Below are 53,477 nucleotides of genomic sequence, written 5' to 3'. Positions count from 1 at the left end.
GATCAGGTGGAGCCCGCGCAGAATCGTGTCGCTGGCCGCCTCGTCGGCGTCGGCCGGCGCCTCGATCAGACGGCGCATCTGATCCTTCGCGTGGAGGGTGAGCGCGATCAGCTCGGCCGTCGCCGCCACCTCGCCCTTGCGGACGCGATCGAACGCGGTCTCGACGTGATGCGTGAAGGCGGCCAGCCGGTCGAAACCGAACATCGCGCCCGAGCCCTTCAACGTATGGAGCGCCCGGAAGGCGGCGTCGATCAGGTCGGCGTCGCCGGGCCGATGCTCGAGGTCGAGGAGCGTGTGCTCGAGCTGCTCCAAGAGCTCCTGGGCTTCCTGGCGGAACGTGTCCGCTGCATCGACGATGGTCATGCGCCGAGGACCTTCCTGACCACGGCGACGAGCTGGTCTTGCTGGAACGGCTTGGTGATCCAGCCGGTGGCGCCCGCCTCCTTGGCCTCCTTTTTCACGTTGGCGTCGGATTCGGTGGTGAGGAACAGGATCGGCACGCCGCGATAGGTCGGCAGCTTGCGCAGCTCGCGGATCAGCGCGAGGCCGTTCATCACCGGCATGTTGAGATCCGTCACGATCATGTCGACCGGATTGGCCTTCGCCTTGGCGAGGCCGTCGGCGCCGTCGTTCGCCTGCAGCACGCGGTATCCGGCGCCCTGCAGCGTGAGCTGCACCATCTGGCGCACGCTGGCGGAGTCGTCGACGTTGAGGATGGTCTTGCTCATGGATGATCCGTTGCTTGCAGCCAGAACGGGGCGCCGCCGCACGGGTCGGCGGGATCGACGGCGAGAAAGCCGGCGCGATCGAGCGCGCGGCGCAGCGCGCCCCCGGCGGGCGCGGCGAGATCGAGAGACTTGCCGGCCGCACGCGCGCTGCGCCGGGCGGCGAGCAGGAGCTGGACGAGCGTGAGGTCGAACTCGGAGACGTCGTCGAGCCGGATCCGCACCGCGACGGCACGGTCGAGCTCGGTCCGGAGTCGCTCGTGCGCAGCCGCGATGGTGCGGACCGTCTGCGCACCGGCGAGGTCGAGGACTGCGACCTCCGGGACAGCATTCTGGTTGGGACTGATCACGGTACACACCTGTGGCGATCGTCGGGGCGATGCGATTATCGCATTGCCGCCTTTGGTCTTTCCGCCACGGGACTTACCCGGTCCGGCTTTAAGCCAGACTTAACAGGTGATAGCCGTGGTTATGAGCACTTACTAATAAAGAACCCAAAAATATTATCTAGAATTCGTCTCGACCCCGGGCCGGAGCGTTACCGGTTTCGGCGTCACGCGCCTGTCGCGAATATGGAAACATGCAACGGGCCGTGGCATTTCAGGGCGACCACGCCATCGTGGAAATCGTAAACGCGGCGACCCTGCAGGTCCGTCCCGAGCGCCCTGGCGTCGTGATCCGACGTGATCAGACGCGCGCCGCGGCGGAATTCCGCATGGCGGTCATGCAGGCCCGACCTCGGGACGAATACGGACTCAGGTCGTCGGAGCAGCCGTCGCGTGCCGCCGCGCGCATCGCCTCGCCGATTATCACGACGCACGGTCCGGTCGTCAGAGCGTCGATGTCGTGCACCAGTGCAGCGACGGTCGTGATCACGTCGCGCTCGTCCGTCCGGGTCGCGTTCGCCACGGCGACGGCCGGCGTGGTCGGCGGCAGCCCGGCGGCGAGCGCCCGCGCGACCAGGGCCGGCAAGGTCTTGCGCGGCATGTAGACGACGGTCGTGACGGACGGATCGGCCAACGCCGCGCCGTCGAGATCGTCAGGCAGGCGTGCATCGCGATCGTGACCCGTGACGTACTGCACGCGACGCGCCACACCGCGGGCGGTGAGCGACACGGAGAGGCTCGCCGCCGCGCCTTGCGCGGCCGTGACCCCCGGCACCACGGCGACCGCGATCCCGGCGGCGCGCGCCGCCGCGATCTCCTCGCCGGCGCGCCCGAACACGCCGGGATCGCCGCTCTTCAGCCGCACCACGCGCTTGCCCTGCCGCGCGAGGCCGACCATCAGGGCGTTGATGTCGTCCTGCCGGCAGGACGGGCGATGGCCGGTCTTGCCGACCAGGAGCGTGCGGGCCTCACGTCGCGCGAAGGCGAGCACCTCGGGCGAGACGAGATCGTCGTAGAGGACCACGTCGGCGCTGCGCAGCGCCCGCACGGCCTTGAGCGTCATCAGCTCGGGAGCGCCGGGGCCGGCACCGACCAGCGTAATCGCGCCCTCGCTCGCGCCGGCATCGCCGGCGAGCAGATCGTCGAGATCGTCACGGGTCGGGCAGCGATCGGGTTCGAGAAAAGCCCGGTCGGCGAAGCGCTGCCAGAAGGCGCGGCGCGCCGTCATCGTGACGAAGCGGCCGGCGACCTCGGCCCGCCATGCCTTGGCGGCGTCGAGCCAGCGCGCCAGGCCGACCGGGATCAGCGCCTCGATCTTGGAGCGCAACGTCTGGGCGAGAACCGGCGCGGCCCCATCGGTCGAGATGCCGACGACGAGCGGCGAGCGGTTGACGATGGCGCCGAACTGCACGTCGCACAGATGCGGCCGGTCGACCGCGTTGACGATGGCGCCGGCGCGCCGCGCCGCCGCGACGGCGGCCTGCGCCTCCGCCTCGTCCTCCACCGCGACGATCACGACGCGCGCCGCCTCGAGGTCGTCGGGCCGCCAGCCGCGCGCATGGAGCACGACAATACCGTCCGGCACCGACTGCGGGGCGGCGCGCATCTCGTCGGACATCTCGTCCGCGATCACGTCGACGCGGGCGCCGGCGGAGGCGAGGAGACGCGCCTTCCAGGCGGCTCCGGCATTGCCGCCGATCACGACGGCGCGCTGTCCGCGCAGCGGCACGAACACGGGCAGAACGGCGAGCGGCGCGAGGCCACCGGCGCGCGTCTCCTCCGGATGGCGGTCAGGCTGCGGCACGGGACGCCTCCGCGAGAAGCCGCTTCAGCTCGGGCAGGCAGGAGCCGCAATTGGTGCCCGCCTTCACGGCCGCACCGATCGCGGCCGTGTCGGTCGCACCGTCCGCGACGGCCGCGAGGATCGCGTCGCGTCCGACCGAGAAGCACGAGCAGACCAGCGGCCCGCATGCCGCGGCCCCGTCCGGCGCGCGGCCCGAGAGCATCGCGAGGCGCGTCGACGGCGCAAAAGTCTCGCCGAGCGACGGCGCGAGCGTCTCCCAACGCGGCGTCCGCCCAGCCGGACCGAGAAACACGGCGCCGGCGAGCCGCCCGTCGGCGAACGCGGCGATCCTGATCACGTCGCGGGCGGGATCGTGCAGCTCGGCGCATTCGCAATCCGGAAACAGCGCACGCATGGCGGGCGCCAGGGTCTCGATCGGCGCGTCCGCGGCAAGGCTCCAGGCGAAGCCGCCGGCCACGGCGATCCGTGACCACCAGAGATCCCGCGGCAGCGACAACGGCCCGCACGACAGCGCGAAGCCGGCGCGCCGCATCGTCACCGGCGCCACGGTCGCCGGAGTCGCCTTCGCCTCGGGCTGGCCCGAATACGGATCGGTCGCGCCCTGCACCAGCGGCCCGACTCGGCCGTGCGACGACGTCTCGGCGGTCCAGTGGATCGGCGCGAAGATCTCGCCGGGCCGCACCACGTCGGTCGCGACGACGCGCAGCACGGCGCTGCCATGCGCGGTCTCGACCCGGGCAAAGCCGCCGTCAGACAGGCCAAAGCGGGCGACGTCGTCGGGATGGATTTCGAGGAAGGGCTCGGGCCGGTGCGCGCCGAGCCGCGGCGAAAGCCCGGTGCGCGTCATCGTGTGCCACTGGTCGCGGATGCGGCCGGTGTTGAGCCGCAGCGGATAGCGCGGCGACACGGCCGCGGCGAGCGCCGGCATCGCGGCCGGCACGAAACGGGCGCGGCGGTCGGCCGTGACGAAGCCGCCGTCGCCGAACAGCCGCGCCGTGCCGGCGCGCGTGCCGCGCAGCACCGGCCACTGGACCGGCGCCAGCGCGTCGTACTCGCTGTCAGTGAGATCGGCGAGACCGGCGATGTCGAAGGCGCGCGCGCCGTCGTTCTCGAAGCCGGAGAGGGCCGCGTGCTCGCGAAAGATCGCGGCGGGGCCCGTGTAAGCGAACGCCGCGGCGTGACCGAGCCGCGCCGCGACGCGCGACATGATCCACCAGTCCGGCTTCGTCTCGCCGGGCAGCGACAGCACGGCGCGCTGGCGTGAGATGCGCCGTTCGGAGTTGGTGACGGTGCCGTCCTTCTCGCTCCACGCGGCGGCCGGCAACCGGATGTGAGCACCGGCCGCGAGCGTGTCGTTCGACGCGACGTTCTCGGAGACGATCAGCAGCTCGAGCTTCTCGAGCGCCGCCTGCACTGCATCCGCGCGCGGCAGCGACACGGCCGGGTTGGTCCCCATCACCCAGAGCGCCTTGATGCGACCGTCGGCGACGGCGTCGAACAGATCGACGGCCTTCAGCCCCTCGCCCGTGACGATGTGCGGCGCGCCCCAGAAGCGGCGCACGCGATCGATTTCGGCCAGCGCGAAGCCCATATGCGCCGCCAGCATGTTGGCGAGGCCGCCGACCTCGCGGCCGCCCATCGCGTTCGGCTGCCCGGTGAACGACAGCGGCCCCGTGCCGGGCTTGCCGATGCGGCCGGTGGCGAGATGACAGGCGACGATGCCGGTCACCTTGTCGGTGCCCTGCGCCGACTGGTTGACGCCCTGCGAGTAGACGGTCACGACCTTTTCGGTATCGCGCCACGCCGTGACGAACGCGCTCACCTCGCCGTCGGAGAGGCCGGTGCGGGCCGCGACGGTGGCGAGGCTCGGGGCGATCTCGCGGGCGCGGGCGAGCGTCTCGTCGAAGCCGGTCGTGTGCGCCGCGATGAACGCGCGGTCGAGCGCACCGATCTCGGCGATCTGCGTGAGCAGATAGGCGAACAGCACCGTGTCCTGCCCCGGCGCGATCGCGAGGTGCCGATCCGCCTCCTCGGCCGTCGCGGTGCGGCGCGGATCCAGCACGATCAGCCGCGTGCCGCGGGTGCGGCGGCCATCGACCTCCGGGTGCAGGAGACGGGTCGAGAGGCTGAGCGTCTCGCCGAGCGCCGCCCCCTTCGAGCACAGCCGGCCGGCATTCGCCGGATGCTCCGGATCGCCGGCGATCGCGAGCCCCCCCTGCCCGTCCGGCGTCGCGACGACGCCGCAGCCGACGCCGCAATACGGGCAGGTTGTGTGGACCGGGGTGGTCGACGATGCGGTCATCCTCGTCCTCAATACACGTCGGCCTGATAGCGGCCCGACTTCTTCAACGCCGCCACGTAGGCGACGGCGGCGTCCGCCGCCTTGCCGCCATGCCGCTCGACGATGTCGACCAGCGCCCGCTCGACGTCCTTGGCCATCCGCTTGGCGTCGCCGCACACCGCGACATGGCCGCCCTCCTCCAGCCAGGCGAACAGCTCGGGTCCGACCTCGCGCATGCGATCCTGCACGTAGAATTTTTGGGCGCCGTCGCGCGACCAGGCGAGCGACAAGCGCGTCAGCACGCCGGCGCTCTTCAGCGCGTTCAGCTCGCTCTCGTAGAAGAAGTCCTGATCACGTCGCTGATGACCGAAGAACAGCCAGTTCTTCCCCGGGGCGCCGGTCGCGGCGCGCTCCTGCAGGAAGGCGCGGAACGGCGCGATGCCGGTGCCGGGCCCGATCATGATCAGCGGCGTCGTCGGGTCCTGCGGCACGCCGAAGCCGTGCGCCCGCTGGATATAGACCGGAACGCAATCGCCGACGGCGAGGCGCTCGCCGAGATACGTCGACGCGACGCCGAAGCGGCCCCGCCGGTTCACCGTGTAGCGCACTGCATCGACGGTGAGCGACACGCGACCCGGGTTCGCCTTCGGCGACGACGAGATCGAGTAGAGTCGCGGCTGCAGCGGATCGAGCGCCTCGACGAAGGCCTCGGCGGAGGGGCGCACGCCGAACTTCATCAGCGCCGCGAGCACGTCCAGAGACGCGGCGTCGCCGTCCGGATCCTCGCCGACCGCGAGAGCACGGGCCTTCTGACGCAGCGCGCCGCCGGTGACGTAGGAGAAGAGCTGGAACAGCGCGTCGGGCGCGGCGCCGAGCGACACGTCGCGCGACAGAACCTCGAACAGCGGCTCGCCGTTCACCAGCCCCTCGGGGCGCGCGCCGAGCTGGGCGATCACCGCATCGACCAGACCCGGCGCATTCCGCGCGAGCACGCCGAGGCTGTCGCCGACCGTGTAGGTGACGCCGCTCTCGGAGAGATCGAGCTCGACGTGGAACGTCTCCTTCTCCGAGCCCGGCCCGTTGAGCCGGCGGCGACCGACGAATACGGCCTCGACAGGCGCCTCCCGCGAGAATCCACGCTCACCCGTCGGAGCAGACGCGGTTTCGGCGACGGACGGAGCGAGCGACGGCGCCGTGCGCGTCTCCGCGGCACCGATCTCGGCTGAAAGGACCTTGACGGCGCGGAACGTGTCCTTGCCGCCCGGCGCGCACAGATTGAGCCGCGCCTCGGCGCCGGTGACCAGCGCGTTCGCGTAAGCCGCGCAGGTGTAGCCGCACTGGCCGCAATCCTGCTGCGCCATCGCCGCCATCAGACGCGGGGCCAGGGGGCGCCCCTCGGCGAGCTGCTGGCGCTCGGCGAGCGGCATGGCCGGATCGTGCCATGGCGCGTCGTCGTTGTCGGCGAGGGCCGGACCCGCGGACGCGGCGGCGCCATCCGGCGCAGCGACCGGCAGCGGCGCCGTCCCGGGCGCGGCGAGCGTGGCGAAGAACCCGCCGAGCCAGGCGCGCTGCTCCGCCGAGAACGGCGCGGTCTCGGGCAGCACGAACACGGACGGAGGTTGCACGGATGCGTTCATTCGGCGGCCTCCAGGGTGCGCACCTCGCGTGGCGCCACGCCTTTCAAATGATCGATGCCCGTCCTCAGCGTGAATTGCTGAAACGTCTCGGCGGGTCCGCCGCGGCCGGCCAGATAGGCGCGCAGCAGCGCCTCGACGTGATCGGCGGCCGCGTCGGCCCGAACGCCGGTCCACAGCACGCGGCCGATCGCGGCGTTCTCGGCGAAGCCGCCGCCGACCACGATGTCGTAGCCTTCCACCGTGTCGCCGTCGTCGCCCACCAGCACCTTCACGCCGATCAGCCCGATGTCGCCGATGTAGTGCTGGGCGCAAGAGTTGGGACAACCGGTGAGATGGATGTTGACCGGCACGTCCAGCGCGAGGCGCGCCTCGACCCGATCGGCGATCGTGAGCGCATGCTCCTTGGTGTGGGCGTTGGCGAACTTGCAGCCGGTCATGCCCGTGCAGGCGACGAGGCCGGCCCGGATCGAAGTCGGTTGCGCCGAGAGGCCCAGGTCGGCGAGACGGCGCTCCACCTCGCCGGCGCGCTCCGTCGCGACGCCGGACATGATCAGGTTCTGCCACACGGTCAGCCGTACATCGCCGTCGCCGAGATCGCGGGCGATCGTGGCGAGACCGCGCACTTGATCCACCGAGAGGCGGCCGACCGGGACGACGACGCCGACATGGACACGTCCCGCCTGTCGCTGCGGATGCACGCCGAGATGCCCCATGCGGTCGATCGGCGGGCGCGGTGCGACCTGCGTCGCCTCGACCCGGTCGAGCCTGCGGCCCAGCACCGCCTCCACCTCGGCGAGAAACGCCTCGAAGCCGAGCCGATCGAGCACGTATTTGAGCCGCGACTTCGCTCGGTTCGTGCGGTCCGCCTCGGCGATGAACACCCGCACGATCGCGTCCGCCACCGCCGTGCAGTCGGCCGGCTTCACGACGACGCCGGTGTCGCGCGCCAGATCGCGGTGGCCCGAGATGCCGCCGAGCGCCAGCCGCATCCAGATGCCGGCCGGCACGGCGGCGCCGTCCAACACCTCGACCGCCTGGAAGCCGATATCATTGGTCTCCTCCAGAGCCGGGATCCGTCCGCCGCCGTCGAACGACACGTTGAACTTTCGTGGCAGGCCGATGAGAGAGCGATCGTTCAGGATATGGAAGTGCCAGGCGCGCGCCAGCGGCCGCGCGTCGATCAGCTCCTGCGGATCGATGCCGGCGGTCGGCGAGCCGGTGACGTTGCGGATGTTGTCGGCGCCGGCACCGCGCGCCGTCAGGCCGAGATCCGACAGGCCTTCGAGGAACGGCGCCGCGCTCTCGGGCGCGATCTCGCGGATCTGCAGGTTGGCGCGCGTCGTCACATGGACGTAGCCGCCGCCGAATTTTTCCGCGAGGTCGGCGACGCCGGCGAACTGCCAATGATTCAGAATCCCGTTCGGGATGCGCAGTCGCGCCATGTAAGAGGTCTGGGCGGGCGCCACCCAGAACAGGCCATGATACCGCCAGCGGAAGTTGTCCTGCGGGTTCGGCGCCTTGCCGGCATCCGCGTCGATCTTCAGCCGCGCATAGGCATCGAGTGGATGCTCGGCCCGCTTCCACTTCTCCTGATCGGCGAGTTTTTGTCCCCCGGCCAGGACCTTGTCCTGTGCGACGAGATGCAGGGCGTCGGGTCCACTCGGCGCCGGCTGCGCCGCAGGCCCCGGGCCGGCGCCCGCCACCGACTTCATCACGGCCATGCCGGCCGCCATGCCCTCCAGATAACGCTTCTGCTCGGCGGAGAAGTCGGTCATCGGGCGATCCTCAGGCTGCCTCGGCGACCGCTTCGGCGGCCGGTTCGAGTGCCGGCTCGATTGCACCGAGAGGCATCTCGACGGGTGGGCCGAACACTAGCTCATCGCGCATCGCCGAGACGTCCGCACCTGTCGTGATCAGATCCTGGTAGAAGCCGGCGTGGCGCGTCTCGCCGACCAGGATGGCGCCGACAAGTCGATCTTCGGCGACGACCAGTCTGACGTAGCGGCCCGCCGTCGGATCCGAAAGCGTGATGACCTCGGCGCCAGCGGGCGGCATCACGTCGCCGGCCGAGAAGACCGGCACGCCGGAGACCTTCAGGCGCGTCGAAAGAAGCGTCCCGGAATAGTGCGCGTCATCGCCGGCGAGCCGGCGCGCCAGCACGGCGGCCTGCACGTAGCCCGGCTCGACCAGACCGTAGACGGTGCCACGATGCGACACGCACTCGCCGATCGCATGAATGCCGTCGGCCGAGGTCGCGAGCCGATCGTCGACGACGATGCCGCGTTCCACCGACAGGCCGGCCCCGACGGCGAGCCCGACCGACGGCCGCACCCCGACCGCGACGACGACGATACCGGCCGGCAGCCGCCGACCGTCGCCGAGCCGCACCGCCTCGACCTGATCACGACCCTCCACAGCGGCGGTCTGCGCCTCCAGCACGACGTCAACTCCGCGCTCACGCATCGCCGCCTCGACGATCCGCGCGGCGCCAGGATCGAGCTGCCGCTCCATCACCCGGTCGGCGAGGTGGACGAGCGTGACGGCGACCCCGGCGCGGGCGAGCCCGTAGGCCGCCTCGAGGCCCAGCAGGCCGCCGCCGATCACCACGGCCGGAACCCTGCGCCGCGCCGCCTCGCGCATGAGCGCGACGTCGGCGAGATCGCGGAACGTGATCACGCCGGGCAGGTCCATGCCGGGCACCGAAAGTCGGATCGGCTCCGACCCGGTCGCGAGCACGAGACGGTCGTACGGCACGACGCCGTGGCCGCCGATGCGCACCTCGCGCTCGGCCGTGTCGATGCCGGTCGCCCGCGCCCCGGTGATCAGTCGCACCCGGTTGGCGAGATACCAGCGGCGATCGCGGAAGCGGCAGTCGTCGTCCGTCACCTCGTCGGCGAGCAGTGCCGAGAGCAGCACGCGGTTGTAGGCCGGCACCGGCTCGGCGCCGACCACGGTGATGTCGTAGCGCTCGGGCGCCCGCCGCGTCACCTCCTCGACCAGGCGCAGCCCGACCATGCCGTTGCCGACGACGACCAGCCGCTCACGCATGGCTGGCTCCCATACTCGGAGCCAGCCGGCCTGCACCTCTCCCCGTTGCGCGGGGAGAGGGAGAGCGAGCGCTGTTCCCCGGAGTTTCAACGGAGATCATGACCGTGTTTCCAGCGAACCCACCATCGTCCCCTCACGCCGCCTCGACGAAGCGGTTGCGGGCGTAGAGGAACTCGATCACGGCGGCACGGCAGCGGTTGTACTCGTGGTCGTCGACCAGATCGAGCCGACGGCGCGGCCGGGCGAGGTTCACGGTCAGCACCTCGCCGATCGTGGCGGCCGGGCCGTTGGTCATCATCACGATGCGGTCGGAGAGCAGCACGGCCTCGTCGACGTCGTGCGTGATCATGATCATGGTGTTGTTCAGGCGGGCGTGGATCTCCATCACCTGATCCTGGAGGTGAGCCCGGGTCAGCGCGTCGAGCGCCCCGAAGGGTTCGTCGAGGAGAAGAATCTTCGGCTCCATGGCGAGCGCCCGGGCGATGCCGACGCGCTGCTTCATGCCGCCGGAGATCTCGGCCGGCCGCTTGTCCTTGGCGTGGGCCATGTTGACGAGCGCGAGGTTCTCCATGATCCACTCGCGCCGCTCGGCCCGCGAGCGCTTGCCGCGAAACACCTTGTCGACGGCGAGCGCGACGTTCTCGTAGACGGTGAGCCACGGCAGCAGGCTGTGGTTCTGGAACACGACGGCGCGGTCCGGCCCCGGCTCGTTCACCTCGTGCTCCTCGAGGATCACGCCGCCCGTCGAGGCGCGGAGGAGTCCGGCGACGATGTTGAGGAGCGTCGACTTCCCGCAGCCCGAGTGGCCGATGATCGAGACGAACTCGCCGGCCGTTATGCGCAACGTCACGTCGCGCAACACTTCCGACGTTGTGCCGGCGCGCGAAAAGCTGATGCCGACGTGGTCGATCTTCAGGTAAGCGTCCTTGAGACAGGCGTCCATGGCGGGCTCCATCAGTTCGACGCGGTGCCGCGGGTGACCAGCACGGCGGCGCCCGCCACCAGCCGGTCGAGCAGGAAGCCGACGCCGCCGATATAGGCGAGCGCGACGACGATGTCGGGGAGCCGCGAGGAGTTCCACGCGTCCCAGATGAAGAAGCCGATGCCGACACCGCCGGTGAGCATCTCGGCCGCCACGATGGCGAGCCAGGCGAGCCCGATGCCGATGCGCAGGCCGGTGAAGATGTAGGGCGCTGCCGACGGCACCATGATCTTGACGAAGAACTCGAGGTGATTGAGCCGCAGCACCCGGGCGACGTTGCGGTAGTCCTGCGGGATGTTGCGGATGCCGACCGCGGTGTTGATCAGGATCGGCCAGATCGAGGTGATGAAGATCACAAAGATGGCGCTCGGATTGGCGTCGCGGAACGCGGCGAGCGAGATCGGCAGCCAGGCGAGCGGCGGCACGGTGCGCAGCACCTGGAACACCGGATCGAAGCCGCGCATCGCCCACACCGACTGGCCGACCACGGCGCCGATCAGCACGCCGGCGACCGCCGCGAGCCCGAAGCCGATCGCCACCCGCTGCAGCGAGGTGAGCACGCGCCAGCCGAGCCCGATGTCCTGCGAGCCGGCGACGAAGAACGGATCGAGGATCAGGTCGCTCGCCTCGCTCCACACCCGCGAGGGCGGCGGCAGCGACGAGGTCGGGCTCCAGCACGCCATTTCCCAGACGAGGAGCAGGAGCGCGGTGACGACGAGCGGCGGCACGAGCGTCGCCGCGATCCGGCGCGCGACCGGCAGGACGCGCGCGGCGACCGGCGGCGTCTTCAGCGCGAGCGGCACGACCGTCGCGGGTTTCTGCGCGGTAGGCGCGACGGCGGGCGGCGCGCCGCTCTCGGCGGCGAGCCGCACCTGCGACACGGTCTTGAGCTTCGGCATGGATGTCGCCACGGGGGGCTCCTGGGATTGTTGCCTTCGCCCTCGTGATGAGGAGCGGCCGAAGGCCGCATCTCGAACCACGAGGCCCGATCTCGGAGAGCCGCCCCCGTCCTTCGAGACGGCCGCTGCGCGGCCTCCTCGGGACGAGGGCTGTTGCTAGGACCTTACACGGTCACGCGCTTGATGCGCTGGGCGCGCAGATAGGCCATCGGGTCGGCGGGATCGAACCTGACGCCGTCGAAGAAGGTCTCGACGCCGCGGCTGTCGGCGGTCGGAATGCCCGAGACGCCGAGCGTCTTCGCCGCCTCGATCCACAGGTCCGAGCGGTTCGTCTTGTCGACCAGCGCCTTGATGTCGATCGAAGGATCGAACTTGCCCCAGCGGATGTTCTCGGTGACGAACCAGGTATCGAGGCTCTTCCACGGATAGGAGGAGGAGCCGCCCTCGCCCCAGAACTTCATGTAGAGATTGGTGCCCTTGGCGGTGCGGCCGTTGCCGTAGTTGATGTCGCCCTTGATGCGGCCGATGATGTCCGGCACCGGAACGTTGAACCACTGCCGGCGGCCGATGATGGCGGCCATCTCGTCCTTGTTCTCGGGCTTGTCGCACCACTGCTGCGCCTCCATCACGGCCATCAGGATGGCCTTGGCGGCGCGCGGATTCTTGTCCACCCAGTCGGCCCGCATGCCGAGGATCTTCTCGGGATGGCGGAACCACAGCTCGCCCGTCGTCAGCGCCGTATAGCCGATGTTCTGGTTGACGAGCTGCTCGTTCCACGGCTCGCCGACGCAGAAGCAGTCCATGTTGCCGACCTTCATGTTCGCCACCATCTGGGGCGGCGGCACCGTGATCACCTTGATGTCGGTGTCGGGGTCGATGCCGCCGGCGGCGAGCCAGTAGCGGATCCACAGGTCGTGCGTGCCGCCCGGGAACGTCATGGCGGCGGTGAGCTCCTTGCCCTGCGCCTTCTTGCGCTCGAAAGCGGCCTTGAGCGGCGAGACGTCCTTCTCGATCTTGAGGTCCTTGTACTCGTTGGAGACCGAGATCGCCTGGCAGTCCTCGTTGAGATTGAGGAGCGTGTACATCGGCAGCGGCTGATTGTTCTGCATCACCTTGCCGGTCGCGTAGAGATGCGTCTTGGGCCGCAGGATGTGACCGCCGTCGATGCCGTTGCGCTCGGTGCCGAGCGCCATGTTGTCGCGCGTCGCGCCCCACGAGGCTTGCTTGGCGATGTCCATGTCAGGCAGGCCGTGCTTGTCGAAGAAGCCCTTCTCCTTCGCGATCACCAGCGGCGAGGCATCGGTGAGCGCGATGTAGCCGAGCCGCGTGCCCTTCACCTCGGGCCCTGCCCCTTGTGCGAACGCGCCCGCCGGCAACGTGGCCTTGGCGGCGGCGAGGAGGGCTGCCGTGTTGGCGACATCGCGCAGGAAGCGGCGGCGGGTGGAGCGCGGCGCGCGGGGGGTGCTGGTCATGCTCTCTCGTCCTCGGTCGGCGAAAAAACAAAAAACGCCGCCGCTTCGAACCGACACGACGCGCCGCCCGGGATGCGGTGCGCTGGACAGATCGAAGCAGCGGCGTTGCTGCGTTTGGAAGGCGGCCCCGTCAGCGTCGGCGAGGCCACTGACAATGGATATACAAGGCGCGTGCCAATCCTGCCGCGCTGCGGAAAATCACTTAATGTCCGGGGATTAGAGAGCGCGTGCCGCGCCCGAGCGGTCGCCACGGGCGATCACGATGCGCGACTTTTCGGCACCGCAAAAGCAGCAGATGAACACGTCGTGAGCAGACCAGACGCGTCAGCGCGGCGCCGCGGCGGCGCATGCGGAATCGTAGAGATCGCCACGGAACACGGCGCGCACGGCTTCGCGCCGCCCCTCCGGCAGATGGCCAGCCGCCGTCATCGCGTCGTGCAGCCAGTCGGCCTGAGTGCTTTCGGGGCGGCCCTCGCCGAGAATCAGAAAGCTGGGGTCGTTACGCACCGTGCCGGCGCCGTCGATCACGAGGGCGCCCTCCAGGGTGCGCCGGATCACGTCGGCCGACAGATCGAGATGGCGCGGCTCGGCCAGCAGCGCGGCGAGGTCGGCCCGGTTCTCCGGCGCCGCGCACCAGGCGCCGGCTGCTGCCAGCGCACGGATCAGCGCCGCCGCCTCCGGCGTGTCGGCGCGGTCGGCCGGCAGCGCCAGCACCTTGTCGGGCGCGCCGGGCACGACCGTGTTGCCGAGCAGCACGATGGTGCCGACCCCCTCATCGACCGCGACGCTGTTCCACGGGCTGCCGACGCAGAAGCCGTCGACCAGGCCGCGCCTCAGGGCATCGACCATGAAGGGCGGCGGGACCACGACGAGGCGGACGTCGCGCTCCGGATCGAGCCCGGCGGCGACGAACAGGCGCCGGAGCAGATAGGCATGGACCGAAAACGGGAACACGGCCGCGAAGGTCAGCGGCCCCTCGCCGGCCGCGGCGCGGCCGCGGGCGACGTCACCGAGCGCCGCCGCAGCATCCGCGACGCGGCCCGACAAGCCGCCGCGCGGCGCGAGCAGAGCGGCGAGCGGCCGCGACACCGTCACAGCATGCCCGCCGATGTTGAACATGAAGGGCGCGACCAGCGGCAGCGCGACATGGCCGAGGCCGAGCGTCGTCGCCACCGCGAGCGGGGCCAGCATATGGGCGGCGTCGAAGTGGCCGAACACCAGCTTGTCGCGCGTGTTGGCCCACGAGGTCTCGCGCACCGGCACGAGGTCGAGGCCCTCGGCCGCCGCGAAGCCGCGCTCGGCCGCGGCGATCAGGACGGCGACGTCGGTGAGCGGCACCCAGCCCACGGTGAGACGGGTCTTGGCCATCAGAACAGCTCCGCCGCCGTGATGATCGCCTGGGCGATCTCGACCATGCGCTTCTTTTCGTTCATGGCGGTCCGCCGCAGCAGCGCGTAGGCGGCCTCCTCGGACAGGCCCTTGCGGGCCATCAAGAGACCCTTCGCCTTGTCGATGGTCCGGCGATCCGCGAGCGCCGTCTTCGCCTCCTCCAGCTCGCGGCGCATGCGGCTGTAGGCGTTGAAGCGCATCACCGCCATGTCGACGATGGCGCGCACCCGCTCCGGCTTGAGGCCGTCGACCACATAGGCGGAGACGCCGGCATCGATGGCGGCCTGCATGGTGGCGGCGTCGGAGCGGTCGACGAACATGGCGACCGGACGTTCGACGACGCGCGACACCTTGAACATCTGCTCGAGCACGTCGCGATTGGGGCTGTCGAGGGCGATCACCACGACGTCGGGCGCGAGCGCGACGAGGCGGTCGAGGAGATCGGGCGAGTCGGGCACGATGGCGACGCGCGGAATGCCCGCGGCGCGCAGCCCCTCCTCCACGATCGCGGCGCGGGCCCGGTCGGCGTCGACCACCGCGATGGATACCACCCCGTCCTGCATCGCCCGGCTCGCACCACCCCGTCCGGCATCGCCCTGCCCCGCGGCCGGCATTGTCGCCGGAACGGCACTGCGATGCAAACCGTCGCAGGCGATTTGCCGCGCTTCGTGAAACTTGTGCGGCACTCGGGCTTTGTCCTGACGAAGGCGTTCACCACGCCGCACGCGAGCCCCCCGGAGGACACTACATGCCGAAGAGTTTCCTGAGCGCAGCGGCCGTCGTTCTGATGCTGGGCGGAGCGCCGGCGCTCGCCGCGTCACCGGCCGCCGCGCCGCAGGACGGCGCGCGCGGCGCGACTTCGGCCGAAGCGCCGATCACGCTCGCGCAACGCGGCCTCGGGCCCGGCGATGGGCGCGGCCCGGGCGACGGGCGGATGAACGAGCGTCGCTTCGACGGTCGCGACGGGCGCTTCGACCGTCGCGACGACTGGCGGCGCGGACGCGCCTGGGACGGCCCGCGTCCTGGCTATCGTGGTCCCCCGCCGGGCTGGCGTCGCTATGGTGGACGTCCGCCGGGTTGGCGCAACCGCGGCTGCATCCAGATCGGCCCGGTCTGGTACTGCCCGTGATCTGACGGCGCCTGATGAGCCGATGACGAAGAACCACCGGTGCGGAGTCCGTACCGGTGGATCTTCGCACGTCGACGTCATGCCGCGTCCGCAAATCCCTGCAGCACTCCGACGGCGTTAACGCCGATCGCCTCGACGGCGTAGCCGCCCTCCATCACGAACAGGGTCGGCAGCCCCGCGCCGGCGAGGGCCGCGCCGATCACCGGATAATCAGCGGTGTCGAGCCGGAAACGCGAGATCGGGTCCCCCTTGTAGGTGTCGACGCCGAGCGAGACGACGAGCGCGTCGGCCCGGAAAGTGGCGATGCGGGCGAGTGCATGGCGCAGCGCCGCGTGCCAGACGTCGAACCCGGTGCCGAACGGCAGCGGGTAATTGACGTTGGTGCCCTCTCCCGCTCCCTCTCCGGTCTCATCGGAAAAACCGAGATAATAAGGATACTCCTGCACCGGATCGGCGTGCAGCGACGCGAACAGCACGTCACCACGGCTGTAGAAGATATCCTGGGTGCCGTTGCCGTGGTGATAGTCGATGTCGAGCACGGCGACGCGATCGGCGCCGGCGTCGCGTAGCGCCTGCGCCGCCACGGCGGCGTTGTTGAAGAAGCAGTAGCCGCCGTAGCAGGCGCGATGCGCATGATGACCGGGCGGCCGCGTGAGGGCGAAGGCGACCCGTTCGCCGCGCACGATCAGCTCGGCGCCGGTGAGCGCGACGTCGGCCGCGGACCTGATCGCGCGAAACGTGCCGGCCGTGATCGGCGTGCCCGCATCGAACGAATAGTAGCCGAGCTTGCCGTCGATATGATCGGGCACGACGCGCCGCATGCCCGGGCCGATCCAGGTGAACGGCAGCGCGTCGTATTCACCGTGCTCGGCGACCCATTCGTCCCAGGCGGTCTCGAGGAACGCCACGTAGTCCGGCGCGTGCACGCGCCGCACCGGATCGAGCCCGAAGATCTTCGGCGGCGACACCGGCCCGAGACCGACCTCCTGGACGCGCGCGAGAACCAGCTCGGCCCGGCGCGGCATCTCGAAGCTCGACACCAGCTTGCCGTCGTGCAACTCCGCCTTGCCGTCGTGCAAGGCGTGAGCGTCGCTGTAGATCGTGATCATGAACTCTGCGGGGAGCGGCCCCGGCCTCACGCGCGCAGGAGGGCGAGAACGACGATCCGCGGCGCGCGGCATACGGCGAGATCGAGGATGCGGCCGCTCGGGACGACGGCCGTGCGGGCGGCGAGGTCGACCACGATGTCGTGGAAATCGAGGAAGACCCCGTCGAGCGGATGCATCGCCTTGTACACGGCTTCCTTGGCGGCGAACAGCAGGCGCCCGTGCAAGGGATCGCGGTCGAGACCGTCGTGCTCGGCCGCCGTCACCACGAGATCGACGATGTCGTCCGGCAGCGGGTCGGCCGGCTCGACGTCGATGCCGAGCGCCGCGATGCGCGCCCGGCTCGCCACCGCGGCGACCGCGATCTCCTGATCGTGCGCCAGCGAGCCGACGATCCCGTCGGGCCAGGCCGGCGCCCCGGAGGCGGTGCGCACCAGGACCACGTCGCGATGGCCGAGGTCATCGAGCAGCGCCCGCGCGACCACGCGGGCAGCACCGCTGGCGCGCCGCACCGCGACGATGGTGGAGACGATCGAGTCCGCCTCCGCCTCGCGCAGCGCCGCCTCGTCGCCCGGAAGGATCGCCCGGCAACCCACCGCGACGCCGGGGACGAGCACGTCGAGGACGCGCTGCAGGGCGGCGACCTCGGGGTGGTGGGCCGTCCCGGTGAACGCCCGTCCGGCCGCGGGGAGCGCATCGTGCGTCGTGTCACCGTCGAGCAGCATCCGTCCTCCGCCTCATGCCGCCGTCACCGGAAGCTCGGCGATCACCTCGCCATCCTCGTCGGAGCCGATCTCGACGAAGCCGACGCTGGCATAGAGCTTCTTGGCCGGGTTGGCCGGCTCGTAGCAGATCGCGATGGTGGCGACGTCGGGCACGGCGCGGATCTCGTCGAGCGCCCGCTCCAGCGCCGCACGGCCGTAGCCGAAGCCCTGGAAGCGGCGGTCGATCATGAACCGGTAGATGACGGCGCGCCGCGGATCGTCGCTGCCGACGTCGTACATCAGGAAGCCGACCAGCTCGCTGCCGGCGTAGATGGCGCGCGGCCGCGCCAGCGGATCGAACTTCGACTCGGCGATCGAGTAGAGATTGCCGGCGACGAGATCGCGCTGCTCGGGCTCGAGCTCGAGCGCGGCGACGTCGCGCCAGTTGTCGGCCGTCACGTCGGCGAGCCGCACGCTCGCCGGCGCGGGCGCCCCCGGAAAGAGCCCTCGGACTCTCGGCTTCGTCGTCATGTCCACGGCTGCATGCTCCGGCGGCGCGCCCGGCCGCGGCCGGCGCGAAGAACGCGAATGGCCGGGGCGAGCCCGGCCATGCTTGTCGACGTGATCAGGTCGGTCGGCGGCACGGATCTACTCCGCCGCGATCCGGTAGGCCGGGGCGACCGCCTCCGGGGCCCGGTAGACGGCGGCGCCGAGCGCGCCGTCGGCGGAGCCGTGCCGGCGGAACAGCTTGGCCGGATTGCCCCGCCAAGTGGTGTGGGAGTCGACCACCTCGCCCTTCATCAGGAAGGCATCGGTGTCGATCACCACGTGCTCGCCGAGCGTCACGCCGTAGTGCACGAAGGCCGAGGGGCCGAGCGTGCAGCCCGTGCCCATGCGGATGTGATCGGACTTGAACACGCCCTCCTCCAGCGAGTGCGCCTGCAGGACGCTGCCCTCGTTGAGGTTGGCGTAGTCGCCGACCTGGGTGAGGCTGCGGTCGGTGATCGAGCAGCCGAAGTCGACGACCTTGCGGCCGACCTTCACGCCCATCAGCCACAGGATCAGGCTCTTGATCGGCGTGCCGCCGAACAGCTGGACGTGCGGCCAGTCGGACAGCTTCCAGTGCCGCTCGTGGCTCCAGAAATACGGATCGTAGATGGTCACCATCTCGGGCTTCAGGGAGCCGAAGCCGAGCGAGGCGCGCTCCAGGAACGTGAACCACAGCACCGCGGCGGCCGACGTGACGGCACCGGCGGCGAACAGCGAGAAGACGCCGAAGCGGTCGTAGGTCAGCAGCGCGGCCTGCCACACGGCCAACGAGGCGAACACCAGGAGCCAGCGGGTGGCGAGGAACAGCGCCGCCGTCACGGCATTGTAGCGGTTCTTGGCGGCGAGACGGCGCAGCCGCTCGTCCTCGGGAATGGCGCCGAGCATCGACTTGTCGCGCTCGACCATGCGGGGAATGGCGAAGGGCGGCGAGCCGAGCAGGCCGACATTCTCCTGCACCGGGCCGTCGATCGGGATCATCACCTTGGTGCCGAGCAGCACGTTGGCGCCGGTGCGGCCGCCGGGCGGATAGTGAATGTTGTTGCCCAGGTAGTTGTTGTCGCCGATGCGGGTGTCGCAGAGCCGGAACGCCGAGGCCGACATCTCCACGTTGATCATCGACAGCCCGTCCGAGACCATCGTGCCGGAGCCGATCTCGCAGCAGAACGGGTTGTCGTGCTTCTGGTTGGTGCCCATGTTCGAGCCGGTCTGGTCGACCTTGTTCAGGTTCCAGCCGACGAAGCGCATGTAGTGGACGATGGCCGAGCTATCGCCGAACAGCACGTTGAAGAACAGCGAGTTCGAGAACTTCTCGGTGAGGCCCTGCAGCCAAGCGTGGAGCCCGAAGGTCGAGTAGGTGCGGCCTTCCTTCAGGAAGAAGCGCGCGAGGCGCGGCACCGCCCACACGCCGGCGAGCCCGGTGACGAGCGAGCCGAAGAACGAGATCACCGACACGGCCAGCACGGTCGGCAGCGAGGTCCAGAAGCCGGTCGCGGCGGCGGCGCCGGCCGCCGTGGCGGAGTGCTGCTCCCACAGGGCGAGCGCGACGATCGGCAGCGGGATGACGATCGCGAACAGGCCGGCGAGCTGCACGGTCTCGGCGAGCACCCGGCGGAGCATCGACGCGGGCGGCGCCTCCACCCGCACGTAGTCAGCCGTCGTCTCGATGGCGGGCGAGCCGTGCATGCGCTTGCCGTCCGGCACGCGCTGGCCGCTCTGCAGCGAGGAGGCGTGGCCGAGCTGGGTGTCGTTCCCCATCGCGGTGTCGATGTCGAGCACGCTCGCCTCGCCCACGAAGGCGCGGTCGCCGATGCTGACGCGGCCCGTGGTGATGTAGTTCGACTGCGCCCGGTAGCCGAGCAGGATCGTCTCCTTGCGCAGGATGGTGTCGTCGCCGATCGAGATCAGGTCGGTGGCCACCGGCACGAAGCGCGTCTTGACGATGGTGTTGCGGCCGACCTTGGCGCCGAGCAGGCGCAGATAGACGTTGAAGATCGGGTGGCCGGCGAACAGCGCAACCGGCGCGTTGCGGATCAGCGTCTTGGCGGCCCAGAAGCGGAAGTAGCGCGCCGACCAGATCGGGATGCGCTCCTCCGTGAAGCGGCCGACCAGGAGCCACTTGCCGATCACCGAAACGGCCGTCAGCCCGAAGAAGCCGCCGACCGCCGCGATCACGCTGCGCAGATAGAGCTGCACCGGGTCGCCGGCCACCGCATAGGCCCATTCGAGGCCGATGTCGAAGACCGCGAGGCCGAGCAGGCTCATCGCGCCGTAGAACAGGAGCTGAGCCGCGCCGCAGGCGTAATACGAAAAGTCCGACGGGACGTGGAACGGCTCGGGCGCGACCGCGACCTCGGCCGCCTGCCCGTCGGCGTCGAAGATCGCGGCGAGCCTGGCGATCGTCGGGTTGGTGTAGATGTCGCGCATGGAGACGTTCTCCATGCCCGGGTTGCGGCGGATGCGGGCGCAGAAGCGCGCCATCAGGAGCGAGTTGGCGCCGAGGTCGTCGAAGAAGTGGTCCTCGATCGAGACGCGCTCGACGGTGAGGATCTCGGCGATCGCCTCGACCAGCAGGCGCTCGTTGTCGGTGCGAGCGGCGACCACCTTGTCGCTGCCGCCGGCCTGGACGCGACCGCCGGTCGGCTTCGGCAGGCGCTTGCGGTCGGCCTTGTTCGAGGCCGACATCGGGATCGCGGCCAGCTCCTCCAGATAAGCGGGCACCATGTAGGCGGGCAGCCGGCGCTTGAGCGCCTGGACGATCTCGGCCTTCGGCAGCGCCGCCGCGCCGGGCTTCAGCGCATAATAGCCGACCAGCTCGGGCTGGCCGGGCTCGGGCTCGAAGGTCGACACCGCGGCCTGGGCGATCTGCGGCATCTCCATCATCACCGACTCGATCTCGACGAGCTCGATGCGGTAGCCGCGGATCTTCACCTGGGTGTCGATGCGGCCGAGATACTCGATCTCGCCCGCGTCGTTGATGCGGCCGAGGTCGCCGGTGCGATAGATGCGCTTGGAGGCGTTGTTCGGGATGCCGACGAAGTCGTCGATGAACTTCTGGCCCGTCAGCTCCTCGCGGTTGAGATAGCCGGCGGCGACGCCGATGCCGGCGATGCCGATCTCGCCCAGCTCGCCGCGCGGCATGGAGCGCGGCTCCGCCGGGTCGAGGATCACGATCGAGTAGGTCGGCATCGGGATGCCGATGGTGACGGGCTTCTCCGGCACGAGCTCGGTGACGGTCGCCGTGACGGTCGCCTCGGTCGGCCCATACGTGTTGAGGATGGTGCGGCCGCGCCGGCTCCAGCGCATCACCAGGTTCTGCGGGCAGGCCTCGCCGCCGACCATCAGCAGGCGCAGATGCGGCAGGTCGCGCTCGATGGTGGAGAGCAGCGTCGGGCAGCAGCACATCGCGGTGACGCGGCGCTCGTGCAGGAAGTCGGCCAGCTCCTCGCCGACCAGCCCGCCGCCGGCGCGCGCCGGCACCAGCGTGGCGCCGGCCATCAGCGGCACCCAGGTCTCCTCGATCGAGAAGTCGAACGCGATGGTCATGCCCTGGTAGACGCGGTCGCCCGGCCGGTAGCCGTAGCGGTCCGCGGCGACGCGCACGAAGTTGCAGATGCTCGGATGCTCGACCAGCACGCCCTTCGGATTGCCGGTGGTGCCCGACGTGTAGATGACGTAGCAGCCCTGGTCGTCGGTCTCGCCGACCTCGCCGGCGAACAGCCGGTCGGGCGCGCGGGCGTCGATCTCGGCGCGCTCGGCGTCGAGCAGCACGGCGGTGGCGTCCTGGGCGGACAGCCGCTCGGAGAAGCTCGCCATCGACACGATGGTGCGGATCATCGCGTCGCCGAGCATGTAGCGGATGCGCTCGGCCGGCAGGCCGGGATCGAGCGGCACATAGGCGGCGTTCGCCTTCATCACCGCGACCAGCGCGACGTAGGTCTCGACCGTCTTGTCGAACAGCAGGCCGACGCGATCGCCGGCCTTCACGCCGCGGGCGATCAGGTGGCGGGCCACCTGGTTGGCGCGGCGGTCGAGCTCGGCATAGGTCAGCGACGCGTCGGACGTGACCACCGCGGCGTTGCGACCGAACCGGTCGGCCGCGTCCTCGAACAGATGATGCAGCCGCTCGCCCGCCCGCCAGCGCGGCGACGGGTCGGGGCTGCCGCAGAACAGCACGTCCTGGCCGGAGATCATCCGGGCATGCCCCTCGTTCCCGGTCGCGGCGAGGCCGGCGCGGAGCGCCTCCTGCATCCGGGCGGGACCACCGGTCGCGCCGTCGCGGAGGTCGCCGAAGTCGATACGATGGGCCATCGGTCTGCTCTGGTTGCGGTCCTGCGCGGTCGCCCGCGCCGGGCCGAGATCGTGCTGCCGTTCGGTGCTGCCGGGCCCTGGGGTCGAGGGTGTGCCGCACGCCGCCGATACGGCGGCTCGCGACGGCACGGACGGGATGGGTGGTCCTGCGCTTCCCCCGAGGCTTTTGGATCCGGCAGCCTCTCACGCTCGGCAACCTGGGCACCGGCACATGAATGCCCGCTGAATGAGCCGTTTAGGGACCGTGAACGCTGCGCCGCAGCAGCACCGGAGGCCTTGCGGGACGGCCCCGCGGACCCTGAATCCGCACGATTACGGAGGCTGTTCGGCTGGTTAGCGAGGGGTTACGGAAGCGGCGTCGACGGCCGGCCCGGACCACCCGGCGCCGGACAGCGGAGCGCGAATCGCCCGGCATGGCCGCCCGCTGCGGCAGCGGACGTCCGCCGCAGTGACGGGAGGCCCGGCCCGGGGCCTGCGGGTTTCCGTCGGCGGCGGGGCCGACCATCGGCGCGCCTTTGCCCTCGGGCGGCGCGACCGACGGCGGCTCGGCGCCGAGCGGACGCGGCTGCCTGGTCTGCGGATCGATCACGGCGGTGACGCCGCCGACCGTGCTGGTGCGTGCATCCCAGGCGAGCAGCGCCGGCAGGATCACGACGGCGCCCGGGCACGCTGGACACTTCTAGGCCGGGATGAACTCGGAGCCGGTGTCTGCTCGTCCCGCGAAGGGGACCCAGTGGCGACACGATGTGTGGCTCTGGATCCCCGCGTCCGCGGGGATGAGCGGAGTGGATCGACGTCAGTGCGAGGCAGGGCAGTTCAGGCCGCGCCGCGGCGGGAGAGCCAACGGCCGGCGAGGATGAAGTGAAGGGCGCCCCAGGCGCCCAGCCCCTGCATCACGGCGAGCGCGTAGCCGAGCGAGCGCGGCCCGGCCTCGGCGAACACGAGCTGGCTGAGCGCGCCCACCAGCAGCGGGCCGACGCCAAGACCGATCAGATTGACGGCGATGAGGAACACGGCGGAGGCGGCCGGCCGCACCGTCGGCGGAAAGCCGTTGTGGAGCGCCGCGAGAGCGGGGCCGAGATAGGCGTTGGCGGCGGTCGCGGGAAGCACGAAGGCGACGAGCGCGACCGTCGTGCTGGAGGTGAGATAGAACATCAGCCCGAACGGCTTCACGACGATCAGCCACAGCCCGATCGCGACGAGCGACCAGCCGAGCCCGAAGCGCTGCAGCCGATCGGCGAGGCGCCCGCCCAGCAGCACCACGCCGGCACCACCCACCCCGATCACCAGCGCCAGATAGGTGCCCGTGGTGGCGAGGTCGAGCCCGTGCACCCGCACCAGGAATGAGGGCACCCACGAGATCGCGCCGTAGCCGACCGTCGCCGTGATGGTGGCGCCGAAGACGATGTGATGCAGCGCCGGCTCGCCCCACATGGTCCGTATCGTCAGCGCGAGCAGGGCGAGCGACGGCATGGCGCGCAGCGCATCGGCGGCGCGATCGGCCGCGCGCGCCGGCTCGGCGAGGGCGAAGCGGACCACCAGCGCCATCGCCGCCGTGGCGAGGCCGCAGCCGACGAAGGCGGCGCGCCAGCCGTAACGCTGGCCCACGAAGCCACCGACCAGAAAGGCGAGGAGCACGCCGAGATTGATGCCCGAGGACCACACCGCCATCGCGCCGGCGCGCTCCTGCTGCGGGAAGGCGTCGGAGATCATCGCGTGCGAGGCGGGCGTCACGCCGGCCTCGCCGGCGCCGATGCCGATGCCGATGCGTCCGAGCAGAAGCTGGCCGAACGACTGGGCGAGGCCTGACGCGACGGTGGCGAGGCCCCACACCGCGGTCGAGACGGCGACGAGGTTTCGCCGTCCGCGGTTCACCACCCACACGGCGGCCGGAATGCTGAGCCCGGCATGGAGGATCGCGAAGCCGAAGCCCGACAGCAGCCCCAGCTCGACGTCGGAGAGCGCGAACTCGCAGCGGATCGGCTCTAGCAGGATCACGGTGAGCTGACGATCGAGCTGATTGAAGGTCGACAGGATCGTCAGGACGACCAGCAGGCGGGTGTAACCCGCAAGATCAGATGGCAGATGTGGGATCAACCGAGCATTCCCGTGCTCTGGCGATCTTTTGACGGCGCGACGGGCACCTAGGCGGCGCTGGCGGGCCGATCCGGCGGGCGGCGGGGCGCAAGATCGAATGGCACGGCCGGCGGGGCGGCGGCGGAAATTCTCGTTTCCGCTCAGTGCGAACTCCGAACTGGATTCGGAGTTCGCCGAGAATGGCCGGAGAGCGAAATTCCGTGTGCAATATCAACAAGAACAGCCGGTAAGGGCGACCAAAGCGAAAAGCGGAACTCCGAAAAACCAGCGCGGCGTTCAGAGGCCCGACAAACGCCCTTCGAACGCTGCTCGAGAAGCCTCACTTCGCGGTCTGCTCGGCGGCGGCTCGGCGCTCCGGATCGCCGTTGGCGACGAATGCGAGCACCCAGGCGACGAGCCACAGAATCAGCCCGGCGACCCAGAAAAACACCGCGGCGCCGAGCACCGCGAGGCACACCGCGAACGTCGCGACCTTCATCGGGACGCCGTAGCCGGCCAGCGCGTACCAGAACGGAGCGAAGACGACGATCGCCACGAAGGCGAGCCCGACGACGAGGGCGCCATCCATCATGCGCTCCTCTGTTGCGGAGGTCGGCCGGCCGCCTGGCGCGCAGCGCGGACCTCGGCGAGCAGCCGCTGCTCGAACAGCTCGCGCTTCAGCGCCCGGTGCGCCAGACCGGCGAGAACGAAGGCAAAAATCCACACCAGCAGGCCGGCAAGAAGGTGGAAAACGCCCGCCAGCGGCGTCGCGAGGCATGCCAAAAAGGTGCCGATCATCAAGCCGGCGCCCCGCCCAGACAAGCAAATCCAGAACGGCAGCATCAACAGGCCGAAGCCAGCGACGATCGCCATGATGCCGACGGCAGTATCCATGGTCCTGTCCTCGCAGCCTAAATTGTCCGGCCGAACCAGCGCACCCGCCCTTCGACCTTGAGGTCCGGCAGCTCGTCCGCCGGCACGACTTCATTTTCGTACCTCTGGTTGTCGGAAAGCAAGACCACGCTTCCGTCCCGGCGCGTCTGGACGCGCTTCACCAGAACCATGCCGCCCAACACCAAGACGTAGATCCCGTTGTCCTTGGGCCGGTCGAACGAGCGGTCGATCAGCAGCAGGTCGCCGTCGCGGATCGTCGGCTCCATCGAATCTCCGATCGCGATCAGCACCTCGGCTTGGCGCGGGCTTACTCCGATCCGATGCAGCCAATCGGCCCGAAACGCGACGAAGTCGCCACCTTCCAGCTCGTCGGCGGTGGTGAGGGCTCCGTTACCGGCGCTCGCGCGCACGTCGTAACGACGAACGAAGGCGAATCGCTCCGCCAAATTTGGCAGACCGGCAGGAGCCGCTGAGCCCATCAGCGACTCCATGCTCACTGAACATGCTTCGGCGATCGCGGCTAGAGCGAATGCCTTCGGCTCGGTGGTTCCCGCGAGATAGTGACTCAAAGAGCGATCTGGAACGCCAGAACGTTGAACAACAACGGTTTTACCGCCTGCCCGTTCGACAGCGTCTCGGAGCCGCTCTGCAAAAGCCCTTAGGTCTGGCTCGCTCAATTCACAGCCCTGCCTCGCCAAGTTTGGCTTGACGCCTCAGCCAAGTTTGGCGAATATCGTCTGAATTCTGATTTGCGTGTCCCAAAAAACCGGCCGCTGGGGGCGGCCGGTCCTCTGAGGCGAGAGATGCGGCGACGTCGGACGTGGGATCGTCATGCCATCAAGGCAGAGGTGCACCGCCGCGGGCTGACCCTGATCGGGATCTCGCTCGCGGCCGGTCTCGAACCCTCCGCGTGCGGGGTCGCACTGCGGCGCCGGAACGTGCGCGGCGAGCGTGCGATCGCGGCGGCCCTCGGGGTCGAGCCCTCCGTCCTGTGGCCCGAGCGATACCGCGGCGGACCCGTCTCACCCCGGAAGCGTACCCGACTCGATACAGCCCCCTCCAGTCAAATCCCCGCATGCCTGTCGACAGCGCGGAGGGGGTCATGACCCGTCCGGTGTCCACCGATCGGCCTAGTCCGGACAAGGCCAGTGCCGGCAAGCGCGGGCAGCTGTGCTCGGTCGAGCTGCTGCCGACAGCGGCCGACGCCGCGGTCGACGCGGCCGCCGATGCCGTGCTGGCGCGCAAGCGCACCCAGCAGGACATCCTCCTGGACCTGAACCTCGCCGTGGTGGCGATCGGCGCCAAGACGATCGCTCCGTCCTCGTTCAACCGCTGGGCCACGCGGATCCGGCGGGACGGCTACGTCCGGCGCAGCGGCGCCGTGCCGGCCCTGAAGACGGTGACGTTCCGCTGCCCGCATTGCGGCGGCGACGTCTCGGGTGTGGTCGAGACCTCCGCACGGGGGACGCCATGATCGGCCGGGCCGAGCGCGCCTATGCACGCCTGATCGTCGCGGCGACGCTGCTGTGCGCCTGGCTGACGGTCTCGGCCGCGATCCTCGAGTTGATGACGCGAGGTGCGCGATGAGCCGGATCACGCTCGCCCGCCGGCTCCAGGCCGTCACGATCGCCTATCACGAGGCGAAGGCGCAGCTGCATCAGCAGATCCGCGCGCGGACGATCTGCGACGTCGAGCGCGACCTGCGCCAGGCGCACGTGCTGGCGCTGCGCGCTGCGCGCGAGAGCCTCGTGACGATGGTGCGCGAGCAGGCACCGAGCCTCGCCCGCCTGCAGCACGACGCCATGGTCGCGGCGGACGCGATCCCCACGCAAGATCTGGAGGCCCTGCAATGAGCCCGCACCTCATGCTCGCGCAGGCGATCGCGGCCTCGCTCGCGCCCGTCAGGACGGGAGCGTCGGCCAAGGATGCGCCGACGCTCGAACAGGCTTTCGAGACACTCCAGGCCACTCATCCCGACGAAAGCGAGATCGCCGCTTACCGCGGCGCCGTGGTCGCCGCGGCAGACGAGATCGGCCGCCAAGACGAGGATGCTTGGGCGCGCTTACTTCTGGTGATCACCTTCCATTTCGGTGCGGAGCTTCTGGAGGCGGTCGATGGCCGCCATTGAAGCGCCAGCCGTGAGCGGGACGTCCGGTACCTCCAGGGGCTTCTTCAGTCGCTCGATCAACGAGTCGATCGTGACTGGCTCGCCGGAACGCAACAGCGTCATCACCGCTTCGGTGAGCGGAAAGCGCCAGAACGTCGAGTCGTCCCTCGTCTGCTTGTCGAAGCGACGACGGACCCGCTCCAGCCTCGTCTCCTTCTCGGTCATCCCCAATCCCTCCGGTTCGGTTCTCAGCACGCCGATCATGGGGGATGCGCGCCACCTGCGCAAAGTGGTGGGTTGCGGGGGCTCCCCGCGGCGGGGCGCTGCCCCGCACACGACTGGTCCGAACTCCGGCGGGCGCGCTCCCGGCGCGTCCGCCGGCTTTTTTCCGGACCTTTGAACCGACCTTCAAACCATCCGCGAAGCGGCAGAGCAGATGACCATCACGACAATCGAGATCGAGAAAATCGACGCCTCCGGACGGCTGCGGCCGATCCGGCCCGACTGGGTCGAGGCCTTCGCCGAGCAGATCGCCGCCGGTGAGGAGCTGCCCCCGATCGAGGTCGTCGCCACCGGCGACGGCACGTATCGACTGATCACGGGCGGACACCGGCTCGCCGCGCACCGGGCCGCCGGGCGCACGACGATCGAGGTCGAGCTGAAGGACCCCGAGCGCTACGCCGACGAGGCCACCTGCCGGCTCCGCGAGATCAAGGAGAACTTCTACCGGGTCGGCCAGACCGAGCTGGACCGCTGCGTCGCCATTGCGGCGTGGAAGGAGATTCACGACCGCCAGCACGCGGTCAATCGCGGTGGTCGGCCCCGGAAGGAAACTGCGGCAGATTCTGCCGAGGTTTTTTCTGCAAGCTTTTCAACGGTCGCGGCCGACGTGCTCGGCATTTCCGAGCGCTCGGTGCGCATCGCGGCCCAGATCGCGACCGGCATCGACGGGGCGGTCCGGACGGCGATCGCGCTGCACCCGATCGCCGATCAGCAGATCGACCTGCTCACGCTCGCCCAGCAGCCGCAGCCACGCCAGCAGGCGATCGCCGCACTGCTGCTCGATCCGCACGCCGGGGTCTCCTCGGTCGCCGCGGCGATCGCGTCGATCGACAAGACGCCGGCGCCGGCCCGTACGGCCGCCTGGGAGCGGCTCGCGGGCAAGTTCGCGAAGCTGAAGGAGAAGCAGCAGCACGCGTTCTTCGAGGCGAACTACGACGCGATCACGTCGTGGCTCGCTGCGCGCAGCCGGGCGACGGCCCAGGCCAAGCGGTGACCGCCATGCCGCGCCGGGACCCGAGCACGCTCGACCTGTTCCGCGACTACGCGCCGGCGCCCGTGGTGCCGCGCTTCGACGCGGACCAGGTCAAGGCGTGGACCCCGGCGCGGCGGCTCTCCCGCGCGATCGCCAAGACGCTCGACGAGTGCGGCCGCTCCCGCGAGGAGGTGGCTGCCGCGCTGTCGGAGCATCTCGGCGAGCGCGTGTCGAAGGCGACGCTCGACGCCTACGCGTCCCCGGAAAAGCCGCACGCCATCTCGGCGCAGCGGCTCGCCGGGCTCGTCGTGGTGACCGGGGACGTCCGCCCGCTCAACACGCTGCTCAACGAGGCCGGCCTGATCGTGATCGAGGCGAAGTACGAGGCCCTTCTCCGGCGCGAGAAGGCGCGCGAGCTGCGCGAGAAGCTCGACCGCGAGATCGAGGCCGCCGATGCACAGTGGAAGGCGCGGCGATGAGGGAGTGGTGCACGGCGCGCGAGCTCGCCGCTGAAGCCCTTCCGGGTCTGCCGGACACCGAGCGCGGTGTCCAGCTGCTCGCCGACCGCGAGGGCTGGGCCGAGAGCCTCGCCTATGCGCGGCGTCGCTCGGGCCGTGGCGGCGGGCTGGAGTTCAACGTCGCCCTCCTGCCGCCGCTCGCCCGCATCGCCTACGAGCGCCGGCACCGGACCATCGGCGCCGCCGACGTGCCGGCGCCGCCCGCACCCGCGCCGTCGACCGGCCGAGACCTCTCCGACCGCGCCGCGCTGGAGCGCGACGCGCGGCTCGCCATCGTCGCGGCCTACCGGGCCTGCTCGAACGGGCAGCGCCTCTCGGAGACGGCGCGCACCAAGTTCTTCGTCGACGCCTACAACGCCGGCTCGCTCACGATCGAGCCGTGGATCCGCGAGATCGTCCCGGCGCTGTCGCCGCGCTCGCTGGCGCGCTGGCGTGCCGCCCGCGAGACCGGTCGCACCGATGCTTTGGCCGTCGATCGCAGCGCCGCCCGCAAGGGCAAAGGCGTGCTCGATCAGGCCGCCGGCGGCCGCGTGCGGACCTTCCTGCTGGCGCTGCTCGCGCAGAACCCGCACCTCTCGGCGCATCACCTGCGCCAGCTGATCCGCTCGGAGTTCGGCGACACGCTGGACCTCGGCAACGGCAAGGCCGTGCCGGTGCCGCCAGTCCGCACCATCCAGCACGTCGTCGCGAAGCTGAAGCAGGACGAGCACGTCGCCCTGACGAAGCTCTCCAACCCGGACCGCTACCGCTCGCACCTGGCGCCGTCCGGCGTCGGCTCCTATCGCTGGGTCGTCGAGCCGAACACGCTGTGGATGATCGACGCCTCGCCGATCGACGCGCTGTGCATCGACGGCCGCCACACGATCTACGCCGCGATCGACATCGCGACCCGGCGCACCGTGCTCTACGTCTCGCGCACGCCGCGCGCCTCGGCCGTGGCGCTGCTGATCCGCAAAGCGATCCTCGCCTGGGGCGTGCCCGACAAGATCAAGACCGACAACGGCTCCGACTTCGTCGCCCGCGACACGCAGCGCCTGTTCGCTGCGCTCGGCATCGAGATGGAGCTGTCGGATCCCTACCAGCCGCAGCAGAAGGCCTTCGTCGAGCGCGTCATCAAGACGTTCCAGCACGATTGCGCCACGCTGCTACCGGGCTTCGTCGGTCACTCGGTCGCCGATCGCAAGCGCCTCGAAGATCGCCAGGGCTTCGCGAAAAACCTCGGCGCCGACACCGCCGAGACGTTCGGCGTGAGCCTCACCGGCGCCGCGCTGCAGACCATGGTCGATCGCTGGGTCGACACCGTCTACGCCGAGCGCGAGCACGCGGCGCTGAAAACCTCGCCGCGGCTCGCGGCCGCCGCCTCCAAGCGGCCGATTCGCACCGTCGATCCGCGCGCCCTCGATCTCCTGCTGATGCCGGTCGCCGGCGGCGACGGCACCCGCGAGGTGACGAAGCTCGGCGTGCGGGTCGACGGCTTCCACTACGTGGTCATGGAGGCGCTGCCGGGCGACCGCGTGCTGGTGCGCATGGACCCGGCCGATGCCGGCCGCATCTACGCCTTCGATGCCGACGACGGCCGCTTCGTCGGCGAGGGCCTATGCCCCGAGCTGGCCGGCATCGATCCGGCGGCCCTGATGGCGGCGCGGCGCGCCGCGCAGGCCGAGATCCTCGACGAGGCGACCCGCGAGGCGCGGCGCACCATCAAGGAGATCACCAAGGGGCCGGCCCTGATCGAGCGCGTGCTGTCCGTGGCCGAGCGCGACGTCGAGGCTGCGAAGGCGCCGAACGTGATCACGTTGCCGAAACGCACCGAACAGCACGAGACGCCGGCGATCGCCGCGGCGCTCGACGCCATGACGCCGCGCGCGGTCGAGCCGCCGACACCGTCGGCCGACGTGCTCGCCCTGCAGGCACGGTTGATCGCCGAGGATCAGGTCGTGCGCCCGCTGCGCACCGAGGAGACGAAGCACCAGCGCTGGAAGCGCGCCCTCGATCTGATCGCCCGGATCGTTGCCGGCGAGCCGGTGGCGGCCGACGAGGCGATGTGGCTCGGCGGCTACCGAGCCGGCCCGGAGTTCAAGGGCTTCGCGCTCACTTACGACTTCTGCGATCCGCTCGTCGCCGAGGATGCGCGTGCGGCCGAAACGAAAAACCCCGTCGCGTCCTGGCACGACGCGACGGGGCTCTAGAGCAGCAATTCGAGACCATCAACGGAGGGAAGATGTCGACGACACCCCTTGGCGTCAAGGGCGGACAGGTGCCGCTCAAGAACGTCGCCAACTTCATGGCGCTCACCATGCGGCTGATCGAGCGCGCGCCGCACCTTCCCAACATCGGCGTCTGTCACGGCCCGTCCGGCTACGGCAAGACCTACGCCTCGATCTTCGCGCAGAACAAGACGCGCGCCGTGCGGGTCGAGGTCGGCGAGTCCTGGACGCGCAAGAGCTTCCTGAAGAGCCTGCTGTTCGAGCTGGGCATCCAGGCGCGCGGCACGATCAACGACATGGCCGACCAGGCCAAGGCGACGCTCGGCGACGACCCGCGGCGCCCGCTGATCGTCGACGAGGCCGACAAGCTGGTCGACAAGGGCATGGTCGAGCTGTTGCGCGAGATCGGCGACGTCGCCGGCTGCCCCGTGATCCTGATCGGCGAGGAGCGGCTGCCGGCGAAGCTCGTCCAGCACGAGCGCGTCCACAACCGCGTCCTCGACTGGATGTCGGCGCAGCCCTGCGACCTCGACGACACAGCGGCACTCGCCGCCGCGCTGTGCCCGCGCGTCACCATCACGCCCGATCTGCTCGACGAGATCAGAAAGCAGTCCGACGGCCGCGCCCGGCGCATCGTCGTCAATCTCGCCCGGGTGACCGAGCTCGCGCGAAACCGCGGCCTGACCACGATCGACCGCGCCGCCTGGGGCGGCACCGCGTTCTTCACGTCGCGGGCGCCGGCGCCGCGCAACGTCGACGCGCAGCGACGGAGCGCCTGATGCCAAAGCCTCTCGTCCCGGCGCCGACGGCATTCAAGGCTCCGATCGTGATCCCGCGCGGGCACGATCACTACTGGTCGGTCATCCGTGAGCTGGACAAGGCCGGCGAATGGACGTCCGGCGAGGTGGTCGCGCTCTCGAACGCGCATCGCGCCAGTGTGCACGACTTCGTCGGCCGTCTGGTCAGGGGCGGCATCGCGCGCCAGGTCGGTGGCGGGCGCGTGCCGCACTATCGCCTGGTGAAGAGCCCGGCGGCGACGCCGCGGCTGCGGCGCGATGGAACGCAGGCGCCGCCCTCGGCGCAGCAGCAGCTGTGGACCGCGATCCGCCATCTCGGTCACTTCGCCTATGCGGAGCTGATCCTCGCGGCGTCGACGGACGAGTTGGCGGTCGAGGAGATCACGACACGCACCTACATCAAGCGCTTGGTCGCGGCCGGCTACCTCATGGCCGTGGTGCCGGGGGGACCGAAGAAGCCGGCCGTCTGGAAGCTCCGGCCGGGCATGAACACCGGCCCGAAGGCTCCCCAGGTGCTGCGCGCGCATGTCGTGTTCGACCCGAACCGTGGCGCCGTCATGGGCGAGGCCGCGGCCGAGGAGGTCTCGGCATGAAGCCCGCCCCGAAGACGCCGTCCGAAAAGGCCGCCGAGGCCTGGGGTGTCGAGCTGCCGGCGTGGGTCGAGGCCCTCGCCGCCGAGGCGACCCGCACCTCCCAGAACGCCGCGGCCGTCCGCGTCGGCTACTCGGCCGCCGTGGTCTCGGCCGTCCTGAGCCGCTCCTACAAGGGCGACTACGCGGCCGTCGAGGCGCGCGTGTCCGGCGCCCTGATGGGCGCCGTGGTCGACTGCCCGGTGCTCGGCGAGATCGCCCGCGACCACTGCCTCGATCAGCAGAAGCTCGGCTTCGCCGCCACCTCCTCGGTGCGCGCCCGCGTCGCCCGCGCCTGCCGCTCGGGCGCGTGCCCCCACAGCCGCATCAAGGGAGATGCCGCATGACCACGCCGAACAGAAAGCGCGATTTGCCGAGCTTCCAGGTCTCCGCCGTCGACGCCATCGTGATCCGCAAGATTGCGCGCCGCGCGTGGAAGGAGCTGCAGGCGGCGCGGCACCACGATCGCTTCTCTCAGCTCGACGTTCAGATGGACGTCACGGCGACCCACGCCAATGGGTGCCCGCTCCGTCTGGAAGCCCTGCTCGCCGCGGACGGGTTCAACTTCGCCCACGACATCCTCGGGCTCCGGAAGCACCTCGATCGCAGCACCGGCGCCCTCATGAACTGCTTCCGTCCCCGTTTCGCACGGAAGGAAGGCCGGTCATGATCCCCGAGCCCCCGCTCTCCGAGCAGATCCTGCGCCTCGCGCACTGGATGACGGCGATCTGCAACGGCACGTGCGAGTTCACGCGCGAGGGCGAAGCGGTATTCGCCGCATCGCTTCACGCCGCCGCCGAGGCCGCCGAGCGCCTCGAAGCCGATTTGAAGGCGAGCCGCGACGCTCTGCTCGACGACGCCGCGCGAAAGCTGCTCTCCGAGCAAGTCGTCGCGTCTGCGGCGCAGCCGGCGCTCACCACGGCGCAGTTCGACATGCTGGTGCAGGTCGCCTGCGGCCAGGTGCCGGGCGTGGTGCTCTTCCCGAAGCCGCACCGCGCCGCGTTGCGCGTCGTCGAGTGCCCGTTCGGAGGCGACGCGGCATGAGCGGCGAGCCCCGCGTCACCCTGAAGATGATCGTCAACGCGGTCGCCTGGGCGTTCGACGTGCCGGCCCACATGATCGCCTACAACCGCCGCGCCAAAGAGTACGTCACGGCCCGGCAGGCGGTGTGCTGGCTCGCTCGTGAGCTGACACCACTGAGCATGCCGGAGATCGGTCGCCGCCTCGGCGACCGCGACCACACGACGATCCTGCATGCCATCGGTCGCGCCCAGGGGAGGCTCGACACCGACGACGATTTCGCCGAGCGCGTCGGCCAGGCCCGCCAGATGGTGATGCGCACCTCCGGCGGCGACAAGCGCTGGCGGGATGCCGATCCGGTCGAGGCGGCGTCCCGCGTGATGGACGGCGTGGCGCCGCGCGAGGCAGGGCGCCTGTCGATCGACGAGATCGTCGCCGTGGCGGCCCGCCTGCTCGATCTCGAGGATGTGGCCGCGACCACCTATCAGCTCCTCGCCCAGCTCGACGAGCTCGCCCGCCTGCGGTCACGGGCCTTCGACAGCGAGGCGAGGCTGCGCATGGCGCAGCTCGCCGCCTCGTCCGCCGCCCTCTCCGATGCCCTCGCCGACGCCCTCCAGGGCCTCGGCTACGAGTACGCCGAGCCCCCCGAACCTGATCAGGAGACCGCCCGTGAACACGCAGATCCTCAGCCCTGACGGCACGCCGCTCGACCCGAGCACGATCGCGCCGGCGCCGAGCGATTCGCTCCTGCAGGCCGCCATCGACCGCGCCTGGATCGAGATCGCGGGCCAGCGCTACATGCCGGACAGCGCCGGCCGGCTGGTGCCGATCGAGACGGTGCGGCCCGAGCACCAGCTCGAAGACGCGATGGTCCGCAAGATCATCCACCACGCCTCGATCCTGTCGGACGAGATCGCGAGGTTCAGAGGTCACACCTTCGATGACGTGGGCGCATTGCTCGATCTGCTCGCCGAGAAGTACGGCGCTCGCCGCGGCGGCGCGAAGGGGAACGTGACGTTCACGTCCTATGACGGGTGCTTGAAGGTGACGGTCCAGGTTCAGGATCAGATCAGCTTCGGCCCGGAGCTGCAGGCTGCGAAGACGCTCGTCGATGCCTGCATCACCCAATGGTCGAACGGCTCGCTGCCGCAACTGCGAGCCTTGGTCGAGCACGCCTTCGCCGTCGACAAGGAAGGCCGCATCAACCGGGCCGCGTTGTTCGCACTTCGGCGTCTCCAGATCGACGATCCGGAGTGGGTTTCGGCCATGCAGGCGATCGCCGACGCGATCCGGGTCGTCGGCTCGAAGCAGTACGTCCGCTTCCACCGTCGCGTCTCGCCAGCGGCTGTCTGGGAGCCCATCACCATCGACCTCGCGAGCGCCTGATCAGGAGACCGCCAATGACATCCCCGACCACCGAAGCCCGCATCAAGGACGTGAGCCTCTCGACCGGAGGCACCACGGTCACCATCGCTCTGTCCTGCACCACGGTTCCGGCCGCGCGGGAGCTGTTCGGCGATCTCCGCCGTGCGCACGCTGCCGGCGAGCTGGTCACGGCGCTGAACGTGCAATCCGCTGCTCAGGACGTCGGGCCGTGACCCACGCCCCGAGCGAGACCGCCGTGTCGGTGTCCATCTCGCGGCTCGACGACACCGTGTCGGTCGACCTGACCTGCGGGTCGGCTTGGCTTGCCGACGCGCTGGAGTGCCAGCTGCGCGGCATGGTCTCGCACGGGGACGTGAAGCTCGATCTGGCACGCGAACCGAGCACCATCGACGGCGAGATCGTCCCGGAAGGGAGCATCCGATGAACGCACTGCCCGCCAATGTCCCGACCGCCACGTCGAAGCAGATCGGCGCCATGCACGCCCTCAAGGCGCGCATCGGCCTCGACGACGCCACTTATCGCGACGTGCTCGAAGGGTTGACCGGTCGCCGCAGCGCCAAGGCATTGACGCGCGCCCAAGCCGCGCAGGTGATCGACCGCTTAAAAGACCTTTCGGGCCAGCCCAAAGGCCACTTCAAGTCGGCGTTCGCGAGCGGCCTGCCGGACGAGCTGCCGCGCGGCACTGGCCCGCGGCACGGCGGTGCCGACGGCACGCTGCAGCTCGACGGCGCCTATGCGGCCAAGCTGCGCGCGCTGTGGATCTCGGCTCACGACCTGGGCATCGTGCAGGATCGCACCGACGCCGCGCTGCTCGCCTTCGTCGCCCGGCAGACGGGCATCGTCCACACCCGCTGGCTGCGCGACGCCCGCGACGCCGCGGCCGTGATCGAGGCGCTGAAGAGCTGGATCACCCGCGAGGCCGGGGTGGAGTGGCCGGGCCGCGAGGCCGATGCGCTCGATATCAAGCGGGCCGTGATCACGGCGCAGTGGATGCGCCTGGTGCAGCTCGGCGTCGTCTATCTGTTCGTCGCTTCCCGCCCGCTCGACGATCTCGATCGCTACGCCTTCACGGTCGTCGGCAAGCAGGGCTGGGAGTTCTTCGACGGCGACGACTATGCCGCCGTGCAGCGCGGCCTCGGCCGCAAGCTGCGCCAGGCGCTGGGCCGGAAGAGCCAAGCCGGCAAGGCCGGGAGGGCGTGATGAAGATCATCACCGTCTGGCAGCCCTGGGCCTCGCTGATCGCCATCGGGGCGAAGCCCTACGAATTCCGCGAGCGCCCGTACAGCCACTACATCAACCCGCCCGTCGAGGGGGAGCGCATCGGCATCCACGCGGCCGTGCGGCGCATGCGGCTTCCCGAGGTCTCCACGCTGATCTGGCAGCTCGCGGCTGCCGACCCGGGCAGCACGCCGTGTCTTCATCGCGATATCGCGCTGCCGTTTCTGCTGCGTGTCGAGGCGTGGCTGAAGGCTGAGCAGGAAGCCGGCCTCCGCCGTCGCCGCTCGCGCGCCGTGACGGTCGACACCGCCGAGATCGCCGCCGCGATGGGCCATGACGACGCGCTGCGGCTTCCCTATGGCGCCATCGTCTGCACGGCCGTGATCGGCAAAGCGATCCCGGGCGACGAGTGCGCCCGCGCCTTCGGCTTCACCAACGACTCCGACCGCGACCAGACCTTCAATTGGGGCTGGCCCATGCGGGACGTCGAGCCCGTCGTGCCGCCGTATCCCTGCTCCGGCTCACAGGGCTGGTGGCAATACAACGGACCGCTGTCATGACCGCCGCATCCTCGCAGGCCCGTGAGATCGCGCTGAGCCGCCCGCAGCTCGACCTGCTGCGGGACACCGGCGGGATGATCCTGACCCTGCGCGGCGCGTTCCGCATCACACCTGTCCGTTTGGACGATCGCCAGTTGCGCCTCGTCGCTGCGTCGATCCGGCATGTCATCGACGCGCGCCCGATCGGCGGCCTGACCGTGACGATCGACGTGGCGGACCGGTGCATGGTCGCACCGGGACGCGCCGCCGCCCTCATGCTCACCACGGCGGGCGCCAACGTGGTGCTGGCCATCCTGGGGCCCGAGGACGTGGTGATCGCCGCGGTGCGGCTCGACCAGGCGTCGATCGACGCCCTGACCGGAGAGCCCTCGTGAGCACGCTCGTGATGCCGACCACTTCGTTCGCCGATCTCGCCTTCGAGCTGCGCATCTACGCCAACCGCGAGGTGCTGGCGAACCATGGCGTCGAGGTCTTCCTGGCGCGCTACCCGAACGAGCGCCTCGGCGTGACGCTCGACCAGCTCCGCGAGAGCGCCGCCCTGGTCGGCCAAGCGTCGATGCTGCTTTCCCTTCTAGCTCCTCACGAGGCCGCGGTGCGGGCGCTCGTCGAGGCGGCAGCCCCCGCACTGGCCGAACCGATCGGAGAGCGCCATGCGTGTCCTGCTGGGCGGTGAGGAATTCCCCGAGAGCGTCCTGACCGACCCGGATCACGTCGTCATGCGCCTGTTCCTCGATCGCGCCCGGGCGCGCACCGACGCGCCGGCCAAGACGCTGATCGAGCGATGGCGTCACGATCTGGCCGTCAAGCGCCGCAACCTGCGCAACCGGAGGGGATGATGCTCGACGCCATCGTCCTGACGCACGGCGAGGCCGTCAGCCGCCTGTGGGACGGGCAGCGCACGCCGCGCCAGATCGCCATGGCGATCCGCGGCATCACGCCCTACGAGGTCGGCGTGATCGTCAAGCGGCTCGGCCTCGACGTCCCGAAGCCGGCACCCGAGCCGGCGCCGGAGCTGGCGCCCATCGTCGTCGCGCCGATCGAGCCGGCTCCTGTCCAGGAGCCGGCGCCGGCGCCCGTGATCGTCGCCGCTCCGCCGGCGCAGCCCGGCGCGCCGCTCCCGCTGCCGCCGATCCGCTACCTCGCGTCCGGCTACGTCGATTGGGACGAGGCGCTGGAGGCGTGGATCGCGCAGGAGTGGCGGGCCGGCCGGTCCTATCAGGAGATCGCCGAGGCGATCGGCGGCACGCGCAGCCAGGTCGCCGGGAAGGTCCAGCGGCTCGGCCTCACCGGTCGACGGACCGAGGTGGTGCTGAAGACGCGGATCGCGGCGGCGGAGCGCGAGCGCGAGCGCGCGGAGGCACGCGCTCTGGCGAAGCCGCCGAAGGCGCCCAAGCCCGCTCGCTCGCAGCAGCTCTGCTTCCGCGCCGACGACACGACGCCAGCGAGCGCCGAGCAGCTCGCGGCCGAGCAGGCTGCCGCGGCCGCGCAGGCCGAGCTGGCGGCGCCCGACGCCGCCTTCGGCGAGCGCTGCACGCTGCTCGATCTCACGTCGTCGACGTGCCATTGGCCGCTCGGCGATCCCGGCTCGCCGGATTTCTTCTTCTGCGGCGGCCGCACCGCCGAGGGGCTGCCCTATTGCGGCTGGCACGCCCGCATCGCCTATCAGCCGGTCGACCGGCGCCGCGACAAGCGTCAAGGGAAGTGATCATGAAACGCCTCGCGCTCCTGCTCGTGCTCCTCGCCGCGCCGGCCGCCGCCGGCGAGGTCGTGGTGATCGACGGCGACACCCTGACCCTCGGCGACGCCGTCGTGCGGCTCGCCGGCATCGACGCGCCCGAGATGCGACAGACCTGTGCGTCCGCATCGGGCCGGCCCTATGCCTGCGGGCTGGAAGCGCGCCGCGCGCTGGTTGATCTCGTCCAGGGCCGCGACGTTACATGTACCATCACGGGCCGCGACCGCTACGGCCGCCAGCTCGGCGTCTGTCGCACCAGTGTGGGCGAGCTGAATGCCGCGATGGTGCGGGCCGGCTGGGCGGTCGACTACACGCGCTACTCGCACGGGCGATGGGCGCGCGACGAGGCGGCCGCCCGCGATGCCAAGCGCGGCCTGTGGCGCGGCGGCACCTTCGAGATGCCGGAGGACTGGCGGCGCAGCCGCAGGGGCGCGCGATGAAAGCGCCCGGGCCGCGCGTCTCCGACCACGCCGTGCTGCGCTTCCTGGAGCGCGAGGGCGGCCTCGACGTCGAGGCGGTGCGGCGTGCCATGGCCGCATCGATCGCCCGCGCCGTCGCTGCCGCCGACAGGCTGGACGGCACGGACTACCGGATCGTCACCGAGCGGGTGACGTTCGTCGTGACGGGCGGCACGGTCGTCACCGTGGTGCCGAGCACACGCCGATGAAAAGACACGGCACCGTCGATTTCGATCAGCTCGTCGCAGCCGAGAAGTCCCTGCGCGCCGTGGACAAGCTGTGGCGGAGTGCCGGCTACAGCCGTGCGGGGGCGCGAGGGTGGGCACACGGCGAGGAATTTTTCTCGGTGACGCTGACCTGGCGCAGGGCCGCCGACAACGGCATGCAGCTGATCGCGACCTACACGATCAAAAGGCTCCGACGGCGATGAGCTACTCCTGGCTCCCCGCGCTGCTCGCCGAGATCGCCGAGGTCGCAGGCCTCGAAGCGGCGTTGAAGCTCGCGGAGAGCCACGGTGGCACGCGCATGTCCATTCCAGCCCGGATCACTTCCGACGAGCACGAGTTGGTGCAGTGTGTCGGCCGCGAGGCCGCTGACAAGATCTGCGCGCTTTACCGCCAGGGCACTGGCAGCGGCCGAAGTTGCGGCATCAACGTGTTGATCCCGCGCGGACCGACCGGTGCCATCGCGGACGCCCGTCGTCGATTGGCCAAGGCGCTCGCCGGAGGCGCTTCTGCCGCCGAGGCGGCGCGTGCCGCCGGCATGACGGAGCGCAGTGCCTATCGAGCGCGAGCCCGCGGCCGCGCCGAGCAGGATGACAAGCAAGGTCGCCTGTTTTAGGCTCGCTGCCGCCCGCCACCGCCGCGCGCGGCGGTGCTGACGATCGTCAGCTGTTCCTCTCTCGCCCCGTCCCGGCACGGTCCCGACAGGGACGCAAGCCTGATACCTGTCAGGGGGCGCGGGGCATGATCACCAAGTCGATGCTGACGAAGCTGTGGCCGCGGGCGCCGCAGGCCAAGATCGTGACGATCGCCCGCATCGCCAAGCCCGTGTTCGCCGAGCACGGCATCGACGATCCGCTCGTCGTCGCCCACCTGATGGCGCAGATCAGCCACGAGAACGGTGCGGGCACCATCGTGCGCGAGAACATGCGCTACCGCGCGCCGCGCATCATGGAGATCTTCGGCGTCGGTCGTCATTCGGCCCGAGTGACCGAGGCGGAGGCCGCGCGCCTCGCCGGCCGGCCGGACGAGCTGGCCGAGCGCGTCTACGGCCTCGGCAACACTCGGAAGGCGCGCGAGCTGGGCAACACCGAGCCGGGCGACGGCTTCCGCTTTCGCGGCGGAGGCGACCTTCAGCTCACCGGCCGGGCGAGCTACGAGCACTTCGGTGAGATCGCCGGCGTCGACCTCGCCGCCGATCCCGACCAGATCGCCGATCCCGAGATCTCGTTCCGGGTCGCGGTCGCCGAGTTCGTGGCGCTGCGCTGCATCGAGCCGGCGAAGCGGGACGATTGCCGCACCGTGACGCGCCGTGTCAACGGCGGCACCAACGGGCTCGCCGAGCGCCAGGTGTGGCTGCGCAAATGGAAGGCCGTGCTGGCCGAGCCGCGCGCGGCCGCGGATCCGGCGCCGCTGCCGCGCGGCGCGGAGCCGCCGCCGGAGAAGCCGCTGGTGCGTTCGAAGATCGCCGGGGCCGCGACGGTGCTCGGCGCCGAGGAGGTCGCGCAGGTCGCCGGCGTCGTCCAGGACTCCGTCGACCAGGCGAAGCAAATCAAGGCGAGCGCCCAGGAGATCGGCCTCTGGGACATCGTCGTCCACGCCGCGCAGATGCCCCGGCTGTGGATCGCGCTCGCCGCGATCGTGCTGGTCGGCCTGATCATCTGGTGGCGCTGGAGGGACCACTCGTGATCCCGATCGCCCTCTCGGCCGCCTGGTCCGGCCTCGTCGCGGTGTTCCGCTCGCCAGTCGGCCGCATCGTCGTGCCGGCCCTGATCTCGCTCGTCATCGGATTCTCGCAGGGCTGGTCGCTGCGCGCCCGCCTCGACGAGACGGCCGCGCTGCGGGCGACGATCGCGAAGCTGGAGCGCGAGGCGCGCGCCCGCGACGCCGCTGCGGCAGCCGACCAGGCGCGAGCCGAGACCGACGCGGCCGAGCGCCATGCCCTGGAGGAGAAAGTCGATGCGCTGCAAGCTCGCCCGACTGCCGGCGATTGCCTGCCTGACGATGCTGCTCGCCGGCTGCGTGACCTCTGGGGTCGTTGACACCCGCACGACGCTGCCGCCGCTGCCTGCGGATCTCGTCGCCTGCTTCGGGCCGCACACGCTCGTGCCGCGGCCGCAGGGCAAGGGGTCGCTGTCGGCCGCCGAGGTCGAGCGCCTGGTGGCGCAGCTGAAGATCAGCGAGTGGGCGCACGACCGCTGCGGGCGCCGGCTGATCGCCTTCTACGAGGCCCTCGCGGCCGGCTTGAAAGGACGTTGAATGGACCTGTCCGACCTCGCGCCTCTCGCCGGACCGGCCGTCGCGGCCGCCGGCATCGTCTACACGGTCGTCTCGCAGCGCCGGAAGGCGAACGCCGATGCGCTCGCCAAGATCGACGAGCGCGTCGGTGCCCTGGAGCTGCGGATGACCCAGGTCACGGGCCGGGTCGACGTGCTGCCCGATCGCGATTCCGCCCATCGGCTCGAGCTGTCGCTCTCCGAGGTGCGGGGCGAGCTGAAGGCGCTGACCGAGCGCATCGCGCCGATCGCGGCGACCTCGGCGCGGCTGCAGGAATTTTTGCTGGAGCAGGTGAAGTGACATGAGCGGGATGGACACGATCATCCGCGAGGAGGCCCGGCTGATCCTTCTGCGCACGCTCGCCGAGGAGCCGGACGGAACGCTGAACTCCGAGCTGTTGCGGCGGCGGCTCGAACACTTCGGCGTGAGCCGGACCCGCGAGTGGGTGCACGGCGAACTGCGCCATCTGGAGCAGCTCGGTGCGGTGCGCATCGTCTCCGCGGAGTCGGTCCTCGTCGCCACCCTGACCAGCCGCGGCGAGGATCACGTCGCCCGTCGCGCCGTGCTCGACGGCGTCAAGCGCCCGTCGGCGCCGAGCGTCTGAGGAACGCGCCATGGCAGAGGGCCGCGGGCGCCTGTCGTCGATCGACCTGCTGCCCGAGGAGGCGCAGGACGACATCCTGTGGGCGCTGTCGGAGCTCAATCAGCGCAAGCGGACCCAGGCCGACATCCTGTTCGAGCTGAACGACCGGCTGCAGGCCAAGGGCCTGGACCCGGTGTCGCGCGGCGCCTTCAACCGGCATTCGACCAAGCTCGCGGCGCGCTCGCGCCGCATCGCCGAGCGGCAGGCGATCTATTCGGCGATCGCGCCGGCGCTCACGCCCGAGAAGGTCGCCGAGACCGACCTGGTGCTGGGCGAGTTCCTGAAGACCCTGATCGACGAGCTGCTCGACGACCAGGCGCTCGACGCCAAGGGCGCGCACGATCTCGCCAAGGCGTTCCATCACACCGTCAACGCCCTGAAGGCCTCGACCGAGCACAAGGCCCGGCTGATGAAGGAGCTGGACACCAAGACCGAGAAGGTGATCGACGCCGTCGCCAAGGAAGGCGGCCTGTCGGCCGACGTGATCGCCCAGCTCCGCCGCGACTTCCTCGGCGTGCGTCCCGTGCAGCCGGAGCCCGTACCGTCGGAGGCGCCGTCCGATGGCGGATGAACCCGATCGCGTCGCCGGCCCGCCGGTGCTTTCGCGCGATCCCGGCGCCCCGCTGCCGGCCGATCTGCCGCGCGGCGGGGAGGTGCCGGAGGGGCTCGATCCGCTCGCGGATGGCGTGCTGATGGCCCACCAGGCCGAATGGATCGCCGACACGTCCGACCTGAAGCTCGGCGAGAAGGGACGCCGCACCGGCATCACGTTCGCCGAGGCCCTCGACCACACGCTGATCGCTGCGGCCAAGCGCTCGGCCGGTGGCCAGAACTGCTTCTACATCGGCGACACCAAGGACAAGGGCCGCGAGTTCATCGGCTACGTGGCGCATTTCGCCAAGGTGGTCGCGCAGGAGCTGGGGGGCGTCGAGGAGTTCCTGTTCGAGGACCAGCGCGACGACGGATCCACGAACTACATCTCGGCCTTCCGGGTGCGCTTCGCCTCGGGGAACCGCGTCGAGGCGCTGTCGAGCCGGCCCGAGAACATCCGCGGCCTGCAGGGCACGGTCTGCATCGACGAAGCCGCGTTCCACAAGGACGTCCGCGCCGTGCTCGACAGCGTCAACGCGCTGCTGATCTGGGGCGGCAAGATCCGCGTCATCTCGACCCACAACGGCACGCTCAACCCGTTCAACGACCTGGTGCGCGAGGCGCGCGCCGGAAAGACGCCGTTCAAGGTCCATCACATCCCGTTTTCGAAGGCCGTTCGAAACGGCCTCTACAAGCGGGTCTGCCTGATCAAGGGCGAGCGCTGGACGGCCGAGGCGGAGGCCGCGTGGGAGGCGAAGATCCGCGCCGCCTATGGCCCGCGCACCGCTGCGATGCGACAGGAGCTGGACGCGATCCCGGCCGAGGCCGAAGGCGCGGCGCTGACCCGCGTGCAGATCGAGGCCTGCATGGGGCGCGGCATCCCCGTGGTGCGGTGGACCTGCGAGGACGCGCTCAAGAACGCGCCCGAGGAGACCCGCAAGGCGACGGCCCTGGACTTCTGCGAGCGCGAGCTGAAGCCCGTCCTCGATCGGCTCGATCGTCGCCGGCAGCACGTGTTCGGCGAGGACTTCGCGCGAACCGGCGATCTCACGGCCATCCTGCCGTTCGAGATCGGCGCCGACCTGGTGCGGCGCACCGCTTTCGTGGTCGAGCTGCGTAACGCGCCCTTCGACGTGCAGCGCATCATCCTGTTCTACATCGTCGAGCGTTTGCCACGGATGGCGGGCGGCATGCTCGACGCCACCGGCAACGGCGCTTATCTGGCCGAGGCGACGGCGCAGAAGTTCGGTCCGTCGATCGTCGAAGTGAAGCTGTCTCAGGAGTGGTATCGGGCCAACATGCCGGCCTATATCGAGGCCTTCACGGACCGCACCGTGCTGCTGCCGGCCGACGAGGACATTCTGCGCGACCACCAGGCCCTCCAGTATGTCGGCGGCATCATCAAGGTGCCGGAGGATCACGCGAGCAAGGGCGCCGACGGCTTCAATCGCCACGGCGACACGGCGGTCGCCGGCGCGCTCGCCTGGGCCGCGTCACGCGCGAATCTGCCGGAGTACGGCTACGTGCCGGTCAGTGAGATGGGATCGGACAACGTGCCCATGTTCGACACCGGCGGAGGGAGGGCGCTGTGGTGAGCCCGACGAAGAGCAGTATCCTCGGCCCGGACGGCCGGCCGTTCGACCGGGCGCTGCTCGGCCAGGAGATCGCGACGCCGACGACGATCGGCGTGCGGGCCGTCCTGCACGAGGCGGTCGCGTCGGGGCTGACGCCCGAGCGCATCGCCTATGTGCTGCGCCAGGCCTCGATCGGCTACGCCCGCGACTATCTCACGCTCGCCGAGGAGATGGAGGAACGCTACCTCCACTATGCCGCACAGGTGCAGACCCGGCGGCTCGCGATCGAGGCGATCGAGCCGAGCGTCAAGGTGCCTCAGGGCGTGCCGACCAAGATCGGCGACGCCGTTCACGCGCTCCTCGACGATCCAGGCTTCGTGGATGCCATGGGCGCGCTCACCGACGGCATCGCCAAGGGCTATGCCGTGGTCGAGCCGATCTGGGACTATCAGGACGGCCTGCTGCGTCCCGTCGCCCTCAAATGGCGTGACCAGCGGTTCTTCCACTACGACCTGGTCTCGCAGAGCGAGCTGCGGCTTGCGGTCGACGCCAACCCGGACGGAGAGCCGCTGCCGGCCGGCAAGTTCATCGTCCATGCGCCACGCTCGAAGACCGGCATCCCGATCCGCCGCGGCTTCGCGCGTGCCGCCTGCTGGGCGTTCCTGATCCAGCAGTTCACCCTGAAGGACTGGGCCGCATTCTCCGAAATCTTCGGAATGCCGCTGCGGCTCGGCAAGTACCACAGCGGTGCGTCCGAGGCGGACAAGAAGACGTTGCTGCGCGCCGTCGCCGGCCTGTCGAGCGACGCGGCGGCCATCATCCCGCAGGGCATGGAGATCGAGTTCATCGAGCGCAAGGCGCTCGAAGGGTCGACTTTCGAGAAGCTGATCGAGTACGTCGACCGCAACGTCTCGAAGCTCGTCGTCGGGCAGACCATGACGGCCGACAAGGGCGCGAGCCTCGCCCAGGCCAAGGTGCACAACGAGGTCCGGCTCGACATCCTGCGGGCCGACTGCCGGCAGCTCGCCCACACGCTCAACGGCCAGCTGGTGCGGTGGTTCGTCGCCCTGAATTATGGACCGCAGGCCGTCTATCCGTCGATCGACATGCCGGTCGCCGAGCCGGAGGACACGACCGCGCTCTCGGCCGCAATCGAGAAGCTCGTGCCGCTCGGACTGAAGGTGTCGCAGCAAGAGGTGCGCGGCAAGCTCGGCCTCAGTGAGCCGGCCGAGGACGACGAGCTGCTCGCACCGGCCGCGCGGCCCGCGCCGGCCGAAGCCGCGCCCCCGGCGACGTCGGACCCCGCCTCGCGTCCGCCCGGCAAGCCGGCCGCGCTGTCCGCGCACGTCGCCGGCTGCGCCTGCACGGGCTGCCTCGCGACCGCGGCGGCCACCGCGGGTGCAGCGGCGAAGCCGGAGGCGATCGACGTCGAGGCGGAGCTCGAGGCGCTCGCCGACGAGGCGCTCGGCGATTGGGAAGAGCTGGTCGATCCGCTGCTCGCCCCCCTGCGGGCCGCGATCGAGAGGGCGTCGAGCTTCGACGAACTGATCGGCAAGCTCCCCGACCTCGCGCGCCAGGTCGACGGCACGAAGTGCGCAGAGGCGCTCGCGGTGGTCACCGCCAAGGCGCGCGGCCTCGGCGACGCGGCGGACTGAGACAGCGCCATGCGGCCCACCCGGCGGCAGCTTCTCCACCTGGTCGCCGCGCTCGCGGCGACCGTGAAGCGCGGCATGGATGCGCCGCCCGAAGTCCTGCAGTACTTCCGAGCCAAGGATCTGCGACCAGGCTTCTCGTACCAGGACGTCTGGGGCCAGGAGCACGCCCACGCGATGACGGTCGCCGGCGTCACCGAGACGCGGGTGCTGTCCGAGTTCCAGGCGGCGATCGACACCGCGATCGCCAAGGGCACAGGCTTCGAGAAGTTCCGCGCCGACATGCAGACCAGGCTCACGCCGCTCGGCTGGTGGGGGCCGCGCGAGCTCGTCGATCCCGAGGGTCGCTGGAAGCCCAAGGTCGTGAACTTCGCCGCGCCGGCGCGGCTGCAGATCACGTTCTGGAGCAACATGCGGGCGGCCCGCGCCGCCGGCCAGTGGAACCGCATCCAGCGCACCAAGCGGGCGCTGCCTTATCTGCTCTATGTGCGCTCCGCGAGCGAGCGGAAGCGGCCCGAGCATCTGCGATTGGTCGGCACCATCCTGCTGGTCGACCATCCGTTCTGGTCGACACATTTCCCGCCCAACGGCTGGAGCTGCAAATGCTCGGTCCGCCAGCTCGACCAGGCCGACCGCGACGACTACCTCTCGCGTCCGAAGAGCGACGCCGAGGATGCGATCAGCTACTCGGACGAGGCGCCCGATCTCGGCACCCGCACCTTCACCAACCGCCGTACCGGCGAGGTGACCGAGGTGCCGGTCGGCATCGATCCGGGCTGGGACACCAATCCGGGCCTGTCGCGCGCCCGCACGCTGGTGCGCCAGCTCACCGATCAGCTCGACACGGCGGGGCCGGAGCGCGCGTCGCGGACCATCGCCAAGCTGTGGGACGACGGCGCGGACGGGCGCGCGATTTGGCCGAAGGCGATCGCCAAGATGGACGAGCGCGTCCATGTCCCGGTCGCGGCATCGGAGCGAGCGGCTGTCGAGATGGAGGCGCAGAGCCCGATCGTCGTGGTGTCCTCCGACACGCTGGCCCGGAAGGTCGAGAAGCACACCCAGGTCGACGTCGCGACCTTCGGCCGGATCCAAGAGATGCTGGACGCCGGCGAGTGGCTCGCCGAAGGCGACACGGGCACCCGCGTCGTGCTGGCCGAGATCGACGGGCTGTCCTACGTGGTGGTGCTGCGCCGCTCGGTCGCGAGGTATCTGCGCGTGCAGACGCTCTATCGGGCCGATCGCGACCGGCAGGAGCGATTGCGCCGGCGGGCGGCGGAACGGGCAGCATCGCGGGAGGAGGAGTGACGGTGGCCGGGGGGGCGTGACGTCCCCGCGCCCGCATTTGGACGGGTCCACATGGCTCGGCCACCGACGCAGAATATAGGCGCTTCCGGGCCGGAACGGAAGCCGGGTCGGCGCGAGCCGTCAGGAAGCCCGCTGATGCGCGTTCACGTCCCGGGGCACCTGCGGCCACCCTCCCTCGAAACGCTTTCAATACCCCCTTCAACGGGGCGCCACGGGGCGGTCTGACGGCCGGGGCTCGGTCGCCGGCGCCGTGACGTGATCAGGAGGCTCTGCAGGGGGATCGGGACGGCGACACGGGCGATCGGGAGGGCTGACACCTGTCAGCGGCCCGGCGCGTTCGGGGCACCGGTAGCGTGCACCCATGAGCCCTCGGACCGCAACCCCCCTTGATGATCTTTCGCGCCTCGCCGCGTCGCCGCTGGCGACCTGCGACGCGACCGGCGTCGCGCTCGGCGTCGTGACTCTCGCCGTGGTGGACGCCAATGCCGCTGCGGGCGCTTTCGATCCGCCCGAGTGGGTGCAGATCGCGCCGCGCGGCAAGGTAACGGCCCGCGACGGACGCACCTTCAGCTTCGATCCCGAGGTGCTGGCGGCGCGTTTCGATCAGGACCGGGTCGAACTGCCGCTCGACTTCGATCACGGCATCTCCAAAAAGGCCGTGCAGGGTGAGCGCGTCGACGCGGTCGGCTGGATCACGGCCCTGCAGGCGCGGCCCGAGGGCCTGTTCGCGAAGGTGAGCTGGCTCGCGGCGGGTATCGCAGCGCTCGCCGCCCGCACGCACCGCTACGTGTCCCCGACCTTCAAGCACAGCCCGGACGGCGCCGCGACCTACATCCACTCCGCGGCGCTCGTGACGGCGCCCGCCCTCAGCATGCCGGCGCTCGCCGCCGCGGAACCAACCTCGCACGGAGCCAACATGAAGACGATTGCGACGGCGCTCGGCTTGGCCGAGACGGCCGACGAGGCGGCCTGCCTCGCGGCTCTCACCACGCTCCAGACGGCCGGGGCGGCCAAGGTCGACAAGGCCGTTCACGACCAGGCGCTGGTGACGCTCGCAGCCGCCAACGAGCAGCTCGCCACCGCGCAGGCGCAGCTCGCGGCGCGCGACAAGGCCGATCACGAGGCCAAGGTCGGGACGCTGCTCGACGGCGCCCTCAAGGACAAGAAGATCGTTCCGGCGCAGCGCGACCAGTACGCGGCGCTGTGCGCGACCGCCGACGGTCTCGCCCAGGTGACGGCGTTGCTCGCCGCGACGCCGGCCGGGCTGCAGCCCTCGACGCTCGATCAGCAGCGGGTGCCGGCCGCCGGTGCGGCTCCGAGCGATGCGCTGCTCGCGAGCGCCAACGCCCTGATCAAGACCGCGGCCGAGGCCGGCCGCCATCTCAGCCTCGCCGACGCGGTCGTGCAGGCCAACGGAGGCCAGATCTGATGACCGAGCCGCTGATCAAGAGCTTCACGGCCGATGCCGCGATCCGCGGCAACCGGCTCGTCGCCTTCCACGCCTCGAAGCACGCCGCGATCGAGGCGGCGAGCAACACGGCCGTGGGGCTCGGCGTCTCGACCTCGACGGGGGCCAAGGCGGCCGGTCAGGTCGACGTGATCCAGCTCGGCCTCGCCGAGGTGGTCGCCGGCGGCAATCTCACGCGCGGCGCCCGCGTCACCTCGGACGATCAGGGGCGCGCCGTCGTCGTGCCGGCGCCCGCCGTCGCCGCCGCGACCGTGACGGTGTTCGGCATCGTCCAGGCCGCCGCGGTCGAGGGCGACATCGTCCCGATCCTGGTCGCGCCTTCGGCCGTCTACGTGCCGGCCTCCGCCTAAACCGTTCACCCGCCCCGAAGGATCGCCCGATGGCTCCGAACCGCCCGTTTCCCGTCAACCCGGCCCTGACCGCGATCGCGGTCGGCTACCGCAACCCGGCCCAGACGCTGATCGCCGACGACGTGCTGCCGCGTGTGCCGGTCGGGTCCGAGAGCTTCAAGTGGACCGAGTATCCGCTCGCCGAGGGCTTCACGGTGCCGGAGACGAAGGTCGGCCGGATGGGCCAGCCGAACCGGGTCGAGTTCACCGGCACCGAGAAGGACGGGTCGACCGAAGATCACGGCCTCGACGATCTGATCCCGATCTCGGACATCAACGAGGCGGCGCGGCAGCGGGCGGCCGGGCTCGGCAACTACGATCCGCGGGCCCGCGCGACCGAGGGCCTGACCGACCTCCTGCAGCTCGCCCGCGAGATCCGCGTCGCCGGGATCGTCCACGCCGCGGCCACCTATGCGGCCGGCCGCAAGGTCACGCTGTCGGGCACCTCGCAGTTCTCCGACTACACCAACTCGGACCCGATCGGCGTCATCAAGGCGGCCCTCGAAGGCACGCTGGTCTACCGCCCGAACACGCTGGTGCTCGGTCACGCCGTCTGGTCGAAGCTCTCCTCGCATCCGCACCTGGTCAACGCCGTGCGCGGCAACCTGACCAACAAGGGCGTCATCACGCGGGAGGAGTTCGCCGCGCTGTTCGAGGTCCGGCGGGTGCTGGTCGGCGAGAGCTACGTCAACACGGCCAAGAAGGGGCAGGCCGCGAGCCTCGCCCGGGTGTGGGGCAAGCACATCGCCTGCCTCTACATCGACCCGGCCGCCACCACGCAGCGCGGCATCACGTTCGGCTTCACGGCGCAGGTCGGCACCCGGATCGCCGGCTCGGTCCAGGACCCGAACATCGGCCTCGAAGGCGGCGAGCGCGTGCGGGTCGGCGAGAAGGTGCGTGAGCTGATCGTCGCGCAGGACGTCGGCTACTTCATCGAGAACGCCGTCGCCTGATCGGCGGCCATCATCTGATCAGGAGCCCCCACCCATGGCCAAGAAGCCGAAGGCGCCCGCGGGCGCCGCGACCGAAGCGCCGGCCGCGCCGGCCGCCACTCCCACGATGCCGCCGCTCAAAACCCCGGTCCCCGCGACCGAGGCCGTAGCGGCCCCCGCGGTCGACGAGCCGTCGATCGCCGACGAGGGCGGCGCGCCCTCCGAGTTTCCGAGGCCGGATGTCTCCGCGGACGCGGTTGTTGGGCCGGCATCGGATCAGGCGGCCGGCGATCCCGGTCCCGTGTCCCCGCCGGCCGCCACCGATATCCAAGCGAGCGACGACGAGACGGCGGCGCCGGCGGCGGGGTCCACACCCGCTGCCGGCGGCGACCCTCCGGTCGCCTCGGCCGAGGCGCGTGTGTTCTCCATCGCGCCGGAGCGGACCGTTCTGCACGACGGCGATCTCTTCCTGCCCGGCGATGTGATCGTGCTCACGAGAGCCGAGCACAAGCCGCTGTTCACGGTCGGCGCGGTCGCCGAGCCCTGGAACGCCTGACGACGTGTGCCCGACCGCCGCCAGCCGGCGGCACCCGATCACGTCCGGTCACGGGGGTGCCGGACGTGCGGCCCGCAAGGGCCTCGGCCGGAGCGGCTCGCCGCTCCGGCCATCTCCCCCGGAACCGAGCAGGAGCCCCCATGCCCCATCCCAGTTTCGACGAGACCGAGTATCAGGCCGGCCGCAGGGCGTTCCACGACGGCGTGTCGCTCCGCGATCTCGCCGAGCGCATGGCCGGCGTCGACGGCGCCGAGGCCGAGGCGAAAGCGATGAGCCACGCGCTCGGCTACGCCGACGCCGCGCTCGACTGCCTGCGCCGCGCGTCGGGCGTCGCGACCAACCTGTCCGGCAGCTGATCATGACCGACGGCACCCCCGGAGACACTCCCTTGGCCGAGGAGCCGATCGGCATCCCGGGCGAGCTGCACCGCGTGGCCCAGGGCATCATCGCCGCCCGCGACGCGCGGATCGCGGTGCTGGAGGCCGAGGTGGCCGGGCTGAAGGTCCGGCTCGCCGAGGCGCAAGCGAGCCTTTACTTCATGGCTGACCCGAGGCCGTGCATGACGGGGGAGAAGCTCGCCGAGGCGCAGGCGGCGCTGCGCGGCGCGGAGGATGGCCGGTCATGAGCTTCGCCACCCTTGCCGACGTGCTGGCCCGCTATCCGTCCGAGGCGACCATCCTGGCCGCCGACGAGACGACACGGCAGCGCGACGACGGGCGCATCAACGCGGGGCTCGACGACGCGACGGCCGAGGTGCGGGCGATCCTGGCGGCGCGCTACACCCGCGACGAGCTCGCCCGCATCGACGACGACAGCCGCGCCACGCTGCGGCTCTACACGATCGACATCGCGCTCTATCGCGTGGCGCTGTCGTTCGGGCGCTCGAACGAGCGGATCAAGGAGCGTTACGACGTCGCCATCCAGCGCCTCGCCGCGATCGCGGCCGGCAAGGCGGCGCTCACCTTCGACGGCCCGGGCGGCGGCGGCACCGGCGGCACGGGCGAGCCGGAAGGGAGCGTGTCGCCCAACGAGGCGATCGTCGTCGCCAACGAGCGCCTGTTCACACGCGACCGCTTGCGAGGCTGGTGATGTCGGTCGCGATCATCGTCGACACGTCCGGTCTCGATCAGCTGAATGCGCTGACCTCGCGCCTCTCCGGCGCCGAGACCGAGGAGCTGATGACCGAGATCGGCGGCATCCTCGAAGCCTCGACGCGCGAGCGGATCAGCGAGACCAAGACGTCGCCGGACGGCGCGGCCTGGGCGCCCAACCGGGCCGGCACCTCGATCCTGCTGGAGAGCGGCCGGCACCTGCTCGACTCGATCGCCTTCATCGCCGGCGCCGACCAGGTCGAGGTCGGCTCGTCCTGGGAGTACGCCCACGTCCACCAGGACGGCGCGACCATCACGCCGAAGACGGCGCAGCGCCTGGTCTTCAAGGTCGGCGGCAAGACCGTGTTCGCCAGGAGCGTGACGATCCCGGCGCGGCCCTTCGTCGGCTTCTCGGCCGAGGACCGCGAGAAGGTCGAGCGCCTCGCGACCGACTGGCTCGGCCGCCTCGCCGGCGTGGGAGGCGGCGCATGATCGGTCCCGCCACCATCGCGGAGCGGCTCGCGGCGTCGCGCCTGGTCGGCTTCCTGCCAGCCGTCGAAGCCGCTTTGAAGCCGCTGTTTCCCGGCGTCACGGTGCGGTCGCATCCGGGCCGGATCGACGTGTCCGACCTGATCGAGAAGGACATCTTCCTGGCCCCCATGATCGCCGTGGCGCTGACGCGCTGGCGCGGCCCGGTCGGCGTCGGCGGCGACTGGCGCATCGGGCTCGAATGCGCCGCCTATGTGGTGACCGAGGACATGGCGCTCGGCGAGCGTTCCACGCCACGGCAGGAGGTCGCCTTCGCGCTGTCGCACGGGATCCTCGACGTGCTGGCCGACTTCACGACGTCGCGCTGGGGCCTGCAGAACATCACGTCGCCCGAGGACGCCGAGGCGCGGCCGCTGTTCACGGCCGAGACCTTCGCCAAGGGCTCGGCCTTCTACGCCGTCACCTGGAAGCAGTCGCTGATCGGGCTCGGGCCTGACCCGCTCGCCCGCGTGCTGGTGAGCGACGTCGAGGCGGTGCTCGACGGTGCCGCGGAGCCGGTCGACGAGGGAGGTCCGGTGTGAGCGACCCCTATGTCCGCCGGCTGGAGAAGTATCTTCGGACCCTCGAAGCGCGCCTGGTCGAGATCGACCAGCGCGTCGCCCGCATCGTGCTGTCCGGCAAGGTGACGGAAGTTCGGGAGCAGAACGACGATTGGCAGGTTCGCACCGAGCTGGGCAAGGATCCGGCGACCGGCGAGGTGGTGAAGAGCCCGTGGGTGCCGGTGCAGCCGGTCGCCTCGGGCGATCTGAAGATCAAGGCGAAGCCGGTGGTCGGCGAGCGCATGATGGTGCTGTCGCCCTCCGGCGTGCTCGGCACCGGCTCGTGGGCGATCCGCGGCCCGTTCGACGAGGATCACCCGGCCCCGAAGGGCAGCGAGGATCTGATCATCGAGCGCGGCGACACCCGCATCGTGCTCGACGACAAGACCATCACGATCAAGGCGCCCCAGA

General features: G+C 70.6%; 68 protein-coding genes (1 of these 68 running past the window's edge). 47 read left to right on the top strand and 21 right to left on the bottom strand.

Going from position 1 to position 53,477, the window contains the following annotated elements:
* From CCR97_RS04515 to CCR97_RS04455, 13 genes are all read right to left on the bottom strand, one after another.
* A protein-coding gene (locus CCR97_RS04515) for a chemotaxis protein CheA (RefSeq protein ID WP_111358602.1) crosses the window boundary here: on the bottom strand, positions 1-363 show its 5' end (the start). Its footprint begins 1,770 nt before the window's first position; the window shows 363 of its 2,133 coding nt (coding positions 1-363); it begins with the start codon at positions 361-363; its stop codon lies off the left edge, out of view.
* On the bottom strand, positions 360-728 hold the full coding sequence (locus CCR97_RS04510) for a response regulator (RefSeq protein ID WP_111358603.1): 369 nt from the start codon (positions 726-728) through the stop codon (positions 360-362). The genes CCR97_RS04515 and CCR97_RS04510 overlap by 4 nt, the downstream gene beginning before the upstream one ends.
* Positions 725-1,075: an STAS domain-containing protein gene (locus tag CCR97_RS04505; RefSeq protein WP_201159333.1), complete on the bottom strand. Its 351-nt coding sequence runs from the start codon at positions 1,073-1,075 to the stop codon at positions 725-727. The genes CCR97_RS04510 and CCR97_RS04505 overlap by 4 nt, the downstream gene beginning before the upstream one ends.
* Before the next feature lie 337 nt (positions 1,076-1,412).
* Entirely contained in the window at positions 1,413-2,915 is a 1,503-nt protein-coding gene (gene cysG, locus CCR97_RS04500) for a siroheme synthase CysG (RefSeq protein WP_201159332.1), read from the bottom strand.
* Entirely contained in the window at positions 2,902-5,217 is a 2,316-nt protein-coding gene (locus CCR97_RS04495; RefSeq protein ID WP_201159331.1) for a nitrate reductase, read from the bottom strand. The genes cysG and CCR97_RS04495 overlap by 14 nt, the downstream gene beginning before the upstream one ends.
* An 8-nt stretch (positions 5,218-5,225) precedes the next feature.
* Positions 5,226-6,833, bottom strand: a complete 1,608-nt coding sequence (locus tag CCR97_RS04490; protein WP_111358165.1) for a sulfite reductase subunit alpha — start codon at positions 6,831-6,833, stop codon at positions 5,226-5,228.
* Complete coding sequence (locus tag CCR97_RS04485; protein WP_111358164.1) at positions 6,830-8,608, bottom strand: NirA family protein; 1,779 nt, start codon at positions 8,606-8,608, stop codon at positions 6,830-6,832. Before CCR97_RS04485 ends, CCR97_RS04490 begins: the two co-directional genes overlap by 4 nt.
* Before the next feature lie 10 nt (positions 8,609-8,618).
* Positions 8,619-9,881 carry an NAD(P)/FAD-dependent oxidoreductase gene (locus CCR97_RS04480; protein ID WP_111358163.1) on the bottom strand — a complete coding sequence of 421 codons (1,263 nt, stop codon included), beginning with the start codon at positions 9,879-9,881 and terminating at the stop codon, positions 8,619-8,621.
* Positions 9,882-10,014: 133 nt separating this feature from the next.
* Positions 10,015-10,824 (bottom strand): ABC transporter ATP-binding protein, encoded by an 810-nt coding sequence (locus tag CCR97_RS04475; RefSeq protein WP_111358162.1) that lies wholly within the window; start codon positions 10,822-10,824, stop codon positions 10,015-10,017.
* 11 nt (positions 10,825-10,835) lie between these two features.
* Entirely contained in the window at positions 10,836-11,762 is a 927-nt protein-coding gene (gene ntrB / locus CCR97_RS04470) for a nitrate ABC transporter permease (RefSeq protein ID WP_111358161.1), read from the bottom strand.
* Between the two features lie 164 nt (positions 11,763-11,926).
* Positions 11,927-13,234 carry a CmpA/NrtA family ABC transporter substrate-binding protein gene (locus tag CCR97_RS04465; protein WP_111358160.1) on the bottom strand — a complete coding sequence of 436 codons (1,308 nt, stop codon included), beginning with the start codon at positions 13,232-13,234 and terminating at the stop codon, positions 11,927-11,929.
* A gap of 324 nt (positions 13,235-13,558) precedes the next feature.
* Positions 13,559-14,602 (bottom strand): CmpA/NrtA family ABC transporter substrate-binding protein, encoded by a 1,044-nt coding sequence (locus tag CCR97_RS04460; protein ID WP_201159330.1) that lies wholly within the window; start codon positions 14,600-14,602, stop codon positions 13,559-13,561.
* A complete protein-coding gene (locus CCR97_RS04455) occupies positions 14,602-15,186 on the bottom strand; it encodes an ANTAR domain-containing response regulator (protein ID WP_111360652.1) in 585 nt (194 codons plus the stop codon). The genes CCR97_RS04460 and CCR97_RS04455 overlap by 1 nt, the downstream gene beginning before the upstream one ends.
* A gap of 185 nt (positions 15,187-15,371) precedes the next feature.
* Here CCR97_RS04455 and CCR97_RS04450 point away from each other — a divergent pair, with 185 nt between their 5' ends.
* The gene (locus tag CCR97_RS04450; protein WP_201159329.1) at positions 15,372-15,752 is read left to right on the top strand and encodes a hypothetical protein; all 381 of its coding nucleotides are present in this window, start codon (positions 15,372-15,374) and stop codon (positions 15,750-15,752) included.
* A 77-nt stretch (positions 15,753-15,829) separates the two neighbouring features.
* Here CCR97_RS04450 and CCR97_RS04445 read toward each other — a convergent pair whose 3' ends face one another.
* The 8 genes from CCR97_RS04445 to CCR97_RS31550 form a co-directional block, all read right to left on the bottom strand.
* Positions 15,830-16,861: a histone deacetylase family protein gene (locus CCR97_RS04445; protein WP_111358397.1), complete on the bottom strand. Its 1,032-nt coding sequence runs from the start codon at positions 16,859-16,861 to the stop codon at positions 15,830-15,832.
* Between the two features lie 26 nt (positions 16,862-16,887).
* Complete coding sequence (locus CCR97_RS04440) at positions 16,888-17,583, bottom strand: 4'-phosphopantetheinyl transferase family protein (RefSeq protein ID WP_111358396.1); 696 nt, start codon at positions 17,581-17,583, stop codon at positions 16,888-16,890.
* 12 nt (positions 17,584-17,595) lie between these two features.
* The gene (locus CCR97_RS04435; RefSeq protein WP_111358398.1) at positions 17,596-18,093 is read right to left on the bottom strand and encodes a GNAT family N-acetyltransferase; all 498 of its coding nucleotides are present in this window, start codon (positions 18,091-18,093) and stop codon (positions 17,596-17,598) included.
* 117 nt (positions 18,094-18,210) lie between these two features.
* Positions 18,211-22,419: a Pls/PosA family non-ribosomal peptide synthetase gene (locus CCR97_RS04430; RefSeq protein ID WP_111358395.1), complete on the bottom strand. Its 4,209-nt coding sequence runs from the start codon at positions 22,417-22,419 to the stop codon at positions 18,211-18,213.
* An 816-nt stretch (positions 22,420-23,235) separates the two neighbouring features.
* Positions 23,236-24,516: an MFS transporter gene (locus CCR97_RS04425; protein ID WP_111358394.1), complete on the bottom strand. Its 1,281-nt coding sequence runs from the start codon at positions 24,514-24,516 to the stop codon at positions 23,236-23,238.
* Between the two features lie 319 nt (positions 24,517-24,835).
* Positions 24,836-25,087: a hypothetical protein gene (locus CCR97_RS04420; protein WP_146618933.1), complete on the bottom strand. Its 252-nt coding sequence runs from the start codon at positions 25,085-25,087 to the stop codon at positions 24,836-24,838.
* Entirely contained in the window at positions 25,084-25,389 is a 306-nt protein-coding gene (locus CCR97_RS04415; RefSeq protein WP_111360046.1) for a hypothetical protein, read from the bottom strand. The genes CCR97_RS04420 and CCR97_RS04415 overlap by 4 nt, the downstream gene beginning before the upstream one ends.
* Positions 25,390-25,406: 17 nt before the next feature.
* Positions 25,407-25,958 carry a S24 family peptidase gene (locus tag CCR97_RS31550; RefSeq protein ID WP_244670261.1) on the bottom strand — a complete coding sequence of 184 codons (552 nt, stop codon included), beginning with the start codon at positions 25,956-25,958 and terminating at the stop codon, positions 25,407-25,409.
* A gap of 234 nt (positions 25,959-26,192) precedes the next feature.
* Between CCR97_RS31550 and CCR97_RS04405 the strand changes: the two genes are divergently transcribed.
* The 46 genes from CCR97_RS04405 to CCR97_RS04180 all read left to right on the top strand — a co-directional run.
* Entirely contained in the window at positions 26,193-26,495 is a 303-nt protein-coding gene (locus CCR97_RS04405; RefSeq protein WP_111360045.1) for a helix-turn-helix domain-containing protein, read from the top strand.
* A complete protein-coding gene (locus CCR97_RS04400; RefSeq protein WP_111360044.1) occupies positions 26,492-26,863 on the top strand; it encodes a DUF3486 family protein in 372 nt (123 codons plus the stop codon). Before CCR97_RS04405 ends, CCR97_RS04400 begins: the two co-directional genes overlap by 4 nt.
* Positions 26,864-26,972: 109 nt before the next feature.
* Complete coding sequence (locus CCR97_RS04395) at positions 26,973-27,242, top strand: hypothetical protein (RefSeq protein WP_111360043.1); 270 nt, start codon at positions 26,973-26,975, stop codon at positions 27,240-27,242.
* A complete protein-coding gene (locus tag CCR97_RS04390) occupies positions 27,239-27,517 on the top strand; it encodes a hypothetical protein (RefSeq protein ID WP_146618932.1) in 279 nt (92 codons plus the stop codon). Before CCR97_RS04395 ends, CCR97_RS04390 begins: the two co-directional genes overlap by 4 nt.
* Entirely contained in the window at positions 27,504-27,896 is a 393-nt protein-coding gene (locus tag CCR97_RS04385) for a hypothetical protein (protein WP_146618931.1), read from the top strand. The genes CCR97_RS04390 and CCR97_RS04385 overlap by 14 nt, the downstream gene beginning before the upstream one ends.
* A 36-nt stretch (positions 27,897-27,932) precedes the next feature.
* Positions 27,933-28,772 carry a ParB N-terminal domain-containing protein gene (locus tag CCR97_RS04380; RefSeq protein WP_201159328.1) on the top strand — a complete coding sequence of 280 codons (840 nt, stop codon included), beginning with the start codon at positions 27,933-27,935 and terminating at the stop codon, positions 28,770-28,772.
* A gap of 5 nt (positions 28,773-28,777) precedes the next feature.
* Positions 28,778-29,230, top strand: coding sequence for a hypothetical protein (locus CCR97_RS04375; RefSeq protein ID WP_111358149.1), 453 nt, complete (start codon positions 28,778-28,780; stop codon positions 29,228-29,230).
* Entirely contained in the window at positions 29,227-31,458 is a 2,232-nt protein-coding gene (locus CCR97_RS04370; protein ID WP_111358148.1) for a Mu transposase C-terminal domain-containing protein, read from the top strand. Before CCR97_RS04375 ends, CCR97_RS04370 begins: the two co-directional genes overlap by 4 nt.
* A 32-nt stretch (positions 31,459-31,490) precedes the next feature.
* Entirely contained in the window at positions 31,491-32,255 is a 765-nt protein-coding gene (locus tag CCR97_RS04365; protein ID WP_111358146.1) for an AAA family ATPase, read from the top strand.
* Positions 32,255-32,866, top strand: a complete 612-nt coding sequence (locus tag CCR97_RS04360) for a hypothetical protein (protein ID WP_111358145.1) — start codon at positions 32,255-32,257, stop codon at positions 32,864-32,866. Before CCR97_RS04365 ends, CCR97_RS04360 begins: the two co-directional genes overlap by 1 nt.
* The gene (locus CCR97_RS04355; protein WP_111358144.1) at positions 32,863-33,249 is read left to right on the top strand and encodes a transcriptional regulator; all 387 of its coding nucleotides are present in this window, start codon (positions 32,863-32,865) and stop codon (positions 33,247-33,249) included. The genes CCR97_RS04360 and CCR97_RS04355 overlap by 4 nt, the downstream gene beginning before the upstream one ends.
* Positions 33,246-33,572 (top strand): DUF6874 family protein, encoded by a 327-nt coding sequence (locus tag CCR97_RS04350; protein ID WP_111358143.1) that lies wholly within the window; start codon positions 33,246-33,248, stop codon positions 33,570-33,572. The genes CCR97_RS04355 and CCR97_RS04350 overlap by 4 nt, the downstream gene beginning before the upstream one ends.
* Positions 33,569-33,946 (top strand): hypothetical protein, encoded by a 378-nt coding sequence (locus CCR97_RS04345; protein ID WP_111358142.1) that lies wholly within the window; start codon positions 33,569-33,571, stop codon positions 33,944-33,946. The genes CCR97_RS04350 and CCR97_RS04345 overlap by 4 nt, the downstream gene beginning before the upstream one ends.
* Positions 33,943-34,617: a helix-turn-helix domain-containing protein gene (locus CCR97_RS04340; protein WP_111358141.1), complete on the top strand. Its 675-nt coding sequence runs from the start codon at positions 33,943-33,945 to the stop codon at positions 34,615-34,617. Before CCR97_RS04345 ends, CCR97_RS04340 begins: the two co-directional genes overlap by 4 nt.
* A complete protein-coding gene (locus CCR97_RS04335; protein WP_338049051.1) occupies positions 34,592-35,308 on the top strand; it encodes a DUF3164 family protein in 717 nt (238 codons plus the stop codon). Before CCR97_RS04340 ends, CCR97_RS04335 begins: the two co-directional genes overlap by 26 nt.
* Positions 35,309-35,322: 14 nt before the next feature.
* A complete protein-coding gene (locus CCR97_RS04330; protein ID WP_111358140.1) occupies positions 35,323-35,520 on the top strand; it encodes a hypothetical protein in 198 nt (65 codons plus the stop codon).
* Positions 35,517-35,732: a hypothetical protein gene (locus tag CCR97_RS04325; RefSeq protein ID WP_111358139.1), complete on the top strand. Its 216-nt coding sequence runs from the start codon at positions 35,517-35,519 to the stop codon at positions 35,730-35,732. The genes CCR97_RS04330 and CCR97_RS04325 overlap by 4 nt, the downstream gene beginning before the upstream one ends.
* On the top strand, positions 35,729-36,508 hold the full coding sequence (locus CCR97_RS04320) for a regulatory protein GemA (protein WP_111358138.1): 780 nt from the start codon (positions 35,729-35,731) through the stop codon (positions 36,506-36,508). The genes CCR97_RS04325 and CCR97_RS04320 overlap by 4 nt, the downstream gene beginning before the upstream one ends.
* Positions 36,508-37,086: an ASCH domain-containing protein gene (locus CCR97_RS04315; protein ID WP_111358137.1), complete on the top strand. Its 579-nt coding sequence runs from the start codon at positions 36,508-36,510 to the stop codon at positions 37,084-37,086. The genes CCR97_RS04320 and CCR97_RS04315 overlap by 1 nt, the downstream gene beginning before the upstream one ends.
* On the top strand, positions 37,083-37,460 hold the full coding sequence (locus CCR97_RS04310) for a hypothetical protein (protein WP_111358136.1): 378 nt from the start codon (positions 37,083-37,085) through the stop codon (positions 37,458-37,460). The genes CCR97_RS04315 and CCR97_RS04310 overlap by 4 nt, the downstream gene beginning before the upstream one ends.
* Positions 37,457-37,759, top strand: a complete 303-nt coding sequence (locus tag CCR97_RS04305) for a hypothetical protein (RefSeq protein ID WP_111358135.1) — start codon at positions 37,457-37,459, stop codon at positions 37,757-37,759. Before CCR97_RS04310 ends, CCR97_RS04305 begins: the two co-directional genes overlap by 4 nt.
* Entirely contained in the window at positions 37,737-37,922 is a 186-nt protein-coding gene (locus CCR97_RS04300; protein WP_111358134.1) for a hypothetical protein, read from the top strand. The genes CCR97_RS04305 and CCR97_RS04300 overlap by 23 nt, the downstream gene beginning before the upstream one ends.
* The gene (locus CCR97_RS04295; protein ID WP_201159327.1) at positions 37,919-38,791 is read left to right on the top strand and encodes a GcrA family cell cycle regulator; all 873 of its coding nucleotides are present in this window, start codon (positions 37,919-37,921) and stop codon (positions 38,789-38,791) included. Before CCR97_RS04300 ends, CCR97_RS04295 begins: the two co-directional genes overlap by 4 nt.
* Before the next feature lie 2 nt (positions 38,792-38,793).
* The gene (locus tag CCR97_RS04290) at positions 38,794-39,261 is read left to right on the top strand and encodes a thermonuclease family protein (protein WP_111356801.1); all 468 of its coding nucleotides are present in this window, start codon (positions 38,794-38,796) and stop codon (positions 39,259-39,261) included.
* Positions 39,258-39,488 (top strand): hypothetical protein, encoded by a 231-nt coding sequence (locus CCR97_RS04285; RefSeq protein WP_111356800.1) that lies wholly within the window; start codon positions 39,258-39,260, stop codon positions 39,486-39,488. The genes CCR97_RS04290 and CCR97_RS04285 overlap by 4 nt, the downstream gene beginning before the upstream one ends.
* Positions 39,485-39,709, top strand: coding sequence for a hypothetical protein (locus tag CCR97_RS04280; RefSeq protein ID WP_111356799.1), 225 nt, complete (start codon positions 39,485-39,487; stop codon positions 39,707-39,709). Before CCR97_RS04285 ends, CCR97_RS04280 begins: the two co-directional genes overlap by 4 nt.
* Positions 39,706-40,119: a hypothetical protein gene (locus CCR97_RS04275; RefSeq protein ID WP_111356798.1), complete on the top strand. Its 414-nt coding sequence runs from the start codon at positions 39,706-39,708 to the stop codon at positions 40,117-40,119. Before CCR97_RS04280 ends, CCR97_RS04275 begins: the two co-directional genes overlap by 4 nt.
* 125 nt (positions 40,120-40,244) lie before the next feature.
* Positions 40,245-41,189: a glycoside hydrolase family 19 protein gene (locus tag CCR97_RS04270; protein WP_111356797.1), complete on the top strand. Its 945-nt coding sequence runs from the start codon at positions 40,245-40,247 to the stop codon at positions 41,187-41,189.
* Complete coding sequence (locus CCR97_RS04265) at positions 41,186-41,542, top strand: hypothetical protein (RefSeq protein ID WP_111356796.1); 357 nt, start codon at positions 41,186-41,188, stop codon at positions 41,540-41,542. Before CCR97_RS04270 ends, CCR97_RS04265 begins: the two co-directional genes overlap by 4 nt.
* Positions 41,523-41,759, top strand: coding sequence for a hypothetical protein (locus CCR97_RS04260; protein ID WP_170145786.1), 237 nt, complete (start codon positions 41,523-41,525; stop codon positions 41,757-41,759). The genes CCR97_RS04265 and CCR97_RS04260 overlap by 20 nt, the downstream gene beginning before the upstream one ends.
* Positions 41,760-42,077 carry a DUF2730 family protein gene (locus tag CCR97_RS04255; protein WP_111356794.1) on the top strand — a complete coding sequence of 106 codons (318 nt, stop codon included), beginning with the start codon at positions 41,760-41,762 and terminating at the stop codon, positions 42,075-42,077. It abuts the gene before it with no gap.
* A 1-nt stretch (position 42,078) separates the two neighbouring features.
* Positions 42,079-42,381 carry a VpaChn25_0724 family phage protein gene (locus tag CCR97_RS04250; RefSeq protein ID WP_111356793.1) on the top strand — a complete coding sequence of 101 codons (303 nt, stop codon included), beginning with the start codon at positions 42,079-42,081 and terminating at the stop codon, positions 42,379-42,381.
* 10 nt (positions 42,382-42,391) lie between these two features.
* Positions 42,392-42,991: a DUF3486 family protein gene (locus CCR97_RS04245; RefSeq protein ID WP_111356792.1), complete on the top strand. Its 600-nt coding sequence runs from the start codon at positions 42,392-42,394 to the stop codon at positions 42,989-42,991.
* Positions 42,981-44,606, top strand: a complete 1,626-nt coding sequence (locus tag CCR97_RS04240) for a hypothetical protein (RefSeq protein WP_111356791.1) — start codon at positions 42,981-42,983, stop codon at positions 44,604-44,606. The genes CCR97_RS04245 and CCR97_RS04240 overlap by 11 nt, the downstream gene beginning before the upstream one ends.
* Positions 44,603-46,240: a DUF935 domain-containing protein gene (locus tag CCR97_RS04235; RefSeq protein WP_111356807.1), complete on the top strand. Its 1,638-nt coding sequence runs from the start codon at positions 44,603-44,605 to the stop codon at positions 46,238-46,240. Before CCR97_RS04240 ends, CCR97_RS04235 begins: the two co-directional genes overlap by 4 nt.
* Positions 46,241-46,249: 9 nt before the next feature.
* Positions 46,250-47,542: a phage head morphogenesis protein gene (locus CCR97_RS04230; RefSeq protein WP_111356790.1), complete on the top strand. Its 1,293-nt coding sequence runs from the start codon at positions 46,250-46,252 to the stop codon at positions 47,540-47,542.
* Between the two features lie 361 nt (positions 47,543-47,903).
* On the top strand, positions 47,904-48,971 hold the full coding sequence (locus tag CCR97_RS04225) for a phage protease (protein WP_111356789.1): 1,068 nt from the start codon (positions 47,904-47,906) through the stop codon (positions 48,969-48,971).
* Positions 48,971-49,360 carry a DUF2190 family protein gene (locus CCR97_RS04220; protein ID WP_111356788.1) on the top strand — a complete coding sequence of 130 codons (390 nt, stop codon included), beginning with the start codon at positions 48,971-48,973 and terminating at the stop codon, positions 49,358-49,360. The genes CCR97_RS04225 and CCR97_RS04220 overlap by 1 nt, the downstream gene beginning before the upstream one ends.
* A gap of 29 nt (positions 49,361-49,389) precedes the next feature.
* On the top strand, positions 49,390-50,352 hold the full coding sequence (locus tag CCR97_RS04215; RefSeq protein WP_111356787.1) for a capsid protein: 963 nt from the start codon (positions 49,390-49,392) through the stop codon (positions 50,350-50,352).
* Positions 50,353-50,386: 34 nt separating this feature from the next.
* The gene (locus CCR97_RS04210) at positions 50,387-50,887 is read left to right on the top strand and encodes a hypothetical protein (protein ID WP_201159326.1); all 501 of its coding nucleotides are present in this window, start codon (positions 50,387-50,389) and stop codon (positions 50,885-50,887) included.
* A gap of 140 nt (positions 50,888-51,027) precedes the next feature.
* Complete coding sequence (locus tag CCR97_RS04205; RefSeq protein ID WP_111357724.1) at positions 51,028-51,243, top strand: hypothetical protein; 216 nt, start codon at positions 51,028-51,030, stop codon at positions 51,241-51,243.
* 2 nt (positions 51,244-51,245) lie between these two features.
* Entirely contained in the window at positions 51,246-51,512 is a 267-nt protein-coding gene (locus CCR97_RS04200; RefSeq protein ID WP_111357723.1) for a hypothetical protein, read from the top strand.
* Positions 51,509-51,976, top strand: a complete 468-nt coding sequence (locus CCR97_RS04195) for a phage protein Gp36 family protein (protein WP_111357722.1) — start codon at positions 51,509-51,511, stop codon at positions 51,974-51,976. The genes CCR97_RS04200 and CCR97_RS04195 overlap by 4 nt, the downstream gene beginning before the upstream one ends.
* Positions 51,976-52,470, top strand: coding sequence for a phage virion morphogenesis protein (locus CCR97_RS04190; RefSeq protein ID WP_201159325.1), 495 nt, complete (start codon positions 51,976-51,978; stop codon positions 52,468-52,470). The genes CCR97_RS04195 and CCR97_RS04190 overlap by 1 nt, the downstream gene beginning before the upstream one ends.
* Positions 52,467-53,048 (top strand): hypothetical protein, encoded by a 582-nt coding sequence (locus CCR97_RS04185; protein WP_111360758.1) that lies wholly within the window; start codon positions 52,467-52,469, stop codon positions 53,046-53,048. Before CCR97_RS04190 ends, CCR97_RS04185 begins: the two co-directional genes overlap by 4 nt.
* Positions 53,045-53,477 (top strand): phage baseplate assembly protein V (locus CCR97_RS04180; RefSeq protein ID WP_201159324.1); only part of this gene is annotated, 433 nt, incomplete at its 3' end. The genes CCR97_RS04185 and CCR97_RS04180, both read left to right, overlap by 4 nt.

The sequence above is a fragment of the Rhodoplanes elegans genome (genome assembly GCF_016653355.1).
In the GTDB taxonomy this organism is placed as follows: domain Bacteria; phylum Pseudomonadota; class Alphaproteobacteria; order Rhizobiales; family Xanthobacteraceae; genus Rhodoplanes; species Rhodoplanes elegans.
This window is presented reverse-complemented; position numbering and strand designations above follow the sequence as displayed.

Excerpts from the sequence above, each read along its gene's own strand:
- CCR97_RS04255 (WP_111356794.1), top strand. The coding sequence starts at position 41,760 with ATGGACCTGTCCGACCTCGCGCCTCTCGCCGGACCGGCCGTCGCGGCC.
- CCR97_RS04355 (WP_111358144.1), top strand. The coding sequence starts at position 32,863 with ATGAAGCCCGCCCCGAAGACGCCGTCCGAAAAGGCCGCCGAGGCCTGG.
- CCR97_RS04395 (WP_111360043.1), top strand. The coding sequence starts at position 26,973 with ATGAGCCGGATCACGCTCGCCCGCCGGCTCCAGGCCGTCACGATCGCC.
- CCR97_RS04240 (WP_111356791.1), top strand. The coding sequence starts at position 42,981 with ATGGCGGATGAACCCGATCGCGTCGCCGGCCCGCCGGTGCTTTCGCGC.
- CCR97_RS04375 (WP_111358149.1), top strand. The coding sequence starts at position 28,778 with ATGCCGCGCCGGGACCCGAGCACGCTCGACCTGTTCCGCGACTACGCG.
- CCR97_RS04480 (WP_111358163.1), bottom strand. The coding sequence starts at position 9,881 with ATGCGTGAGCGGCTGGTCGTCGTCGGCAACGGCATGGTCGGGCTGCGC.
- CCR97_RS04285 (WP_111356800.1), top strand. The coding sequence starts at position 39,258 with ATGAAAGCGCCCGGGCCGCGCGTCTCCGACCACGCCGTGCTGCGCTTC.
- CCR97_RS04370 (WP_111358148.1), top strand. The coding sequence starts at position 29,227 with ATGAGGGAGTGGTGCACGGCGCGCGAGCTCGCCGCTGAAGCCCTTCCG.
- CCR97_RS04295 (WP_201159327.1), top strand. The coding sequence starts at position 37,919 with ATGATGCTCGACGCCATCGTCCTGACGCACGGCGAGGCCGTCAGCCGC.
- CCR97_RS04390 (WP_146618932.1), top strand. The coding sequence starts at position 27,239 with ATGAGCCCGCACCTCATGCTCGCGCAGGCGATCGCGGCCTCGCTCGCG.
- CCR97_RS04310 (WP_111358136.1), top strand. The coding sequence starts at position 37,083 with ATGACCGCCGCATCCTCGCAGGCCCGTGAGATCGCGCTGAGCCGCCCG.
- CCR97_RS04215 (WP_111356787.1), top strand. The coding sequence starts at position 49,390 with ATGGCTCCGAACCGCCCGTTTCCCGTCAACCCGGCCCTGACCGCGATC.
- ntrB (WP_111358161.1), bottom strand. The coding sequence starts at position 11,762 with ATGCCGAAGCTCAAGACCGTGTCGCAGGTGCGGCTCGCCGCCGAGAGC.
- CCR97_RS04315 (WP_111358137.1), top strand. The coding sequence starts at position 36,508 with ATGAAGATCATCACCGTCTGGCAGCCCTGGGCCTCGCTGATCGCCATC.
- CCR97_RS04190 (WP_201159325.1), top strand. The coding sequence starts at position 51,976 with ATGTCGGTCGCGATCATCGTCGACACGTCCGGTCTCGATCAGCTGAAT.
- CCR97_RS04195 (WP_111357722.1), top strand. The coding sequence starts at position 51,509 with ATGAGCTTCGCCACCCTTGCCGACGTGCTGGCCCGCTATCCGTCCGAG.
- CCR97_RS04365 (WP_111358146.1), top strand. The coding sequence starts at position 31,491 with ATGTCGACGACACCCCTTGGCGTCAAGGGCGGACAGGTGCCGCTCAAG.
- CCR97_RS04440 (WP_111358396.1), bottom strand. The coding sequence starts at position 17,583 with ATGCTGCTCGACGGTGACACGACGCACGATGCGCTCCCCGCGGCCGGA.
- CCR97_RS04485 (WP_111358164.1), bottom strand. The coding sequence starts at position 8,608 with ATGACCGACTTCTCCGCCGAGCAGAAGCGTTATCTGGAGGGCATGGCG.
- CCR97_RS04495 (WP_201159331.1), bottom strand. The coding sequence starts at position 5,217 with ATGACCGCATCGTCGACCACCCCGGTCCACACAACCTGCCCGTATTGC.
- CCR97_RS04205 (WP_111357724.1), top strand. The coding sequence starts at position 51,028 with ATGCCCCATCCCAGTTTCGACGAGACCGAGTATCAGGCCGGCCGCAGG.
- CCR97_RS04450 (WP_201159329.1), top strand. The coding sequence starts at position 15,372 with ATGCCGAAGAGTTTCCTGAGCGCAGCGGCCGTCGTTCTGATGCTGGGC.
- CCR97_RS04245 (WP_111356792.1), top strand. The coding sequence starts at position 42,392 with ATGGCAGAGGGCCGCGGGCGCCTGTCGTCGATCGACCTGCTGCCCGAG.
- CCR97_RS04380 (WP_201159328.1), top strand. The coding sequence starts at position 27,933 with ATGACCATCACGACAATCGAGATCGAGAAAATCGACGCCTCCGGACGG.
- CCR97_RS04415 (WP_111360046.1), bottom strand. The coding sequence starts at position 25,389 with ATGGATACTGCCGTCGGCATCATGGCGATCGTCGCTGGCTTCGGCCTG.
- CCR97_RS04510 (WP_111358603.1), bottom strand. The coding sequence starts at position 728 with ATGAGCAAGACCATCCTCAACGTCGACGACTCCGCCAGCGTGCGCCAG.
- CCR97_RS04225 (WP_111356789.1), top strand. The coding sequence starts at position 47,904 with ATGAGCCCTCGGACCGCAACCCCCCTTGATGATCTTTCGCGCCTCGCC.
- CCR97_RS04200 (WP_111357723.1), top strand. The coding sequence starts at position 51,246 with ATGACCGACGGCACCCCCGGAGACACTCCCTTGGCCGAGGAGCCGATC.
- CCR97_RS04290 (WP_111356801.1), top strand. The coding sequence starts at position 38,794 with ATGAAACGCCTCGCGCTCCTGCTCGTGCTCCTCGCCGCGCCGGCCGCC.
- CCR97_RS04270 (WP_111356797.1), top strand. The coding sequence starts at position 40,245 with ATGATCACCAAGTCGATGCTGACGAAGCTGTGGCCGCGGGCGCCGCAG.
- CCR97_RS04420 (WP_146618933.1), bottom strand. The coding sequence starts at position 25,087 with ATGATGGATGGCGCCCTCGTCGTCGGGCTCGCCTTCGTGGCGATCGTC.
- CCR97_RS04280 (WP_111356799.1), top strand. The coding sequence starts at position 39,485 with ATGAAAAGACACGGCACCGTCGATTTCGATCAGCTCGTCGCAGCCGAG.
- CCR97_RS04330 (WP_111358140.1), top strand. The coding sequence starts at position 35,323 with ATGACATCCCCGACCACCGAAGCCCGCATCAAGGACGTGAGCCTCTCG.
- CCR97_RS04320 (WP_111358138.1), top strand. The coding sequence starts at position 35,729 with ATGAACGCACTGCCCGCCAATGTCCCGACCGCCACGTCGAAGCAGATC.
- CCR97_RS04350 (WP_111358143.1), top strand. The coding sequence starts at position 33,246 with ATGACCACGCCGAACAGAAAGCGCGATTTGCCGAGCTTCCAGGTCTCC.
- CCR97_RS04360 (WP_111358145.1), top strand. The coding sequence starts at position 32,255 with ATGCCAAAGCCTCTCGTCCCGGCGCCGACGGCATTCAAGGCTCCGATC.
- CCR97_RS04430 (WP_111358395.1), bottom strand. The coding sequence starts at position 22,419 with ATGGCCCATCGTATCGACTTCGGCGACCTCCGCGACGGCGCGACCGGT.
- CCR97_RS04465 (WP_111358160.1), bottom strand. The coding sequence starts at position 13,234 with ATGACCAGCACCCCCCGCGCGCCGCGCTCCACCCGCCGCCGCTTCCTG.
- CCR97_RS04405 (WP_111360045.1), top strand. The coding sequence starts at position 26,193 with ATGCGGCGACGTCGGACGTGGGATCGTCATGCCATCAAGGCAGAGGTG.
- CCR97_RS04385 (WP_146618931.1), top strand. The coding sequence starts at position 27,504 with ATGGCCGCCATTGAAGCGCCAGCCGTGAGCGGGACGTCCGGTACCTCC.
- CCR97_RS04490 (WP_111358165.1), bottom strand. The coding sequence starts at position 6,833 with ATGAACGCATCCGTGCAACCTCCGTCCGTGTTCGTGCTGCCCGAGACC.
- CCR97_RS04230 (WP_111356790.1), top strand. The coding sequence starts at position 46,250 with ATGCGGCCCACCCGGCGGCAGCTTCTCCACCTGGTCGCCGCGCTCGCG.
- CCR97_RS04220 (WP_111356788.1), top strand. The coding sequence starts at position 48,971 with ATGACCGAGCCGCTGATCAAGAGCTTCACGGCCGATGCCGCGATCCGC.
- CCR97_RS04275 (WP_111356798.1), top strand. The coding sequence starts at position 39,706 with ATGAGCTACTCCTGGCTCCCCGCGCTGCTCGCCGAGATCGCCGAGGTC.
- CCR97_RS04250 (WP_111356793.1), top strand. The coding sequence starts at position 42,079 with ATGAGCGGGATGGACACGATCATCCGCGAGGAGGCCCGGCTGATCCTT.
- CCR97_RS04340 (WP_111358141.1), top strand. The coding sequence starts at position 33,943 with ATGAGCGGCGAGCCCCGCGTCACCCTGAAGATGATCGTCAACGCGGTC.
- CCR97_RS04300 (WP_111358134.1), top strand. The coding sequence starts at position 37,737 with ATGCGTGTCCTGCTGGGCGGTGAGGAATTCCCCGAGAGCGTCCTGACC.
- CCR97_RS04345 (WP_111358142.1), top strand. The coding sequence starts at position 33,569 with ATGATCCCCGAGCCCCCGCTCTCCGAGCAGATCCTGCGCCTCGCGCAC.
- CCR97_RS04210 (WP_201159326.1), top strand. The coding sequence starts at position 50,387 with ATGGCCAAGAAGCCGAAGGCGCCCGCGGGCGCCGCGACCGAAGCGCCG.
- CCR97_RS04400 (WP_111360044.1), top strand. The coding sequence starts at position 26,492 with ATGACCCGTCCGGTGTCCACCGATCGGCCTAGTCCGGACAAGGCCAGT.
- CCR97_RS04445 (WP_111358397.1), bottom strand. The coding sequence starts at position 16,861 with ATGATCACGATCTACAGCGACGCTCACGCCTTGCACGACGGCAAGGCG.
- CCR97_RS04455 (WP_111360652.1), bottom strand. The coding sequence starts at position 15,186 with ATGCAGGACGGGGTGGTATCCATCGCGGTGGTCGACGCCGACCGGGCC.
- CCR97_RS04435 (WP_111358398.1), bottom strand. The coding sequence starts at position 18,093 with ATGACGACGAAGCCGAGAGTCCGAGGGCTCTTTCCGGGGGCGCCCGCG.
- CCR97_RS04185 (WP_111360758.1), top strand. The coding sequence starts at position 52,467 with ATGATCGGTCCCGCCACCATCGCGGAGCGGCTCGCGGCGTCGCGCCTG.
- CCR97_RS04460 (WP_201159330.1), bottom strand. The coding sequence starts at position 14,602 with ATGGCCAAGACCCGTCTCACCGTGGGCTGGGTGCCGCTCACCGACGTC.
- CCR97_RS04475 (WP_111358162.1), bottom strand. The coding sequence starts at position 10,824 with ATGGACGCCTGTCTCAAGGACGCTTACCTGAAGATCGACCACGTCGGC.